Origin of the sequence: Thermomonas haemolytica, assembly GCF_004346265.1 — a bacterium.
Taxonomy (GTDB): domain Bacteria; phylum Pseudomonadota; class Gammaproteobacteria; order Xanthomonadales; family Xanthomonadaceae; genus Thermomonas; species Thermomonas haemolytica.
This window is the reverse complement of sequence record NZ_SMAP01000009.1, coordinates 54213-109880: the sequence shown is the minus strand read 5'-3', so window position 1 is coordinate 109880 and position 55668 is coordinate 54213. Positions and strand designations below refer to the sequence as shown.

At 71.9% G+C, this 55668-nt stretch carries 51 protein-coding genes (2 of these 51 running past the window's edge); 14 read left to right on the top strand and 37 right to left on the bottom strand.

Going from position 1 to position 55668, the window contains the following annotated elements; all coding sequences use genetic code 11:
- The 3 genes from EDC34_RS12485 to mutM all read right to left on the bottom strand — a co-directional run.
- Positions 1-52, bottom strand: the 5' end (the start) of a protein-coding gene (locus EDC34_RS12485) for a serine/threonine-protein kinase (RefSeq protein WP_114960792.1). The gene continues 2750 nt to the left of window position 1, outside the view; only the first 52 of its 2802 coding nucleotides appear in the window; it begins with the start codon at positions 50-52; the stop codon falls past the left edge of the window.
- A 27-nt stretch (positions 53-79) separates the two neighbouring features.
- Positions 80-661 (bottom strand): ECF-type sigma factor, encoded by a 582-nt coding sequence (locus tag EDC34_RS10765; protein WP_114960791.1) that lies wholly within the window; start codon positions 659-661, stop codon positions 80-82.
- 110 nt (positions 662-771) lie between these two features.
- Positions 772-1584, bottom strand: a complete 813-nt coding sequence (gene mutM, locus EDC34_RS10760) for a bifunctional DNA-formamidopyrimidine glycosylase/DNA-(apurinic or apyrimidinic site) lyase (RefSeq protein WP_114960790.1) — start codon at positions 1582-1584, stop codon at positions 772-774.
- A gap of 65 nt (positions 1585-1649) precedes the next feature.
- On the opposite strand from mutM, the gene EDC34_RS10755 reads away from it, so the two are divergent.
- The 4 genes from EDC34_RS10755 (at position 1650) to EDC34_RS10740 (ending at position 4240) form a co-directional block, all read left to right on the top strand.
- Positions 1650-2168: a TlpA family protein disulfide reductase gene (locus tag EDC34_RS10755; protein ID WP_132982887.1), complete on the top strand. Its 519-nt coding sequence runs from the start codon at positions 1650-1652 to the stop codon at positions 2166-2168.
- Positions 2169-2245: 77 nt separating this feature from the next.
- The gene (locus tag EDC34_RS10750) at positions 2246-3448 is read left to right on the top strand and encodes a DesA family fatty acid desaturase (protein WP_114960788.1); all 1203 of its coding nucleotides are present in this window, start codon (positions 2246-2248) and stop codon (positions 3446-3448) included.
- Positions 3448-3780, top strand: coding sequence for an EF-hand domain-containing protein (locus EDC34_RS10745; RefSeq protein WP_114960787.1), 333 nt, complete (start codon positions 3448-3450; stop codon positions 3778-3780). Before EDC34_RS10750 ends, EDC34_RS10745 begins: the two co-directional genes overlap by 1 nt.
- Positions 3781-4027: 247 nt before the next feature.
- Complete coding sequence (locus EDC34_RS10740; protein WP_114960786.1) at positions 4028-4240, top strand: cold-shock protein; 213 nt, start codon at positions 4028-4030, stop codon at positions 4238-4240.
- A 147-nt stretch (positions 4241-4387) separates the two neighbouring features.
- On the opposite strand, the gene EDC34_RS10735 is transcribed toward EDC34_RS10740, so the two are convergent.
- A complete protein-coding gene (locus EDC34_RS10735) occupies positions 4388-6514 on the bottom strand; it encodes a M13 family metallopeptidase (protein WP_114960785.1) in 2127 nt (708 codons plus the stop codon).
- A 200-nt stretch (positions 6515-6714) separates the two neighbouring features.
- Here EDC34_RS10735 and acs point away from each other — a divergent pair, with 200 nt between their 5' ends.
- Complete coding sequence (gene acs, locus EDC34_RS10730) at positions 6715-8655, top strand: acetate--CoA ligase (protein ID WP_114960784.1); 1941 nt, start codon at positions 6715-6717, stop codon at positions 8653-8655.
- Here the strand turns inward: acs and EDC34_RS10725 are convergent.
- Positions 8652-9431, bottom strand: coding sequence for an SDR family oxidoreductase (locus EDC34_RS10725; RefSeq protein ID WP_114960783.1), 780 nt, complete (start codon positions 9429-9431; stop codon positions 8652-8654). The genes acs and EDC34_RS10725 overlap by 4 nt on opposite strands.
- A gap of 60 nt (positions 9432-9491) precedes the next feature.
- Between EDC34_RS10725 and EDC34_RS10720 the strand changes: the two genes are divergently transcribed.
- Positions 9492-9722, top strand: coding sequence for a hypothetical protein (locus tag EDC34_RS10720; RefSeq protein WP_114960782.1), 231 nt, complete (start codon positions 9492-9494; stop codon positions 9720-9722).
- Positions 9723-10032: 310 nt separating this feature from the next.
- Positions 10033-10335, top strand: a complete 303-nt coding sequence (locus EDC34_RS10715; protein ID WP_114960781.1) for a hypothetical protein — start codon at positions 10033-10035, stop codon at positions 10333-10335.
- Positions 10336-10517: 182 nt separating this feature from the next.
- On the opposite strand, the gene sppA is transcribed toward EDC34_RS10715, so the two are convergent.
- Complete coding sequence (sppA, locus tag EDC34_RS10710) at positions 10518-12419, bottom strand: signal peptide peptidase SppA (RefSeq protein ID WP_114960780.1); 1902 nt, start codon at positions 12417-12419, stop codon at positions 10518-10520.
- Positions 12420-12492: 73 nt separating this feature from the next.
- On the bottom strand, positions 12493-13878 hold the full coding sequence (locus tag EDC34_RS10705) for an MATE family efflux transporter (RefSeq protein WP_114960779.1): 1386 nt from the start codon (positions 13876-13878) through the stop codon (positions 12493-12495).
- A 62-nt stretch (positions 13879-13940) separates the two neighbouring features.
- Here EDC34_RS10705 and EDC34_RS10700 point away from each other — a divergent pair, with 62 nt between their 5' ends.
- Entirely contained in the window at positions 13941-15161 is a 1221-nt protein-coding gene (locus EDC34_RS10700; RefSeq protein WP_114960778.1) for a DUF3667 domain-containing protein, read from the top strand.
- Positions 15162-15177: 16 nt separating this feature from the next.
- Here EDC34_RS10700 and EDC34_RS10695 read toward each other — a convergent pair whose 3' ends face one another.
- Positions 15178-16527, bottom strand: coding sequence for a DUF3106 domain-containing protein (locus EDC34_RS10695; RefSeq protein ID WP_162797712.1), 1350 nt, complete (start codon positions 16525-16527; stop codon positions 15178-15180).
- 469 nt (positions 16528-16996) lie between these two features.
- Here EDC34_RS10695 and EDC34_RS10690 point away from each other — a divergent pair, with 469 nt between their 5' ends.
- Together EDC34_RS10690 and tal are read left to right on the top strand one after the other, a co-directional pair.
- A complete protein-coding gene (locus EDC34_RS10690; RefSeq protein WP_114960776.1) occupies positions 16997-19183 on the top strand; it encodes a primosomal protein N' in 2187 nt (728 codons plus the stop codon).
- Between the two features lie 14 nt (positions 19184-19197).
- The gene (gene tal / locus EDC34_RS10685; protein WP_425477491.1) at positions 19198-20187 is read left to right on the top strand and encodes a transaldolase; all 990 of its coding nucleotides are present in this window, start codon (positions 19198-19200) and stop codon (positions 20185-20187) included.
- 72 nt (positions 20188-20259) lie between these two features.
- Here the strand turns inward: tal and rpoH are convergent, their stop codons facing one another.
- The 19 genes from rpoH to rsmG form a co-directional block, all read right to left on the bottom strand.
- The gene (gene rpoH, locus EDC34_RS10680; RefSeq protein WP_114960774.1) at positions 20260-21141 is read right to left on the bottom strand and encodes an RNA polymerase sigma factor RpoH; all 882 of its coding nucleotides are present in this window, start codon (positions 21139-21141) and stop codon (positions 20260-20262) included.
- Positions 21142-21298: 157 nt separating this feature from the next.
- Positions 21299-22018, bottom strand: coding sequence for a uracil-DNA glycosylase (gene ung / locus EDC34_RS10675; RefSeq protein WP_114960773.1), 720 nt, complete (start codon positions 22016-22018; stop codon positions 21299-21301).
- A 5-nt stretch (positions 22019-22023) separates the two neighbouring features.
- Entirely contained in the window at positions 22024-22215 is a 192-nt protein-coding gene (locus tag EDC34_RS10670; protein ID WP_114960772.1) for a hypothetical protein, read from the bottom strand.
- A gap of 3 nt (positions 22216-22218) precedes the next feature.
- The gene (gene ubiE, locus EDC34_RS10665) at positions 22219-22980 is read right to left on the bottom strand and encodes a bifunctional demethylmenaquinone methyltransferase/2-methoxy-6-polyprenyl-1,4-benzoquinol methylase UbiE (RefSeq protein WP_114960771.1); all 762 of its coding nucleotides are present in this window, start codon (positions 22978-22980) and stop codon (positions 22219-22221) included.
- 119 nt (positions 22981-23099) lie between these two features.
- The gene (rpmG, locus tag EDC34_RS10660; RefSeq protein WP_114960770.1) at positions 23100-23264 is read right to left on the bottom strand and encodes a 50S ribosomal protein L33; all 165 of its coding nucleotides are present in this window, start codon (positions 23262-23264) and stop codon (positions 23100-23102) included.
- A gap of 14 nt (positions 23265-23278) precedes the next feature.
- Entirely contained in the window at positions 23279-23515 is a 237-nt protein-coding gene (gene rpmB, locus EDC34_RS10655) for a 50S ribosomal protein L28 (protein ID WP_072755037.1), read from the bottom strand.
- A gap of 148 nt (positions 23516-23663) precedes the next feature.
- The gene (locus tag EDC34_RS10650) at positions 23664-24416 is read right to left on the bottom strand and encodes a CPBP family intramembrane glutamic endopeptidase (RefSeq protein ID WP_114960769.1); all 753 of its coding nucleotides are present in this window, start codon (positions 24414-24416) and stop codon (positions 23664-23666) included.
- Positions 24417-24462: 46 nt separating this feature from the next.
- On the bottom strand, positions 24463-26244 hold the full coding sequence (locus EDC34_RS10645; protein ID WP_114960805.1) for a DUF885 domain-containing protein: 1782 nt from the start codon (positions 26242-26244) through the stop codon (positions 24463-24465).
- 117 nt (positions 26245-26361) lie between these two features.
- Positions 26362-27633, bottom strand: coding sequence for a TolC family protein (locus EDC34_RS10640; protein ID WP_132982886.1), 1272 nt, complete (start codon positions 27631-27633; stop codon positions 26362-26364).
- Complete coding sequence (locus tag EDC34_RS10635; RefSeq protein WP_114960767.1) at positions 27630-27935, bottom strand: DUF3240 family protein; 306 nt, start codon at positions 27933-27935, stop codon at positions 27630-27632. Before EDC34_RS10635 ends, EDC34_RS10640 begins: the two co-directional genes overlap by 4 nt.
- The gene (locus tag EDC34_RS10630; protein ID WP_114960766.1) at positions 27932-31021 is read right to left on the bottom strand and encodes an efflux RND transporter permease subunit; all 3090 of its coding nucleotides are present in this window, start codon (positions 31019-31021) and stop codon (positions 27932-27934) included. The genes EDC34_RS10635 and EDC34_RS10630 overlap by 4 nt, the downstream gene beginning before the upstream one ends.
- Positions 31022-31028: 7 nt before the next feature.
- Positions 31029-32177: an efflux RND transporter periplasmic adaptor subunit gene (locus EDC34_RS10625; RefSeq protein WP_114960765.1), complete on the bottom strand. Its 1149-nt coding sequence runs from the start codon at positions 32175-32177 to the stop codon at positions 31029-31031.
- Positions 32178-32458: 281 nt separating this feature from the next.
- Positions 32459-33865, bottom strand: a complete 1407-nt coding sequence (locus EDC34_RS10620) for a sensor histidine kinase (RefSeq protein ID WP_240311120.1) — start codon at positions 33863-33865, stop codon at positions 32459-32461.
- A 7-nt stretch (positions 33866-33872) separates the two neighbouring features.
- Positions 33873-34538 carry a response regulator transcription factor gene (locus EDC34_RS10615; protein WP_114960764.1) on the bottom strand — a complete coding sequence of 222 codons (666 nt, stop codon included), beginning with the start codon at positions 34536-34538 and terminating at the stop codon, positions 33873-33875.
- A 12-nt stretch (positions 34539-34550) separates the two neighbouring features.
- Complete coding sequence (locus EDC34_RS10610; RefSeq protein WP_162797711.1) at positions 34551-34901, bottom strand: lipid-A-disaccharide synthase N-terminal domain-containing protein; 351 nt, start codon at positions 34899-34901, stop codon at positions 34551-34553.
- On the bottom strand, positions 34898-35644 hold the full coding sequence (locus EDC34_RS10605) for a glycosyltransferase family 2 protein (RefSeq protein ID WP_114960763.1): 747 nt from the start codon (positions 35642-35644) through the stop codon (positions 34898-34900). Before EDC34_RS10605 ends, EDC34_RS10610 begins: the two co-directional genes overlap by 4 nt.
- Before the next feature lie 14 nt (positions 35645-35658).
- On the bottom strand, positions 35659-36600 hold the full coding sequence (locus EDC34_RS10600) for a ParB/RepB/Spo0J family partition protein (protein ID WP_114960762.1): 942 nt from the start codon (positions 36598-36600) through the stop codon (positions 35659-35661).
- On the bottom strand, positions 36597-37391 hold the full coding sequence (locus tag EDC34_RS10595) for a ParA family protein (RefSeq protein WP_114960761.1): 795 nt from the start codon (positions 37389-37391) through the stop codon (positions 36597-36599). The genes EDC34_RS10600 and EDC34_RS10595 overlap by 4 nt, the downstream gene beginning before the upstream one ends.
- A gap of 62 nt (positions 37392-37453) precedes the next feature.
- Positions 37454-38095 (bottom strand): 16S rRNA (guanine(527)-N(7))-methyltransferase RsmG, encoded by a 642-nt coding sequence (gene rsmG / locus EDC34_RS10590; RefSeq protein WP_114960760.1) that lies wholly within the window; start codon positions 38093-38095, stop codon positions 37454-37456.
- A gap of 209 nt (positions 38096-38304) precedes the next feature.
- Here rsmG and EDC34_RS10585 point away from each other — a divergent pair, with 209 nt between their 5' ends.
- A complete protein-coding gene (locus tag EDC34_RS10585; protein ID WP_114960759.1) occupies positions 38305-38559 on the top strand; it encodes a GlsB/YeaQ/YmgE family stress response membrane protein in 255 nt (84 codons plus the stop codon).
- Between the two features lie 102 nt (positions 38560-38661).
- Here EDC34_RS10585 and xth read toward each other — a convergent pair whose 3' ends face one another.
- Together xth and EDC34_RS10575 are read right to left on the bottom strand one after the other, a co-directional pair.
- Positions 38662-39432 (bottom strand): exodeoxyribonuclease III, encoded by a 771-nt coding sequence (xth, locus tag EDC34_RS10580; protein WP_114960758.1) that lies wholly within the window; start codon positions 39430-39432, stop codon positions 38662-38664.
- 21 nt (positions 39433-39453) lie between these two features.
- Positions 39454-40866, bottom strand: coding sequence for a coniferyl aldehyde dehydrogenase (locus tag EDC34_RS10575; RefSeq protein ID WP_114960757.1), 1413 nt, complete (start codon positions 40864-40866; stop codon positions 39454-39456).
- A 49-nt stretch (positions 40867-40915) separates the two neighbouring features.
- On the opposite strand from EDC34_RS10575, the gene EDC34_RS10570 reads away from it, so the two are divergent.
- On the top strand, positions 40916-41455 hold the full coding sequence (locus tag EDC34_RS10570; RefSeq protein ID WP_114960756.1) for a gamma carbonic anhydrase family protein: 540 nt from the start codon (positions 40916-40918) through the stop codon (positions 41453-41455).
- A gap of 18 nt (positions 41456-41473) precedes the next feature.
- Here the strand turns inward: EDC34_RS10570 and aroE are convergent, their stop codons facing one another.
- Genes aroE through EDC34_RS10555 form a run of 3 tightly spaced genes read right to left on the bottom strand, consistent with a single transcriptional unit; the run spans position 41474 to position 44366 of the window.
- Complete coding sequence (gene aroE / locus EDC34_RS10565) at positions 41474-42307, bottom strand: shikimate dehydrogenase (protein WP_114960755.1); 834 nt, start codon at positions 42305-42307, stop codon at positions 41474-41476.
- A 16-nt stretch (positions 42308-42323) separates the two neighbouring features.
- The gene (gene hemB, locus EDC34_RS10560; protein ID WP_114960754.1) at positions 42324-43325 is read right to left on the bottom strand and encodes a porphobilinogen synthase; all 1002 of its coding nucleotides are present in this window, start codon (positions 43323-43325) and stop codon (positions 42324-42326) included.
- A 51-nt stretch (positions 43326-43376) separates the two neighbouring features.
- Positions 43377-44366, bottom strand: coding sequence for a chorismate transformation FkbO/Hyg5 family protein (locus tag EDC34_RS10555; protein ID WP_240311119.1), 990 nt, complete (start codon positions 44364-44366; stop codon positions 43377-43379).
- A 143-nt stretch (positions 44367-44509) separates the two neighbouring features.
- Between EDC34_RS10555 and EDC34_RS10550 the strand changes: the two genes are divergently transcribed.
- Positions 44510-46831, top strand: a complete 2322-nt coding sequence (locus EDC34_RS10550; protein WP_114960753.1) for a S9 family peptidase — start codon at positions 44510-44512, stop codon at positions 46829-46831.
- A gap of 58 nt (positions 46832-46889) precedes the next feature.
- Here EDC34_RS10550 and EDC34_RS10545 read toward each other — a convergent pair whose 3' ends face one another.
- Positions 46890-47609 carry a glutathione binding-like protein gene (locus EDC34_RS10545; RefSeq protein ID WP_114960752.1) on the bottom strand — a complete coding sequence of 240 codons (720 nt, stop codon included), beginning with the start codon at positions 47607-47609 and terminating at the stop codon, positions 46890-46892.
- A gap of 82 nt (positions 47610-47691) precedes the next feature.
- Complete coding sequence (locus tag EDC34_RS10540) at positions 47692-49140, bottom strand: MFS transporter (protein WP_114960751.1); 1449 nt, start codon at positions 49138-49140, stop codon at positions 47692-47694.
- 238 nt (positions 49141-49378) lie between these two features.
- On the opposite strand from EDC34_RS10540, the gene uvrD reads away from it, so the two are divergent.
- On the top strand, positions 49379-51580 hold the full coding sequence (gene uvrD, locus EDC34_RS10535; RefSeq protein WP_114960750.1) for a DNA helicase II: 2202 nt from the start codon (positions 49379-49381) through the stop codon (positions 51578-51580).
- A 21-nt stretch (positions 51581-51601) separates the two neighbouring features.
- Here uvrD and EDC34_RS10530 read toward each other — a convergent pair whose 3' ends face one another.
- The 3 genes from EDC34_RS10530 to acnD form a co-directional block, all read right to left on the bottom strand.
- On the bottom strand, positions 51602-53005 hold the full coding sequence (locus EDC34_RS10530; protein WP_114960749.1) for a phospholipase D-like domain-containing protein: 1404 nt from the start codon (positions 53003-53005) through the stop codon (positions 51602-51604).
- Positions 53006-53024: 19 nt separating this feature from the next.
- Positions 53025-53306, bottom strand: coding sequence for a DUF2782 domain-containing protein (locus EDC34_RS10525; RefSeq protein WP_114960748.1), 282 nt, complete (start codon positions 53304-53306; stop codon positions 53025-53027).
- 108 nt (positions 53307-53414) lie between these two features.
- On the bottom strand, positions 53415-55668 hold the 3' portion of the coding sequence (acnD, locus tag EDC34_RS10520) for a Fe/S-dependent 2-methylisocitrate dehydratase AcnD (RefSeq protein ID WP_114960801.1). 377 nt of this gene lie beyond the right edge of the window; only the last 2254 of its 2631 coding nucleotides appear in the window; its start codon lies beyond the right edge, outside the window; its stop codon occupies positions 53415-53417.

Here is a 55668-nt window from a genome sequence, read left to right as displayed (position 1 = left end):
CCAGCAGGGCATCGAGCAGCGGGGAAATCCGTTGCCAATGCAGTGCGTCCATGGCGGGGCCGCCTGCCCGACCTTGCGGTCAGGCCGGGGGCGTCTCCTGCAGCGCGGCCAGCAGGAACATCCGCGCCTTCTGCCAGTCGCGGCGCACGCTGCGCTCGGAGCGCTGCAGCAGGGCCGCGATCTCCAGCTCCGACAGCCCCGCGAAATAGCGCAGTTCCACCACCTGGGTCAGGCGCGGATCCACCGCCGTCAGGCGTTGCAGTGCGGCGTCCAGGGCCAGCATGTCTTCGTCCACCCGCAGCCCGCCCTCGATTTCCTCCGGCAGATCGGTGACCCGGTGCAGGTCGCCGCCACGCTTCTGGGCCATGCGCTGGCGCGCGTAATCCACGATCACCGAGCGCATCGCCGAGGCGGCGTAGGCGAAGAAGTGGCCGCGGTCGTCGAAGCGGGCGCTGCCGCTGCCGCGCCCGACCAGCTTCAGATAGGCCTCGTGCACCAGCGCGGTGGCGTCCAGGGTGTGGCCGTGGTGCTGGCCGGCCAGCTGGCGCCGGGCCATGCCGTGCAGTTCCTGGTACAGCGTGGCGAGCACGCGGTCCATCGCCGCGCGGTCGCCATCGCGCGCGGCATCCAGCAGGACGGTGATGTCGCCGGCTTGGGTCATCGTCGGTTGTATGAACAGAGGGTGTCGGGGGACGCCGGCACTATAGCGAATGGCAGGCGTGCGCGGCGCGCCGCGCTCCTCGCGCACGCCGCCACCGCGTCCCGGCGTGCTTACCGCTGGCAGTGCGCGCACCAGGCGGTGGTGCGCTGGCCGATGGCGGCCTGGCGCAGCGGGCGGCCGCAGCGCGGGCAGGGCAGTCCGCCGCGGCCGTAGGCCCGCAGCTCCTGCTCGAAATAGCCGGGGGCGCCGTCGGGACTGAGGAAGTCGCGCAGGGTGGTGCCGCCGCGCGTGATCGCGTGGCTCAGGATCGCCTTCACTTCCCGCGCCAGTGCGGCGTAGCGCGCGCGCGACACCTTGCCGGCCGCGCGCAGGGGCGAGATGCCGGCCAGGAACAGCGCCTCGGTGGCGTAGATGTTGCCGACCCCGACCACCACCGCCTGGTCCATCAGGAAGGCCTTGACCGGGGCGCTGCGGCCGCGGCTGCGCGCGAACAGGTAGTCGCCGTCGAAGGCGTCCTCCAGCGGCTCCGGGCCGAGCCCGGCCAGCAGCGGGTGGGTTTCGCCTGGCGCCTGCCACAGCAGGCAGCCGAACCGGCGCGGATCGTTGAAGCGCAGCACCTGGCCGGAGTCCAGCGCGAGGTCCACGTGGTCGTGCGCGCGCACCGGGGTATCGGCGGGTAGCACCCGCAGGCTGCCGGACATGCCCAGGTGCAGCAGCGCGCTGCCGGCGGCGGTGTCCAGCAGCAGGTACTTGGCGCGCCGGCGGATGGCCGCGATCCGCTGCCCCGGCAGCAGGGCCTCGATCTCGGGCGGGATCGGCCAGCGCAGGTCGGCGCGGCGCAGGCGCACGTGCTCGACCGTGCGTCCGGCCACGTGCGGCAGTAGCCCGCGGCGGGTGGTCTCGACTTCGGGGAGTTCGGGCATGGGGGCATTCTCGCAATGATTGGGTATAGTGCCGCCGGAATCGGCTGGATCGGGGAGGATCCACGGTGCGACACGCGTTCATTGCCCTGCTGCTTTTGATGGTTTGCGGCCTGGCGTATGCCGCCGGGCCCGAGGTGGGACAGCCTGCGCCGGCCGCGCTGGGCAAGGCCCGCGATGGAACGCCGGTCAGCCTTGAACAGTTCCGCGGACGAATCGTCGTGGTCACCTTCTGGGCGTCCTGGTGCACCTACTGCCTCAAGGAGCTGCCGGTGCTGGATTCGCTGCAGCGGCACGCCGAAGACCTGCTGCAGGTGGTGGCGGTGAACGTGAAGGACACTCCCGAGGACTACCGGGTGATGATGCGGCAGATGAAGGGCTACCGGCTGCTGCAGGCCCGCGATAGCGATGGCCGCATCGCCGATCGCTATGCCGTCACCGGCTATCCCAGCCTGTGGATCATCGATCGCGAAGGCCGGATCGCCGCCAACCACCGTGGGTATGGCGAGGACTCGCTGGACGAGATCATCGCGGAAATCAACGCGCTCCTGCGCAGCAACGGCACGATCGCGGTGAACCCGGGCTGACGCGCGGCCGGGGAGAGTCGGCGCCGCCGTGGCATCATGCGCTGGCGCATCCGCGCCCATGTCCCCCGAGCCATCCGATGTCCACGTCCCTGATCGATTTCCTCGCCGGCGGCCTGCTCCAGCTGGGCTGGTGGGAAATGCTGCTGTATCTGCTCATCGCCACCCAGGTCACCATCTTCACCGTCACCCTGTACCTGCACCGCAGCCAGGCCCACCGCGCGGTGGACTTCCATCCGGTGGTGACGCATTTCTTCCGGTTCTGGTCGTGGCTGACCACCTCGATGATCACCAGGGAGTGGGCGGCGATCCACCGCAAGCACCACGCCAAGTGCGAGACCGAGGACGACCCGCACAGCCCCATGCACAAGGGCATCGGCACCGTGTTCTGGCGCGGCGCCGACCTCTACCGCGCCGCGCGGCTGAACCGCGAGGACATCGAGCAGTACGGCAAGGGCTGCCCGGACGACTGGATCGAGCATCATCTCTACACGCGCTTCGCCAATGCCGGCGTGGTCCTGCTGCTGGCCGTGAGTTTCGTCCTGTTCGGCTTCAAGGGCGTGGCCGCGTGGGCGATCCAGATGGCGTGGATCCCGTTCTGGGCGGCCGGCGTCATCAACGGCCTCGGCCACTGGTGGGGCTACCGCAACTTCGAGACCACCGACACCGCCACCAACCTCACGCCGTGGGCGGTGTGGGTGGGTGGCGAGGAGCTGCACAACAACCACCACGCATTCCCGTCGAGCGCGAAGTTCGCGCTGCGCCGGTTCGAGTTCGACATCGGCTGGGCCGCGATCCGGCTGCTGTCCGCGCTGCGCCTGGCGCGGGTGTTGCGGGTGGCGCCCACGTTGCGCCTGCGCCCGAACATCCACATGCCCGACGCGGAAACGTTGAAGGCGCTGCTGGCACACCGCTTCCAGGCCATGACCGACTACCAGCGCAACGTGCTGGCGCCCGCGCTGCGCGAGGAAGCCGCGGCGGCGGGCGCGAAGCTGCGCGCGCTGCTGCCGCGCAAGCTGCGCAAGGGGATCGCCGACGACGGCCGCTGGCTGAAGCCGGACGCGCGCGCGCAGCTGCAGGCCTGGGTGGAGGCGCGCCCGCGCATCCGCGGCCTGCTCGAACAGCGCCGGCGCCTGGCCGACGTGCTGGAAAGCCGCGGCCACGATGCCGCCGAACGCCTGCGCCGGCTGCAGGCCTGGTGCGCCGAGGCCGAGGCCAGCGGCGTGCGCGCGCTGCAGGAGTACGCCGCGCGCCTGCGCGGCTACGCCCTGGTCCAGGCGTGATGCGGCGCGCCGCTGCGCTGCTGGCCGCCCTGCTGCCGCTGGCGGCGGATGCGCAGCAGGTCCGCGGCGCTGGCGATTACCTGGCGCGCATGGATGCCGATGGCGACGGCCGGGTGTCGCTGGACGAATACCTGACCTGGATGGGCTACGCCTTCGATCGCATGGACCGCAACCGCGACGGCGTGCTGCAGGCGGACGAGCTGCCGGGCGGCAAGGGCCGGGCGCTCACCCGCGCGGCGCATCGCGCGCAGTTGGCCGAACGCTTCCATCGCCAGGACGCCAACCACGACGGCTATCTCGACGCCCGTGAACTGGCCGCGCCGCCGCGCTGAGCCGTCGTTTGCGGGCGTTTCCGCGCCTCCGGCGCACGCGGTTGCCTGAACGGCGTCCGTGCGCCGGTTTGCTTTCCGGCCCGGATGCCCCTACCGTGGCCGGGCTGAATGACAAGGGTCACCTTGAATCGTGGCCTGATGTTGCAGTCGCTCGTTCCTCTGCATCGTTGCACCCGCTTCTCAATTCTCCTTGGCGCCAGCGTTCCCGCCGCACCCGCGGCTTCATCCGTTACAAGGAGCAATTGCGATGTCCAATACCGAAACCGGTACCGTGAAGTGGTTCAACGATGCCAAGGGCTTTGGCTTCATCACCCAGGATGGCGGTGGCGACGACCTGTTCGTCCACTTCCGCTCGATCGAAACCTCGGGCTTCAAGTCCCTGCAGGAAGGCCAGAAGGTCTCCTACGTGGCCGTGAAGGGCCAGAAGGGCATGCAGGCCGAGCAGGTCCGACCGCTCTGAGCCACGCCCACGCGTGACCCGGAACGCCCGGCCCCGTGCCGGGCGTTTTCGTTTGCGGGTGAATACGTCGCGGTGCGCGCGCCGGCCCCGGACAGCCGGACGCCGGCGCGAGGCCGGCGTCCGGGGAACCGCAGCGGGCGTGGCCGCTTACCAGATCTTCACCCGCGCCTCCGGGGCCAGGTACAGCTTCTGGCCGTCCTTCACGTCGAAGGTCGGGTACCAGCCGTCCAGGTTGCGCACGGTCAGCGCGCGCCACGGGCCGGGCGCGTGCTCGTTGCCGACCACCTGCGCGCGCAGGGCGGGATCGCGCATCTTGGTGCGCCAGGCCTGGGCGAAGGCGATGAAGAAGCGCTGGTCGCCGGTGAGGCCATTGATCACCGGCGCCGGCTTGCCGCCCAGCGACTTGTGGTAGGCCGCCAGCGCCGCCTGCAGGCCGGCCACGTCGGCGATGTTCTCGCCCAGCGTCTGCTGGCCGTTGATGTGCAGGCCCGGCAGCACCTCGTAGGCGTCGTACTGCTTGACCAGCTTCTCGGTGGCGGCCTTGAAGTGGGCCGCGTCCTCCGGCGTCCACCAGTTGTGCAGGCGGCCCTGGGCGTCGAACTCGGCGCCGAGGTTGTCGAAGCCGTGGCTGATCTCGTGGCCGATCACCGCGCCGATCGCGCCGTAGTTCGCGGCGGCGTCCGCGTGCGGGTCGAAGAACGGCGCCTCCAGGATCGCGGCCGGGAAGTTCATCGCGTTCTGCAGCGGCAGGTTCACCGCGTTCACCGTCTGCGGGGTCATCCACCACTCGCCGCGGTCCGGGGTCTGGCCCAGCTTGGCCAGCTGGTGGCGGTATTCGGCAAGCTGGGCGCGCTGGGCGTTGCCGAGGGCGTCGTCCGCCTTCACTTCCAGCGAGGAATAGTCGCGCCAATGGTCGGGGTAGCCGACCATCACCCGCATGCTCTCGGCCTTCTGCTTGGCCTCGGCCTTGGTCTGCGGGCTCATCCAGGCGAGCTGGTCCACGCCGTCGCGGAACGCGGCCAGGATGTTGGCCACCATCGCCTCCACCTGCGCCTTGGAGCTGGCCGGGAAGTACTGCTTCACGTACAGCTGGCCGATGGCGTCGCCGAGCGCGTCGTTGGTGGCGGCCAGCGCGCGCTTCCAGCGGTCGCGCTGCTGGGTGGTACCGGACAGCTGGGTGCCGTAGAAGCCGAAGCGCAGGTCGGCGTAGGCCTTGGGCAGCAGCGAGGCGTTGTGGCTGATCGCATGGAAGCGCAGGTAGTCCTTCCACACCGGCAGCGGCGCGCTGGCGACCAGCGCCGACAGCTTCTTCACCGCCTCCGGCTGCCACGCCACCAGGGTCGGCTGCGCGGACAGCTGCGCGGCCTCGAGGAAGGCCGGCCAGTCGATGCCCGGCGCGCGCTTGCCGAGCTCGGCGGTGGGCCAGGGGTTGTTGGCCTTGTGGATGTCCTGGGTGTCCACCACGCTGGCCTGCGCCTTGGCGATCTGCAGCTCCAGGCCGAAGATCGCCTCCGCCTGCTTCTTCGCCTCGGCTTCCGGCGTGCCCGCCTGCTTCAGCAGGGCCGCGATGTAGGCCTTGTAGGCCTGCCGGTTCCTGGCCATCGCCGGATCGGAGGAGAGGTAGTACTCGCGGTCGGGCATGCCCAGGCCACCCTGCAGCAGGTAGCCGACGTTCTTGCTGGGGTCGTCGAGGCCGGCGGCCACGAACAGGCCGAACAGGTTCTCGGTGTAGTAGTTGGTGGCGTTGATCGGGTCCACGTCGGCGCGCAGGGTGCTTCCGAGGTAGGCCGAGAGCGCCTTGCGGTCGTTGATCTGGGCGATCGCGTCCAGGGTCGGCTGCAGCGGCGCCAGGCCGCGGCCCTCGATGCCGGCCTCGTCCATGTAGGCGGCGTAGTAGTCGGCGATCTTGCGCTCGTTGCTGCCGGCGGCCGGGTCCTGCTTCTGCAGGCCCTGCACGAGGTCGGCCAGGCGCTTCTCGGCCTTCTCGAACACGGTGTAGAACACGCCGGTGCTGCTGCGGTCGGCGGGGATCTCGGCGGTCTTCTGCCAGGTGCCGTTGGCGTAGGCGTAGAAGTCGTCGCCCGGCGCCACCGAGGTGTCCATGCCGGCGAGGTCGATGCCGATCGACGGGCTCGCGGCCGGGGTGGCCGCGGCCTGCGGCGTGGCGGCGGCCTTGGGGGCCTCGGCGGGTTTGCAGGCGGCCAGGGTCAGGCCGGCGACGGCGCACAGGGTGGCGATCGCCAGCGGGGTACGGCGGAGGGAAACGGAGGGCATGGGGCGGCTCGTGGGTGTGGAAACCGGCCTATCCTGCGCCGGCGAATGTTGCGATCCAGTGCAGGAAGTCAGCCCATCGCGGCGAGGCGGCCGCGGTTGCACGCGGTTTAACATTCGCCCAACCCCGCGGGCCGCCGCCTGCGGCACACTCGAAACCCCCGCGCGGGTGGCCGCGCATGCGCCTGCAGGAGAACGGAAGGATGAGCGACGTGTACCCGGTGGATGCCGCATTCGCGGCCCAGGCCAATACCACCCGCGAGGCGCTGGCGCGCGCCGAGGCGCAGGCCGGGCAGGAACCGGACGCGTTCTGGGCCGGGGTGGCGCGGCGGCTGGACTGGTACCGCTTCCCCACCGTCATCAAGGACGTCAGCTTCGACCTCAAGGACTTCCGCATCCGCTGGTATGCCGACGGCGAGCTCAATGCCAGCGTGAACTGCCTGGACCGCCACCTCGACACGCACGGCGACAAGGTCGCGCTGATCTGCGAGCCGGACGACCCGGCCGCGCCCGTGCGCCGCCTCACCTACCGCGAACTGCACGCGCGCGTGTGCCAGCTGGGCAATGCCTTGCGCAACCTCGGCGTGGGCAAGGGCGACCGGGTGACGATCTACCTGCCGATGATCCCGGAAGCGGTGGTGGCCATGCTCGCCTGCGCGCGCATCGGCGCGGTGCATTCGGTGGTGTTCGGTGGCTTCGCCCCGCAGTCGATCGCCGACCGCATCGCCGACTGCGCCAGCAAGCTCATCATCACCGCCGACGAGGGCCTGCGCGGCGGCCGCAAGGTGCCGCTGAAGGCGAACGTGGACGAGGCGTTGAAGCTGCCCGGCACCAATTCCGTGGAGACCGTGCTGGTGGTCCGCCACACCGGGGCCGCGGTGCCGATGCAGATGCCGCGCGACCGCTGGTTCGATGCGGTCGTCGATATCCAGCCGCGTACCTGCGAGCCGGAACGCATGAATGCCGAGGACCCGCTGTTCATCCTCTACACCTCCGGCAGCACCGGCAAGCCGAAGGGCGTGCTGCACACCACCGGCGGCTACCTTGCGTGGGCCAGCCATACCCACGCGCTGGTGTTCGACATCAAGCCGGACGATGTGTACTGGTGCACCGCCGACGTCGGCTGGGTCACCGGCCACAGCTACATCGTGTACGGCCCGCTGGCCAACGCCTGCACCCAGGTGCTGTTCGAGGGCGTGCCGAACCATCCGGATGTCTCGCGCTTCTGGCAGGTGGTGGACCGCCACCGCGTCAGCGTGTTCTACACCGCGCCCACCGCGATCCGCGCCCTGATGCGCGAGGGCGAGGCGCCGGTGAAGCGCACCTCGCGCGCCTCGCTGCGCCTGCTGGGCAGCGTGGGCGAACCGATCAACCCCGAGGCCTGGCGCTGGTATTACGAGGTGGTGGGCGAGGGCCGCTGCCCGATCGTGGACACCTGGTGGCAGACCGAGACCGGCGGCATCCTGATTTCGCCGATTCCCGGCGTCACGGCGCTCAAGCCCGGCTCGGCCACCCGTCCGCTGCCCGGCATCCGCGCCGCGCTGGTGGATGCCAACGGCGTGCAGCTGGACGGCGCCTGCGAGGGCAATCTCGTCCTGCTGGATTCCTGGCCGGGGCAGATGCGCACGGTGTACGGCGACCACCAGCGCTTCATCGACACCTACTTCAAGACCTATCCGGGCACCTATTTCACCGGCGACGGCTGCCGCCGCGACGCCGACGGCGATTACTGGATCACCGGGCGGGTGGACGACGTGATCAACGTCTCCGGCCACCGCATCGGCACCGCCGAGGTGGAAAGCGCGCTGGTGGCGCACCCGAAGGTGGCCGAGGCCGCGGTGGTGGGCTTCCCGCACGACATCAAAGGCCAGGGCATCTATGCCTACGTCACCCTGGTGGCGGGCGAGCAGGAAAGCGAGGCCCTGCGCGCCGAGCTGGTGGCCTGGGTGCGCCACGAAATCGGCCCGATCGCCACCCCCGACGCGATCCAGTTCGCCCCGGCCCTGCCCAAGACCCGCAGCGGCAAGATCATGCGCCGCATCCTGCGCAAGATCGCCGAGAACGCCCCCGAGCAGCTGGGCGACACCAGCACCCTGGCCGACCCGTCGGTGGTGGATGCGCTGGTGCGCGCCCGCCCGGCTTAGAACCCGTAGCGCAAAAAGCCGCCGTCCACCGCGATGCATTCGCCGGTGATGTAGCTGGCCGCCGGCAGGCACAGGAAGGCCACCGCCGCCGCCACTTCCTCGGGTTCGCCAATGCGCCCCAGCGGGGTGCGCAGCAGCACCTCGTCCAGGTAGTCGGGATCGGCCAGCTTGCCGCTGGTGCGGCGGGTGCGGATGTACCACGGCGCCACTGCGTTCACCCGGATGCCGTCCTCCGCCCATTCGACCGCGAGGTTCTTGGTCATCTGGTGCAGCGCCGCCTTGCTCATGCCATAGGGCGCGCCGCTGCGCACGTGGGTGAGGCCGGATACGCTGCCGATATTCACGATGCTTGATGCCGCGTGCTTGGACAGCAGCGGGTGCGCCAGCCGGCACAGCTCGAAGGCGGAGAACAGGTTGGTCTCGAAGATCCCGCGCCACTGGTCCTCGCCGTAGTCCAGCGCGGGGCGGGTGAGGTTGCCGCCGGCGTTGTTGACCAGCAGGTGCAACCCGCCCTGGTCGGCGGCCCAGTCGATGATCTCGGCGCGCTGTTCGTCGTCGGTGACGTCGGCCGGCAGTGCCAGCACCGCGTCCTCGGGGCCGGGGAACTCGTCCTCCAGCTCGGCGCGCGCCTGCTCCAGCAGTTCGGCATCGCGCGCCACCATCAGCACCTGCGCGCCCAGGCCCAGCAGTTCGCGGCAGATGGCCAGGCCAATGCCGGCGCTGGCGCCGGTCACCAGCGCGCGTTGCCCGTGCAGGCTCCAGCGAGGCGAATGCATCGATGCTCTCCGTTGCGACGACCGGCGTAGGATAGGCCAAGCCCGCCGCCGGAGACCGCCATGTCGCGCGCCCTGTCGTTGCCGTTCGTCCTCGCCGTGTTGCTTGCGGCCTGTTCGGAACCGACCCCGCCCGATCCCGAGCGCCCGCCGGTGCCGAAGGCGGCGGCCGCGCCGCCCTCGCCGATCACCGCCACCGCCAATGCCTACAAGGACGCCGCGCGCGACGCGGTGCAGGCGACCCAGGCGCAGGCCGCGGAACAGGCGCGCGCCGCGGAGCAGGCGGCGCAGTGAAAATGCGTTGCGCGCGCATACAACCGCTTGACCGTTCGCATCACGGTGTCAGCAGGGCCGCGGCGGCGGTATGCCGCGGGCTATCCTTCAAATTTCTCGCGCGCTTCTGTTCCTGCCGATAACGATAAGGATTCCCGGCCTGCCGGAACGGCCCGCCGTCCGCCTGCATTGCGCGTTGCGCCGCAACCGACAATCAGGCTGGGATCCTCGTGCCGCTATACTGGCTGCAAGCCGAGCGTGGCTTGTCGCAAACCCGAATTGGCGCACCGGCATCGTGCCGGCGGCGAACACCTATGGAGCGACAAACGCCATGAACACCACTCCGAACATCTCCTACGGCATCTCCTACGACCTTTCCTGCCCCGAGGCCGCCGCCTGGGCACAGGCCGTCCAGGCCCGCAGCGAGGCCGGCATCCTCATCCCGCTGTTCTCGGACGAGGCGATCCTCGACCCGACCAGCGACCCGCTCATCGGCGGCATCGTCGAGGACCTGCATCCCGAGGATCGGGCGGCCTACTACGCCCTGCCCACCATCGACGAGCGTCGCGCCTTCCTCTGCACCCTCCCCGAACGGATCAGCGCACGGATCGCCAACGAAAACGCCCCGGCCTGAGCCGGGGCGATGGGGGCAAGTCAAACCCAAAACTGCGCGAAGACAGGGGGCGCATCGCAGGGCGATCAAGCGGCTTCGTCCCTGGCTTCATCAGCGGCCTCTTCTTCGAGTCCCAGCAGAGGATGGATTTTCTGCTGCCGCACCATGCCGGGGCGCGTCTGTAGAAGGGGGTGCAGGAGGGCTTACCGCGGTTCGCAGAAGCAGTAGGCCAGCGCCGTCACCCGCGCCGGGCCGCGGCGCTCCAGCGCGGTCTGCACGAAACGCAGCGGGGCGGCCTGCTGCAGGGCATGCAGGCGGCTGGCCAGCAGCAGGTCGCCGGCGCCGCTGGTGCGCAGCAGGGCCAGCCCGGCGCGGCTCTGCATGAAATCGCCCAGCCAGTCCGAGAACGAGGTCGTACTCGGTTCCACGTAGCGCACCTGCCAGCGTTCGCGCGCACCCAGCTTGGCGCGCGCGGCGGCATCGGCGATGGCCTCGTCGAGCCCGCCGAAGGCGTCCACCAGCCCGCGCTCCTTGGCCTGCGCGCCGCTCCACACCCGGCCCTGCGCGACCGCGTCGATCTGCTCGATGGGCTTGCCGCGGGCCTTGGCCACCTTGCCGGTGAAGTCGCGGTAGCCCTTGTCGATCACCGCCTGCACGGTGGCGGCCACGCCCGGGTCGAGCGGGCGGGTGATGTCGAACGCGCCGGCATAGCGCGCGGTGCCGACGCCGTCGGTGTGCACGCCGATCTTGCCGAGCGTGCGGTCGATGGTGGGGAACAGGCCGAAGATGCCGATCGAGCCGGTGATGGTGGAGGGGTCGGCGTAGATGCGGTCGGCATCCATGCTGATCCAGTAGCCGCCGGAGGCGGCCACGTCGCCCATCGATACCACCACCGGCTTGCCCGCATCCTTCAGCGCGGCCACTTCGCGGCGGATCTGCTCGGAGGCGAACACCTCGCCGCCGGGCGAGCTGACCCGCAGCACCACCGCCTTCACGTCGTCGTCGTCGCGCGCCTGCCGCAGCAGGGCCGAGGTGGAGTCGCCGCCGATCTTGCCGGGCGGCAGGTTGCCGCCGGCGATCTCGCCCTCGGCCACCACCACCGCCACCTGCGGGCGGGTGTCGGCCTGCGGCAGCGCGCCGTCGAGGTGCTGCAGGTAGGTGTCCAGCCCGACCTGGCGAAAGCCGCCGTCGGCGTCGGCATCGGCCACGCCGCGTTCCGCCAGCAGGTCATCCACTTCGTCGCGGGTCTTCAGCGCGGTCACCAGCTTCTGCTGCAGGGCCAGCTGCGCCAGGTCGCCGCGGGCGGCCACCACCTGTTCCGGCAGGGTGTCGGCGTAGCGCTGCAGCAGCGCCGGGTCGATTCCGCGCGCGCGGCCGATCATGCTCAGCAGGCGCTGCCACACGTCGCCCATCCAGTACAGGTCGGCTTCCTTGGCGGCCGGCGAGGCGGCATCCAGCACATAGGGTTCGGCGGCGGACTTGTAGGTGCCGACCTTGAACAGGTGCATGTCCACGCCGAGCTTGTCTTGCAGCGCCTCGCGGTAGTACTGGCGGTAGGCGGCCAGGCCGTCCAGCATCACTCCGCTGGAGGACATCGGGTCGAGGTAGATTTCATTGGCCTGCGCGGCCAGCAGGTACTGCCCTTGCGAATAGCCGTCGCCATAGGCGATGACCTGCTTGCCGGCGGCGCGGATCGCGGCCAGCTTGGCGGCGATCGCGTTCAGCGAGGCGAACCCGGACGGCTGCAGCTCGTCCAGCGATACCGCCACCCGCTCGATCCGCGCATCCGTGCGCGCGGCGTCCAGCGCGCGCAGCGCGTCGCGCAGGCGCACCTCGCGGCAATCGTTGCTGCGGGTGGCGCGCGCCAGCCCGCGACTGAAGGCATCGCAGCTGTACTGCTCCACCAGCCGTCCCTGCGGCGCGAACACCAGGGTGGTGCGCGATTGCAGCGGGGCCAGCCGGCCGCTGCCCAGCATCGCCAGCAGCAATATCAGCAAGACCAAAAGGAACAATGCGTTCAGGATCAGCCGGCGGGTGAAATCGAGGGCCTGCCAGCTGCCGACGATCAGGCGGGCGATGGGGCCGCGGCGGCGCGATTCGGTCATGGTGTTGCTCCGTGGGGGACATGCCGCGTGCGCGCGGCATGGAAAGGGATGCTAGCGGGGCGGGCGCGGGGAATCATCCGGCATCGGTCACCCTGACCGACGGCGCAGGCGGGGGAATGGGGATGCGCTGGCTGCTGCGCAGGAAGCGCCGCAGCAGCAGCACGGCGGCCACGCTCAGGCCGGCGGTCAGGCCCAGCCACATGCCGGGTGCGCCCCAGCCCAGCGCCAGCCCCAGCCCGGCGCCCACCGGCATGCCGATGCCCCAGTAGGCCAGCGTCGCCAGCCACATCGGAATCCGGGTGTCCTTCAACCCGCGCAGGGCGCCGGCGGAGACCACCTGGATGCCGTCCGGGAACTGGAACAGCGCCGCGTACAGCAGCAGGCTGCCGGCCAGCGCCACCACCGCGGGGTCGGCGCTGTACAGCCCGGCGATGGCGGTGTGCCCCAGCAGCATCAGCAGCGCCGAGCAGGCCTGGGTGGCCAGCGCCAGCGCGAACCCGGCGAACGCGGCGCGGCGCACGCCCTCGCGGTCGCCGCGGCCGAGCGCGTGGCCCACCCGCACGGTGGTGGCCTCGGCCAGCCCGAACGGGACCATGAAGCACAGCGAGGCCACGTTCAGCGCGATCTGGTGCGCGGCGGCAGGCACTTCGCCCAGACGCCCGATCAGCAGCGCGGTGGCCGCGAACAGCCCGCCCTCCATGGTCACCGTCACCCCGATCGGCAGCCCGGTGCGCAGCAGGCCGGCGATCACCGCCCAGCGTGGCGGCTCCCAGTGCGCGAACAGGGCGAGGTCGGCGAACCGGCGCGCGCGGTGCAGGTACAGCGCCAGCGCCAGCGCCTGCAGCCAGAACATCAGCGCCGAGGCGATGCCCACGCCCGCGGCGCCCAGCGCCGGCAGGCCCAGCAGGCCATTGGTCAGCACGTAGCCCACCGGCGCCAGCAGCAGCAACCCGCCGAACCCCACCACCATGGTCGGCAGCGACCAGTGCAGGCCATCGCTGAGGTAGCGCAGGGTCAGGTACAGGGTGAAGCCGGGGATGCCCCAGCGGATCGCGTGCAGGAAGGCGGTCGCGCCGGGCACGATGTCGGGCGCGATGCCCATCGGCCGCAGCGCCAGCGGCAGCAGCGAGAGCAGCGCAAGCAGCAGCACCCCCAGCAGTGCCGCCAGCCACAGCGCCTGGCGGAACAGCGGGCCGATCTCCGTGCGGCGGCCGCCGCCGTCCAGCTGCGACACCGACGGTGGCAGCGCCATCAGCGTGCCCATCGGCGCCAGCATCGGCAGCCAGAACAGGGCCGCGCCCACCGCCACCGCGGCCAGGGTGGCGGTGCCGTGGTGGCCGGCGACCACGGTGTCGATCAGGCCCACCAGCCCGTGCGAAAGATGCCCGGCCGCCAGCGGCGCGGCCAGGCGCGCGGTCAGGGCCGCATCGTGGCGGAGGCGGGAGAACGTGGAAGGCATGGGGGGCGAGGTCTGGCGGTGCGCACTGGCGCGTGCGCCGCGCGGCCTGCCATTCTACCGGCATGACCGCCTCCGACGATCCCGCGCCCGCCGCGGCGCCCGCGCCGCCGTCCTGCCGCAACTGCGGGGTCGCCCTGCTGGGCCCGCACTGTCACGCCTGCGGGCAGCCGGTGAAAGGCCTGATGCGGCCGCTGGGCAGCGTGTTCGGCGACCTGCTCGACAGCGTGTTCGATTTCGATGCGCGCATCCTGCGCACCCTGCGCCCGCTGTTCACCCGCCCCGGCTTCCTCACCCTGGAATACCTGGCCGGACGCCAGGTGCGCTACGTCACCCCGTTCCGGCTGTTCTTCTTCCTCGCGGTGCTGGCGTTCTTCGTGGCGCGCCTGACGGTGCAGGTGAACACCACCACCACCGGACTGGACGCCGCCGACCCGATCCTGCAGGCCACCAGCGTGCAGGAGGTGGAGCGCCTGCGCGATGCGCGCTTGCAGGAACTGGAGGCGGCGCGCAAGCAGATGCAGGGCACGCCGGCCGCGCTCGGCATGGCCGGGATCGCCACCGCCGAGCAGGCGGTGCGCGAGGCCGCCAGCGCGCGCATCCGCAAACTGCAGCGCGCCGCACCCGCCGCGCCTGCGTCGGGCACCGGGGCAGGCACGGATGCCGGCACCGGGGCTGCCCCGCAGGCGACGCCCGCCGCGCCGCCGGCGGCTTCCGGCGACGGTGGGCTGATGATCAACGGCGAGCGCTGGGATGCCGCGCAGCATCCCATCGCGATCGGCTGGCTGCCGGGCTTCGCCAACCACTGGCTCAACGAACAGGCCCATCGCGCCAGCGACAACATCGCGCGCCTCAAGAACGATCCCGGCGCGTTCAAGGACGCGGTGCTCAGCGCCATCCCGTCCACCCTGTTCGTGCTGGTGCCGGTGTTCGCCTTGCTGCTGAAGCTGGCCTATCTGTTCCAGCGCCGGCTGTACATGGAGCACCTGATCGTGGCCCTGCACAGCCACGCCTTCCTGTGCCTGTCGCTGCTGCTGATGCTGCTGGCGCACGTCCCGGCCGAGACCTTCGCGCCCGAGGGCAGCTGGCTCAACGGCGTGTTCGACTGGATCGAAGGCCTGCTGCTGCTGTGGATGCCGGTGTACCTGCTGCTGATGCAGAAGCGGGTGTACGCGCAGGGCTGGCCGATGACGCTGCTGAAGTTCGGCGTGCTGGGCGGCGTGTATTCGGTGCTGCTGGCCTGCGCCGTCTCCGCCGCGGCGATGATCGGGCTGGTGTCGATGTAGGCCGGCGACGAGACGCTCAGCGCTGCAGCTGCGCCTGCAGCCATGCCGAGCGGCGGGTGGGTGGTTCCGCCAGCAGGGTGCGGCGCAGCGTGGCACGGGCCTGCGGCGGGGTGGTCTGGGCCAGCCGCGCCAGGGCCTCGAGGTCGTCGCCGCTCAGTTCGCGCAGCAGCTGCAGCAGGGCCGCGCGTTCGCCGGCGTCCACGAATGCGAACAGCGGGGCGATCCGCGGCCAGTCGCGGCCCAGGCGCGGGCCGAGGTGCCAGCCGCGGTGGGCATCGAACGGCTGCTGCGCGTAGCGCGCCTGCAGCGCCTGCTGCTCGGGTGCGGGCAGGGCGTCGAAGTGGGCGGCGATCGCGCGCAGCTGCGTGCGCTCGGATTCGGGCAGGGCCTGCCAGTCGGCCCACGCAGCGCGTGCCTGCGCGCGCGCGGCCGGGGCCAAACGTTCCCATGCCTGCGTGCGCCGGGCGAGTTCGGCAGCGTCGGGTGGGAGGTCGATGGCCGCAGGGGCGACGGCGGGATCGGCGGCGGGATCGGCGGGCGGCAGCGCCGCGGCATCGGCGGCCAGCCAGGCCAGCAGCGGAAGCCGGCGCGCCAGCGCGAGTTCGCGCGGGGCCAGCAGCAGGGCGCGATCCGGCTGCAGCGCCGGGTCGGCGGGATCGAAGCGGGCTTTCGGTGGGTCCGCCGGCGGCAGCGATTGCACCTGCACGCGCTGGCGCCAGGCGTCGATCGCCGCGCGCGTGCCCGGTTGCAGCAGGTAAGTGGCGGCCAGCGCCAGTGCACACAGCAGCACGCCCAGCCACAGCCAGCGCAGGCGGCGGCGCGCCGTGTGGTCCGCGGTGGCGGGTGCGGGCAGTGCTGCTTCGAGCGGTGTGGGCGCGGTGTCCGGCAGTGCATCCAGCGTGCGCTTGACCGCGGCGCTCCAGGCCCGCCACACGTCGAGATCGGGCTGGCCCAGCGCGTCCCGAGGCAGGGCGTCGCGGATGCGGCCTTGGTAGGCCGCGACGGGGAGATCGAGCGCGGCGGCGGCATCGGCATCTTCCAGCCCGGCCACCAGGTGCAGCAGCACCGCGGCGCGGGCGGGCGGTGGCAGGCGCGCGATCCCCGGCAGCGGGCCGGCCGCCGGGCGCGCGACGCCGCGGCCCATCGCCGGCACCGACAGCAGCAGCCGCCAGAACTGCAGCGGCCATTGCGACATCGGCCAGCCGGCGGCATCGCCGGCGAACACCCGGGTGGCGACCGCCAGCGCACGCCGCGCGGCCTCCTCGTCGCCGGCCTGCACCCGCGCCAGCAGGCGCGCGCGGCGATCCACCCCGCGCAGGAACGCGGTGACCGCCGCAGGGGTCGCGGGCGGGGAAGACGGGGTCATGGCAGGCGCGCGGGCACGCCCCATCTTAGCCCCGGCCGGGCCCGACGAGAGGCTTGACAGGTGCCCACCGCAAGGCTCCGCAAGCAATGGCGCGGGCTGTGGGCAACTCAGTTGTGCACAGCCGTAAAAATGCCTTCACATGCCCGGTTCCACGCCTGAACGTCCGTTCAGACTCTTGGTGTTCCACGTGCAAGTGCCTGTTTCGAAAAGGGTTGCCGCGTGTGGCGATTTTTTGACCAGAGCCCTGCGGGCCTTTGAATCCGCGCCCTGCGCGACCCGCTCCCGGTCGTATGCACAAGCTTATCCACAGGCGATGTGGATAAGGAATGTTTGCCATCGGAAACAAGAGCTTGCGCGCTTTTGGTGATTCCGCGTGAAGCTATGCCCGGCAAGCTCGCCTTGACACCGGCGCGCATCAGGCCGCTGATGGCGCGGGGCGTGCGCCGGGTGGCGGCGCTAGACTGGGCCGATGCCTGTTCCCGTCCCGACCCTGCAGGTGGCGCTGCCGGTGCCGCTGCCGCGCCTGTTCGACTACCTGCCGCCGCCGGGGATCGCCGCGGCGGAGGTCGCGGTCGGGCAGCGGGTGCGGGTGCCGTTCGGCAGCCGCGAGCTGTGTGGGGTGGTGCTGGGCCACGGCGAGGCCGCGCCCGGGGTGGAGCTGCGGGCCGCACTGGCCTTGCCTGATCCAGCGCCGCTGCTGCACGGCGAACTGCTGGCCAGCCTGCGCTGGCTGGCCGGCTATCTGCACGCGCCGGTGGGCGAGGTGCTGGCCACCGCGCTACCGGCGGCGCTACGCCGCGGTGAGCCGCTGCCGGACACCACCCGTCATGGCTGGGTGCTTAGCGAGGCTGGGCGCACCGCGTTGCCGGGCCTGCGCGCGGGCAAGCCGCGGGCGTTGGCCGAGCAGTTGGTCGATCCGCGCGACGAGGACTGGCTGGATGCCACCCTGCCCGGCTGGCGCGCGCCGCTGCGGCGTCTGCGCGAGCGCGGGCTGGTCGCGCGGATCGTGCTGCCGGATGCGCCCGCGCCGGCGCCTCGGACGGCAGCGTTCTCGCCCAATCCCGAGCAGCAGGCGGCGATCGCGGCGATCACCGCGGCCCAGGGCTTCACCCCCTTCCTGCTGGAGGGCGTCACCGGCAGCGGCAAGACCGAGGTCTATCTGCAGGCGATCGCCGCCTGCCTGGCCCGCGGCCGGCAGGCCTTGGTGCTGGTGCCGGAGATCGGCCTGACCCCGCAGATGCTGGCGCGCTTCCGCGACCGCCTCGGAGTGTCGGTGCTGGCGCTGCATTCCGGGCTGGGCGATGGCGAGCGCGCCGCGGCCTGGCTGGCGGCCGCGCGCGGGCAGGCGCGGGTGATCGTCGGCACCCGCTCGGCGGTGTTCGTGCCGCTGCCGGAGCCGGGGCTGGTGGTGGTCGACGAGGAGCACGACGGCAGCTACAAGCAGTTCGACGGCATCCGCTACCAGGCCCGCGATTTCGCACTGGTGCGCGCGCGCGCGCTGGGCGTGCCGGTGGTGCTGGGTAGCGCCACCCCGTCGCTGGAAAGCCTGCACAACGCGCAAGCCGGGCGCTACGTGCACCTGCGCCTGCGCCAGCGCGCGGGTGCCGCGCAGCCGCCGCCGGTGCGGGTGGTGGACGTGCGCAAGCGCCCGCTGCAGGCCGGACTGTCGCCGCAGGCGCTGGAGGCGATCGCATCTGCCCTGGCTGCTGGTGGCCAGGTGCTGGTGTTCCGCAACCGCCGCGGCTACGCGCCGGTGCTGCTGTGCCACGACTGCGGCTGGAGCGCGCACTGCCCGCGCTGCAGCAGCGAGGAGCGGCCGATGCCGATGACCGTGCATGCACAGGGCAAGCGCCTGCAATGCCACCACTGCGGGTATCGCAAGCCTGCGCCGCCGGCCTGCCCGGACTGCGCCAGCCTCGCCCTGCAGCCGCAGGGCAACGGCACCGAACGCATCGAGGAGGCGCTGCAGGCGCGCTTTGCGGACGTGCCGGTGCTGCGCATCGACCGTGGCAGCACCGGCCACCGCGATGCCCTGCAGCGGCATTTCGACGCGCTCGGCACGCGCCCGGGCATCCTGGTCGGCACCCAGATGCTGGCCAAGGGCCACGACCTGCCGAACCTGACCCTGGTGGTGGTGGTCGGGATCGACGAAGGCCTGTTCTCGGCCGATTTCCGCAGCGGCGAGAAGCTGGCGCAGCTGCTGGTGCAGGTGTCCGGCCGCGCCGGACGCGCCGCGCGCGCGGGCGAGGTGCTGGTGCAGACCCACCATCCCGAACACCCGCTGCTGCAAACCCTGCTGCGCGGCGGCTATCCCGCGTTCGCGCAGGCCGAGCTGGCGCTGCGCGAGGCCGCCGGGTTGCCGCCGTTCGCGCACATGGCCTTGCTGCGCGCGGAAGCGCGCCATGCCGAACCGCCGCAGCAGTTCCTGCAGGCGGCGCGGCAGGCGCTGCAGGGCTTCGCGCTGGAAGTCGCCGGCCCGCTGCCGGCGCCGATGCCGCGCCGCGCCGGCCACGTGCGCGCGCAGCTGGTGCTGTGTGCGAACGCGCGCGCCCCGCTGCACGTAGCGCTGCAGGCGGTGATGCCGGTGCTGTACGCGCTGCCGGAGGCGCGCCGGGTGCGTTGGTCGCTGGACGTGGACCCGGCCGACCTGTACTGACCGCGCGCGGCGCGATGCGCGACAATCGCCGGTTCCGACGCACACGCAGACCTCCATCCGTGACTTCCCGACTCGACCAGCTTCGCCAGCATTCCACCGTGGTCGCCGACACCGGCGATATCGAGGCCATCGCCCGCTATGCGCCGATGGATGCCACCACCAATCCGTCCCTGCTGCTGAAGGCGGCCGCGCTGCCGGCGTACGCGCCGCTGGTGCAGGCGGCGCTGGCGCAGGCGGGTGCCGAGGACCGCCTAGGCGATGCCTGCGACCGGCTCGCGGTGGCGATCGGCGCGGAGATCCTCAAGCTGATCCCGGGGCGGGTATCCACCGAGGTCGATGCGCGCCTAAGCTTCGATACCGAGGCCACCATCGCCAAGGCGCGGCGGCTGGTGCAGCTGTATGCCGATGCCGGCATCGGCACCGAGCGCCTGCTGATCAAGATCGCGGCGACCTGGGAGGGCATCCGCGCCGCCGAGCGGCTGGAGCGCGAGGGCATCGCCTGCAACCTCACCCTGCTGTTCTCGTTCGCGCAGGCGCGCGCCTGCGCGGATGCCGGGGTATTCCTGATCTCGCCGTTCGTCGGCCGCATCCTCGACTGGCACCTCGCCCGCGGCCTGCCCGCACCGGCGACGCCCGAGGAGGATCCTGGCGTGCAGTCGGTGCGGCGCATCTGGCAGCACTACAAGCAGCACGGCTACCGCACCGTGGTGATGGGCGCCAGCTTCCGCAACACCGGGCAGGTGCTGGCGCTGGCCGGCTGCGACCGCCTGACCATCGCCCCCGAGCTGCTCGAGCAGCTGGCCGGCGACGAAGGCGAGGTGCCCGTGGCCTTGCGCGCACCGGAGACGACGACGCCCGCGCCGCCGGCGCTGGCTGAAGCTGACTTCCGCTGGCAGCACAACGAGGACGCGATGGCCAGCGACAAGCTGGCCGAGGGCATCCGCAAGTTCGCCGCCGACCAGCGCGCGCTGGAAGCCCTGCTGGCCGCGCGGCTCGCGAGCTGATTTTAAATCCCGAAACGCCGACGGCCCGGAGTGCTCCGGGCCGTCGGCGGCACTGCTTGGATGCGGCGAGGATTACGCCGCGAACAGCGCCTTCATCTTCTTCAGCGCGTTGGCCTCGATCTGGCGGATGCGCTCGGCGGAGACGCCGTACTCGTCGGCCAGTTCCTGCAGGGTGACCTTGCTCTCCGGGTCCAGCCAGCGGCGCTTGATGATGTCGCGCGAACGGGCATCGAGCTTGGCCATGCCTTCGCGCAGGACTTCCAGCTGATCGGCCTCGCTGTCGGCGGACTCGTAGGCGGCGGCGGGATCGGCCTCGTGCGCCACCAGGTAGTTCACCGGCGCCGGCGGGGCGTGCTCGTCGTCGCTGTCGTCGGGCGCGTCGAAGCCGATGTCGCGGCCGGACAGGCGCGCCTCCATCTCCAGCACCTCGTGCTCGGAGACGTTGAGGTCGCGGGCCACCGCGCGCACTTCCTCGGCATTCATCCAGCCCAGGCGGGTCTTGCTCTTGCGCAGGTTGAAGAACAGCTTGCGCTGCGCCTTGGTGGTGGCGACCTTGACGATCCGCCAGTTCTTGATGATGAAGTCGTGCATCTCGGCACGGATCCAATGCACCGCGAAGCTGACCAGGCGCACGCCGACCGCGGGGTCGAAGCGCTTGACCGCCTTCATCAGGCCGATGTTGCCTTCCTGGATCAGGTCGCCCAGCGGCAAGCCGTAGCCGGAATAGCCGCGGGCCACGTGCACCACGAAGCGCAGGTGCGACAGGATCAGCTCCTGCGCCGCGGCGATGTCGTTGTGCTCGCGCAGGCGCAGGGCCAGCCGCTGCTCCTCCTCGGCGGACAGCACAGGGATCTGGTGCACGGCACCGATGTACGCCTCCAGCGAACCCATCGCGCTGGGGATCGGCAGGTTGTGGGCGACGAGTGCGGCGGACGTCATGGCGGATTCCCTCATGCGCTGGATTCTAGCAGTCGCCCCGTATGACTGCTAATCAGGGGTGGAAGTTCCTGAGCGTTGCGTCGGTGGAACAATGGATGTTCAAACACCAGTCAGCCACGCGGCTTGTCAGGTCGATATGCGGGCGCTGCAGCGTGGGATCAAGCCCGGGCGCTCACGTCCCGGCGGCCAGATCCCGCGCCGGCGGCAGGGACCAGTCCACCGGGGTCTGCCCGGTGCGCGCCAGATACTGGTTGGCGGCCGAGAAATGCCCGCAGCCCAGGAAGCCGCGGTGGGCGGACAGCGGCGAGGGGTGCGGCGCCTTCAGCACCCGGTGCCGGCGCGGGTCGATCACCGCGCCCTTCTTCTGCGCGTAGCTGCCCCAGAGCAGGAAGACCAGGTGCTCGCGCTCGCGGTTGAGCACGTCCACCACGTGGTCGGTGAAGCCTTCCCAGCCCTTGCCCTGGTGCGCGCCGGCCTGGCCGGCCTCGACCGTCAGCACGCTGTTGAGCAGCAGCACCCCGCGGCGGGCCCAGGGCAGCAGGCAGCCGTGGTCGGGGCGGACGAAGCCGGTGTCGCGCGCCAGCTCCTTGTAGATGTTGTCCAGCGACGGCGGCACCGGCACCCCCGGGCGTACCGAGAAGCACAGCCCGTGGGCCTGGCCGGGGCCGTGGTACGGGTCCTGGCCGAGGATGACCACCTTCACCGCCTCGAACGGGGTGGCGTCGAACGCGGCGAAGATCTCGCCGCCGGGAGGATAGATGGTGGCGCCGGCCGCCTTGCGCTGGCGCAGGAAGGCGGCGAGCTGGCGCATGTCCTCGCGCGCGAACCAGTCGCCGACGCGGGCCTTCCAGCTCGGCTCCAGGCGGACCGCGGGCGGGGCGGGCGCATCCATCCCGGTCAGATCACGCCGCGCTTCTTCTCGAACAGCAGGTAGCCCACGCCGACCGCCGCGCCGATGCCCAGCGCCGCCGGCCAGCCCAGCGGGCTCAGCCACTTCACCAGCCCGGCCGCGAGCAGGCCCAGCACCACGAACTGCGAGTAGCGCCAGGGGCTGTCGCGGAAGTTCTGCAGCGGCGGCTGTGCGGTCATGGCTCAGGCTTTGTAGCCGGTGTGGATGGCCACGATCCCGGCGCTCAGGTTGCGGTAGCTGCAGCGCACCAGCCCCGCCGCCTCCATCATCGCCTTGAGGGCGCCCTGCGGCGGATGCTTGCGGATCGACTCGGCGAGGTAGCGGTAGCTGTCGGCGTCGTTGGCCAGCAGCCGGCCCAGCCGCGGCAGCACCTGGAACGAGTGGAAGTCGTACAGCGGCCGGAACCACTCGGCCTTCACTTCCGAGAACTCCAGCACCCGCGCCTGCCCGCCGGGCTTGAGCACCCGGGCGATCTCGCGCAGGGCGGCGTCCTTGTCGGTGACGTTGCGCAGGCCGAAGGCCATCGTCACCAGGTCGAAGTTGGCGTCGGGGAACGGCAGGCGCTCGGCGTTGCACTGCACGTACGTAAAGCCGCGCACGTTCCCGCGGTCGGTCATGCGGTCGCGGCCCACGCGCAGCATGTCGCCGTTGATGTCGCCCAGCACCAGCTCGCCGGTCTCGCCCACGCGGTCCTTCAGCAGCGCGGCGATGTCGCCGGTGCCGCCGGCCAGGTCCAGCACGCGATCGCCCTTCCTGACCTGCGAGGTGGCGACGAAGAAGCGCTTCCAGACCCGATGGATGCCCAGGCTCATGGCATCGTTCATCACGTCGTACTTGCGCGCCACCGACGAGAACACCTCGCCGACCAGCTTCTGCTTCTCGGCCACCGGCACCTCGCGGAAGCCGAAGTGGGTGGTGCCGGGGGTGCCCGTGGGTTCGCTCATGCGGCGATTATCGCACCGCCGGCGCGACGCGGCGCAGGGCGCGGGAACACCCGGCCCGGAAACGCAAAGCCCGCCTTGCGGCGGGCCTTGCAGTAGTGCATCCCGGAAGATCGGGCGGCTTACTTGATCTTGCCTTCCTTGTACATCACGTGCTTGCGAACGACGGGGTCGTACTTGCTGACCTCCATCTTGTTCGGCGTGTTCTTCTTGTTCTTGTCGGTGGTGTAGAAGTGGCCGGTGCCGGCCGAGGAGATCAGGCGGATCTTGTCGCGCTTGGAAGCCATGGTTCGATCCTCCCTTAGACCTTCAGGCCCTGCTTGCGCAGGTCGGCGAGCACGGCGTCGATGCCGTTCTTGTCGATGGTGCGCAGCGCGGCGGTGGAAACACGGAGCTTGACCCAACGGTTTTCGGAGGCGACCCAGAAGCGGCGCTCGTGGAGGTTGGGCTGGAAGCGACGACGCGTCTTGCGGTTGGAGTGCGAGACGTTGTTGCCGGTCGTCGTGCGCTTGCCGGTGACTTGGCAGACTTTGGACACTGGGCACCTCGATGGTGGTTGGGTTGTCGCCCGTAGCCCGGGAGACGGCGGCCCCGGCACGCGGCCGGGAAGGCGCTGCAGGACGCAGCGAGCCGCGCATTATGCCCGCCACGCGGGCGCGCCGCAAGCCACCGGGCCGCTGGCGCCGTCAGCCGGCGGCGGGCGCGGCGGGCGGGGAGGGGGCCGGGCGCGGCCAGGCCAGCACGATCGCCAGCAGCACCAGGTGCACGGCGGCCGAGACCAGGCGGTTGCCGGCCACCTCCAGCACCGCGCCGGGCCAGGCCTGCGACAGCAGGCTGTTGCCCAGGTTCCAGCCCCAGTGCAGGCCCACCGCGGCCCACAGCGAGCCGAAGCGGTAGGCGGCCGCGCCGTAGGCCAGGCCGAGGCAGAACAGCCGCAGCTGCTCGCTGAGCCCCCAGTCGAAGCGCCAGACGTGGTTGAGGGTGTACAGCAGCGCCGAACCGAGCACGTAGCCCCAGGGCCCCAGCGGGCGCGGGGTCAGGCGCAGCAGGAAGCCGCGGGTGAGGATGTCCTCGGCCAGCGATGGCACGAAGGTGCTGACCACCGCCAGCGCGACCGCCGGCGCCGCCAGCGCCACCATCGGGGTGAAGCGCTCCATGCCCAGCCCCAGCGCTAGCGCCTCGCCGGCCAGCTTCGCCAGTACCGCGAGCAGGAACATGCCCAGCAGCAGCCCGGCCCAGTGCCGCCCGTGCAGGCCGAACGCGCGGTAGCCGCTGCCGTCGATCCAGCGCCCCACCGGCCATGCCAGCAGCAGCGCGGCCAGCATCAACGCCGGCCCCAGCGGGTTGCCGGGCGCGTACACGGTCTGCAGGCCTTCCGAGGCCTGGTACACGACGAACAGCAGCAGGAAGCCGGCCAGCAGCCGGGCATGCGTGCGCATAGGGAACCCCGTCGAGAACGTCCGGCCAGTGCGGCCGGGCGCGATCCTAGCGCACCGCCGCCGGCGTCGCACCGGAGGGCGTGGCGGCCTGCTGCGCGGCGATCCAGGCCCGTACCTGCGCCTGCAGCACCGGCAGCGGCACCGCGCCTTGGCCGAGCACCACGTCGTGGAAGGCGCGCACGTCGAAGCGTGCGCCCAGCGCGGTTTCCGCCTCGCGCCGCAGCGCGCGGATGGTGAGTTCGCCCAGCGTGTAGCTCAGCGCCTGCGCCGGCCAGCTGATGTAGCGGTCCACCTCGGTGGCGATCTCGTGTTCGGACAGCGCGGTGTTCTCGCGCAGGTAAGCCTGGGCGCGCGCGCGGCTCCAGCCGTAATGGTGGATGCCGGTATCGATCACCAGCCGGCAGGCGCGCCATATCGCGTAGGTGAGGCGGCCGAATTCCTCGTAGGGCGTCTGGTAGATGCCCATTTCCTCGCCCAGCCACTCGCTGTACAGCGCCCAGCCCTCGCCATAGGCGCTGATGTACTCCTTGCGGAAGCCCGGCAGCGTGCCCTGCTCGCGCACCAGCATCTGTTGCAGCGAATGTCCGGGCGCGGACTCGTGCAGGGTCAGCGCCGGCAGGGTGTACAGCGGACGGCTGGGCAGGTCGTAGGTATTGACCCAGTACACGTCCGCGCTGCCGCGGCCGGCGGTCCAGTACGGCGCGATCGCCGCCGGCACCGGCTCGATGGTGAAGCGCCCGCGCGGCAGGGTGCCGATCAGGCGGCCGAGCTGGCCGTCCACCCGCTTGCTGATCCAGGCCGCGCGCTCCAGCAGCAGCTGCGGCGTCTGCGCGTAGAACTGCGGATCGGTGCGCAGGAAGGCGAGGAAATCGGCGAACCGGGTCTTCGGCGAGCGCCCGCGGAAGCCGAGACGGTCGATGATCGCCTCCATCTGCGCGCGCAGGTCGGCGACCTCGCGCAGGCCGATTGCATGGATCTGCTCGGGCGCCAGGTCGAGGGTGGTGTAGCGGCGGATCTGCTCGCGGTAGTAGGCCTTGCCGTCAGGCAGGGCTTCGGCGGCCAGGGTGGTGCGCGCGCGTGGCAGGTATTCCTCGCGGAAGAACGCCAGCAGCCGGCGGTAGGCGGGGATCACCGCATCGCGGATCGCGGCGCGGCCTTCCGCGCGCAGCGCGTCCTGCTCGGCGGCCGGGATCGTCGCCGGCAGCTTCGCATAGGGCGCATACAGCGCGGCGGCTTCCGGGTCCTGCAGGGTGGCCACCGCGGCGATCGCGCCGTCGCGCCCGGCGAGCACCGCGCGCGGCACCGAGAACCCGCGCGCCAGCCCGGCGCGCATGTTGGCGATCTGCTGGTCGAAGTAGCGCGGCACGTCGCGCAGGCGCGCGGCGTAGGCGCGGTAGGCGGCGGCATCGCGCAGCTCGGCGCGCGCCATGAAGTCGAGGTCCGACCAGAACGCGCTGTCGGAATTGAACGGCATCTCGTATTCGCGAAAGCGCAGCGCGGCGATCCGGTGCTCGATCTGCGGCCGGTACACCGCGTAGTTCAGGCGCTCGCCGGGCGAGAGCGCGGCCTCATCGATCGCCTCCAGCCGGCGCAGCACGTCCTGCAGATAGGCCAGGCGTGCGGTTTGCGCAGGGGCGCCGACGTCGGGCAGGCGCTCCTGCGTGGCAGCATCCGCACCGGTATCGCTGTCCTCATTCCAGCCACCGGCCTGCTGCGTCCGCCATGCCCACTCCGACTGGTAGATCGCGCGGAAGGCGGCATCGGCGACGGTGCCCTGCGCCGGTGCCTGCGCGCGCGCCAGCGCGGGGAGCAGGCACAGGGCGAGCATGAGCGTGCGCAGCGGTGCGGTCACGGCGGGGCTTCCAGGGGGCGGGGCTGCGGATCGTAGCACCGGCCTCCGCGCGTCAGTCCGTTGCGGGCGGCCGCTGCCGGCACGCCTGTGCGCTCACTCGCGCGGCGTGCCGTCGGCCTCGTCCTCGTTGTCGTGCCACAGCTCGTGGCTGTCGATCCGCACCAGCAGCGCCGCTTCCAGCGCGTCCACCCGCGCCTGGCGCTCCTGGCTGCGGCTGGCGCGGGCGTTGCGCTGCGCCAGCAACCATTCGGCCAGCGGTGCCTCGCCCAGTTCCCAGGCGCGCCGGGTGCGCGCGGTGGCGGCTTCCTGCGCGGTGGCCGCGGCCTGCAGCGCCTGCCACTGCGCGTGCCGCGCCTCGGCGAGGTCGGCGGTGGCCTGGGCCTCGCGCGTGATCGTCAGCCGCATGCCGTCCACGTCGGCCTGCGCCATGTCGGCGCGCGCTGCCTCGCGCGCGGCGACGTCGCGCCGGTAGCGGCCGCCCAGCGGCACCGACAGCACCACCCCGACCGCGCGCTCGGCGCCGCCGCGGTCGTCCAGCACGCGCAGGCCGATGCTCGGGTCGGGTAGGCGGTCGGCGCGTGCGCGCGCGGCCACCTGCTGCTGGCGCAGCGCGTCCTGTTCGGCGATGGCGATCTCATGGCTGCGCGCGATGATCAGGTCGCGCCAGTAGGCGACGCCGCCCGGCAGCGGTGCCGGGTCCGGCAGCGACGGCGGCGTGGCCGGCAGCGGCAGCTGCGGGTAGGTGACGGCCAGCGCCTTGCGCGCGGCTTCGGCCTCGGCGGCGGTGCGCAGCGCCTCGGCCTGCAGCTGCGCGAGCTCGGCGTCCATGGTGTCCAGCTCGCGGCGCGCGGCATCGCCCAGCTGCACCCGGCGCGCCAGCGCCTGGCGCGCCTGCCGCATCAGCTCCAGCTGCGCCTGCGCGTCGGCGTCCAGCAGGCGCGCGCGCAGCCAGCCCATCCAGTCATGGCCCAGCCGGCGTGCGGCCTGGTGGGTGGCGTCGTCGATCCGCAGGTTCGCGGCGATGTCCGCATGCTGGCCGATCGCACGGTCCAGCGCGGCCTTGCCCGGAAGCCGGATGCGGCGGCTGATCTGGCCCTCGAACTCGCGGTAGCGCAGGCCGGGTGCCACGCTGCGCCGCTGCGGGATCAGCAGCGCTTCCCATTCGTAGCTGCCGGCCGCCAGCGCGCGCGAGTCGGCATGGGTGGCCTGCGCCGCCGCGACCGCGGCGCGCACCTCGGGCTGGGCGGCCAACGCGCGCTGGGCCAGCGGCTCCGGTGGCAGGAACCCGGTGTCGCCGGCGTGCGCCGGGAACGCGCCCAGCGCCAGCGCCAGCAATGGCGGGGCGATCGCGGTGTACATCCTCATGCCAGCCTCCCCGCCGCCAGCACCGGCTCGGTCCACCAGCGCACGTCCTGCGAGGCCACCGTGGCGCGCACCGCATCCAGCGCCACGTCCAGCTGCGCCGGGTCGATCAGCATCCACAGCACCCGCCGCTGCACGCGCCCGCGCACCTGCTCGCCCGCGGAGGCGCGCCGGAAATCGCTGGTGTGGCCCTCGGCGTGGAACAGGGTGTAGCCGGGCAGGCCGGCGTGCGCGGACAGGGCCTCGGTGATGCCGTCCTCCAGCTCCGGCGGGAACACCAGGGTCATGCGGATCGGCGTGCTCATGGCGAGGCTCCGGGGGCGGTCGGCGCGGGATGGGCGAAGCGGCGGTACAGCAGCGGCAGCAGCAGCAGGGTCAGCGCGGTCGAACTCACCAGCCCGCCGATCACCACGATCGCCAGCGGGCGCTGGATCTCCGAGCCGGGCCCGCTGGCCAGCAGCAGCGGCACCAGCCCGAACGCGGTGATGCTGGCGGTCATCAGCACCGGGCGCAGGCGCCGCAGCGCGCCCTCGCGCACCACCCGCTCGATCGGCAGCCCCAGGGCGTGCAGCTGGTTGAAGTGCGCCACCAGCACCAGCCCGTTGAGCACCGCGATGCCGAGCAGGGCGATGAAGCCGACCGAGGCCGGAACCGACAGGTACTGCCCCGACAGCCACAGCGCGAGGATGCCGCCGACCAGCGCGAACGGGATGTTGCCGAGGATCAGCAGCGCCTGGCGCGCCGAGCCGAAGGTCATGAACAGCACCACGAAGATCAGCCCCAGCGCGACCGGCACCACCAGCCCGAGGCGCGCGGCGGCGCGCTGCTGGTTCTCGAACTGGCCGCCCCACACCAGCCGGTAGCCGGGCGGCAGCGGCACCTGGCGCGCCACCGCGGCGCGCGCCTCGGCCACGAAGCCGACCAGGTCGCGCCCGCTGACGTTGGACTGGATCAGGGCGAAGCGCGAGCCGCCTTCGCGGCGCACCGCGACCGGGCCGGCGGCGGGGGCGATGGTGGCCACGGCCGTGAGCGGGATGTCGCCGTTGCCGTCGCCGCGCGCCAGCAGGCTGCGCCCGAAGCGCTCGGCCGATTGCCGCAGGTCGCCGTCGCCGCGCACCAGGATCGGGGTGCGCTTGTCGGGTTCGATCACGCTGCCCGCGCGCATGCCTTCCAGCTGCGCGCGCAGCTCGTCCTGCACCGCGCTGACGCTGAGCCCGGCGCGGCCGGCGGCCTGCGGATCCACCCGCACCTGCAGGTACTGCACGTGGTCGGCGGCCTGGGTGAGCACGTCCTGCGCGCCGCGGATGCCTTCCAGGGTGGCGGCGATGCGCGCGGACAGCTCGCCCAGCGTCGCCAGGTCCGGGCCGAACACCTTGATCGCCACGTCGCCGCGGCTGCCGGTCAGCATCTCCGACACCCGCATCTCGATCGGCTGGGTGAAGCCGTAGTCCAGCCCCGGGAAATCCGCCATCACCTTGCGAATGCGCTCGGCCAGCGCCTCCTTGTCCGCGACCTGCCACGCATCGCGCGGCGCCAGCTGCATGAACAGGTCGGTCTCGTTCAGGCCCATCGGGTCCAACCCGAGCTCGTCCGAGCCGGCGCGCGCGATGACGTGGCGCACCTCCGGCACCCGCGCCCGGATCGCGCGCGCCACCGCATCGTCGGTCGCCAGCGAGGCCTGCAGGCTGATCGAGGCCGGCTTCTGCAGCTGCAGCAGGATGTCGCCTTCGTCCATGGTCGGCATGAAGGTCTTGCCGGTGCCCAGCCAGGCCAGAACGCCCAGCAGCAGGGCGCCGGCAGCCGCGCCCAGCGCCACCCGCGGATGCGCCAGCGCGCGCTCCAGCAGCGGCTGGTACAGCGCATGCAGCCGGCGCATCAGCCACGGCTCGCCGTGCGCGCGCTCCTTCAGCAGCAGCGAGGCCAGCACCGGCACCAGGGTCAGCGACAGCAGCAGCGAGGCGCCCAAGGCGAACACGATGGTCAGCGCCACCGGTGCGAACAGCTTGCCTTCCAGCCCCTGCAGGGTCAGCAGCGGCATGAAGGTGAGGCAGATGATGAGGATGCCGGCGGCGACCGGCACCGCCACCTCGCGGGTAGCGGCGTACACCCGGTGCAGGCGCGGCAGGTGCGCGCCGGGCGCATGCGGGTCGAGCCGGCTGACGGCGTTCTCCACCACCACCACCGCGGCGTCCACCAGCATGCCGATCGCGATCGCCAGCCCGCCCAGGCTCATCAGGTTGGCGCTCATCCCGGTCAGCCGCATCAGCAGGAAAGTGGCCAGCGCCGCGAACGGCAGCATCAGCGCCACCACCAGCGCCGCGCGCAATTCGCCCAGGAACAGCAGCAGCAGCACCACCACCAGCACGGTGGCCTCCAGCAGCGCGTGCTCGACGGTGCCGACCGCGCGCTGGATCAGGCTGCTGCGGTCGTAGAACGGCACGATCCGCACCCCCGGCGGCAGGCCCGGGGCCAGCTCGTCCAGGCGCTGGCGCACCGACGTGACCAGGGTGCTGGCATCCGCGCCGCGCAGCGCGACGACGATGCCCTCGACCGTCTCGCCCTTGCCGTCGCGGGTCACCGCGCCGTAGCGGGTCAGCGCGTCCACCCGCACCTGCGCCACGTCGCCCACCCGCAGCGGCGGCGGGCCTTCGCGCAGCGGTAGCGCGGCGATGTCGGCGGCGCCGCGCAGCGCGCCCTCGACGCGCACGATCAGGGTTTCCTCGCCGGCATCCACCCGCCCGGCGCCGTCGTTGCGGTTGTTGCGTTCGATCGCCTGCGCGAGGTCGGCCAGGCTCAGGCCGGCCTGCGCCAGCTTGGCCGGGTCCGGCACCACCACGAAGCTGCGCGCCTGCCCGCCCAGCGCGTTGACGTCCGCCACCCCGGGCAGGGTGCGCAGCGCCGGGCGCAGGGTCCAGTCGAGCAGGGTGCGGCGCTGGGCCAGGCTCAGGCCGCCGCCCTCGATGCTGAACATGTATACGTCCGACAGCGGGGTGGAGATCGGCGCCAGCCCGCCCTCGATGCCGGCCGGCAGGCCCGGCGCCACCGCGGCATAGCGCTCCGCGACCTGCTGCCGCGCCCAGTAGAGGTCGGTGCCTTCCTCGAAGTCGAGGGTGAGGTCGGCGATCGCGTACTTGGCGGTGGAGCGCAGCATGCTGGCGCGCGGGGTGCCCAGCAGTTCCATTTCCAGCGGCGCGATCACGCGCTGCTCCACTTCCTCCGGGGTCATGCCCGGGGCCTTCAGGATCAGCTTGACCTGGGTCGGGGAGATGTCGGGATAGGCGTCGATCGGCAGGTGCGCGAATGCCCAGGCGCCGGCCGCGGCGAGCCCGAGCGCGGCCAGCAGGACCAGCAGGCGCTGGCGCAGCGAGAAGTCGGTGAGGCGGGTCAGCACGGCGGCCTCACTGCGCGGGGGCGCTGGCGGACACGGCGGCCGGCGTCGGCAGCAGCGCCTTCAGGGCGGCGGTGCCGCGGGTCACCACGTCCATCCCGGGGCGCAGCGTGGGTGCCTGCACCACCGCGTGCACGCCATCGTTCCCGAGCACGCGGGTGATGCGCACGGCGCGGAAGCGGTCGCCGTCGCGGGCATAGGCCACGTGGCGCTCGCCGTCCGGCAGCAGCGCCTGGGCCGGGATCGCCAGCGCGTCGGCCGGTGCCGGCAGCAGCAGGGTGACCGCGAAGCGTTCGCCGGGGACATGCCCGGCGGGGTCCTCGAAGCGGGCGCGCACCGGCACTTGCTGGCTGGCCGGGTCGAGGTCGGCGCCGATCGCCGCCACCCGCGCCGCGCTGCCGTCGGCCAGCGCCACCCGCAGCCCCGGCGCGAGCTGCGCGCGCAGGCCGGCGGCGACCGCGAAGCCGATGTCCAGGCGCGCGGGATCGGCGATCAGCAGCGCCGGTTCCTGCGCCTGCAGCGCGTCCCCGGGGCGCACCATGCGCCGCAGCACCTTGCCGGGGATCGGTGCCAGCAGTTCGACCTCGCCGCCCTCCGCCAGGCGCACCCGCGCCCCGCCGAGGGCATCGCGCGCGCGCGCGAGTTCCGCCTGCGCGGCACGCGCCTGGGCCTGGCTCTGTTCGCTGCGCGCCGCCGGGATGATGCCTTCCGCCAGCAGCTGCGCGTCGCGCCGCGCCTGGCGGCTGGCCACGTCCGCCTCGCTGCCGGCGCGCGCCAGCTCGGCGCCTGCGCGCAGCGCCTCCGGGCTGCGCAGGCGCAGCACCGGCTGCCCGGCACGCACCTGCTCGCCTTCGTGCACCAGCAGCGCCGAGACCGTGCCCGCCCACGGCGAGGCCACCTGCTGGCTGGCCTCCAGTGGGGCCTCGGTCTGCGCCGGCAGGCCGGTGACCGGCACGCTGTCGGCGCGCCGCACCGGTGCCAGCGCGATGCCCAGCCCCTGCACCTGCGAAGGCGCCAGCTGCACACTGCCGTCGGGGGCGGCGGCCGGAGGCGCGGCGGCGGTGGTGGTTTCGCTGCGCGGCCACAGCCGCCAACCCAGCAGGACGAGGATGACGGCGGCAGCGGCGATGCCGGCGGCGCGGCGCAGGCGCGGGTTCATCGCCGCACCCCGTGCGGGCGCTCGGAACGGAGGGGCGTACGCGGGATCCTGGGCAACATGGCGGCGTCCGGCGGGCGGAAGGGGCCGCCAGCTTCGCGCGCCAGGCTTTGGGCTTGCTTAAGACGCCACCGGCAGGTGCAGGGCCGGGACGCGGGTCGCCGGCTTTCCTATCCGCGCGTGGTGAGCGTGTCGGGGGAGGAACCGGCCCGTCCGTGGTTCGACAGGCTCACCACGAACGGGGGCTAACCATAAGTGGGAAAGGCTTGCTACGAACGAGGTGCTCACAGCGCTGGCAGCGGGCCGATGCGGGCCTGCAGCTGGCCGTCTTCCAGCGCGAATTCCAGCGGGACCGCGAGCGCGTCCGCGAGCGCCCGGCACAGGGCCAGGCCGAGGCCGGCATGCAGCGCGGTGCCGCCTTCGCCTTCGCGGCGCCAGAAGCGTTCGCCGAAGTGGGCCAGGTCGGCCTCCGCCAGTGCGGGCGCGGGATTCCCCACCACCAGGCGCCAACCGTCCGGGGTCCGCCACAGGTGGACCCGCACGCGGCTGGCGGGCGGCGCGTACTCGATGGCGTTGTCCAGCAGGTTGCTGGCCAACCGTTCCAGCATCCCGGCATCGCCCATGCACCAGGCGCTGGCGGGCAGGGTGTCGGCCAGCTCCAGCGCGCGCGCCTGCAGCCGCGGCGCGGCGGCGTCCAGCAGCGTGCGCAGCTGGGCGGCGAGGTCGAACGGATCGGCGGAGGGCCGTTCCAGCCCGGACTCGATGCGCGCCAGGGTCAGCAGCGATTCGATGCTGCGCTGCATGCGCTGGCTGGCCTCGAGGCTGGCCTGCAATGCCCGCCGCGCCGGCGCGTCCTGTACCTGCGGCAGGGCGGCCTCGGCGCTGGCGCGGATCTCGGCCACCGGGGTGCGCAGCTCGTGCGCCACGTCGCGGGCGAAGCGGCGCTCGCGCTGCAGCGCCAGGCGCAAGCGCTCCACGCCGGTCTGCAGGGCCTGCGCGAACGGATGCAACTCGGTGGGCAGGTCGTCGGGCAGCCGCGCGGGGGTGTCGGCATCCACGCTTGCGACCTGCGTGCGCAGCCGTTCCAGCAATCCGAAGCTGCGCCCGACCAGCCACAGGCTGAGCAGCACCACCACCACCAGCGCCAGCGCGATCCCGGAGGTCAGCAGCATGTGCACGCGGCGTTCCACCGAATCCCAATGCGCGCGCTCGGTGCCTACTGCGAGCACGCCCGGGCGGCCGTCGGCATCCACCAGCGCCCGTGCCAGCAGGCGCCCGGCATGGCCGTCCGGCAGGCGGGCGTCGTAGTAGCGCGGCAGCGCCCCGGCGCCCGGCGCGGGCCACGGCAGCGCCAGCCCGTGGCTGTTCGGCGAGGTGGCCAGCACCCGGCCGTCGCGGTCGAACAGGGTGTAGAACTCGGTATGCCCGTCCTCCTGGTAGTCCGCCAGCGGCAGGTCGGCGCCGTGGCGCTGCAGGGAATGCGCGATCACCTCGGCGCGCAGGGTCAGGCCCTGGTCGAGATGGGCGTAGATCTCGCGGTCGATCAGGGTATCCAGCAGCACGAACAGCAGCGCCAGCACGGCGCCGGCGGCCAGCGCCAGCTGCCAGGCTAGGCGGTGGCGCAGCGACCAGTCGCGCCCGCGGGCGGCGTGCGGCGGCGGTTCGGGCGGCGTGGGCAGGGGCGTGCTCATGGGTGCTTCACGGGATGGTGTAGCCGAAGCCGCGGCGGGTCTGGATCGGGTTGCCGGCACCGGCGCGCGCCAGCTTGGCACGCAGGGTGCTCAGGATCACCTCCACCACCTTGTCGGAGGCATCGCTGCCGTGGTCGTACAGGCGCTCGAACAGCTGCGCGCGCGAGAGTACGTGGCCGCGTTCGCGCAACAGCACCTCCAGCAGCGCGTATTCCTTGGGCGAGAGGCCGAGGTCGCGGCCGGCGTGGCGGGCCAGGCGCAGGCGCGGGTCCAGTTCGATCGCCCCGATACGCAGCAGCGGCTGCTGCGCGCGCGGCGGGCGCCGCACCAGCGCACGCAGGCGCGCCAGCAGCTCGTCCAGCGCGAACGGCTTCACCAGGTAGTCGTCGGCGCCGGCATCCAGCGCGCGCACGCGGTCGGCCACCTGATCGCGCGCCGACAGCACCAGCACCGGCACCGCGTCGCCGCCCGCGCGCAGGCGCTCGAGCACGGCAAAGCCATCCAGCCGGGGCAGCATCAAGTCGAGCACCACCGCAGCGTAGGCGTGCGCGTGCAGGTGGGCCAGCGCCTGCTGGCCGTCGGTGGCGAGGTCGCAGGCGTGGCCGGCGCGCTCCAGGTGGTCGTGCAGGGCCTGCCCGAGCACCGCGGAATCCTCGACCAGCAGCACCCGCATCGCATGCCTCCCTCAGTGGCTGTTGCGGTCGCGCTTCCAGCCGCGGTGGCGGATGTCCAGGTACAGGCTGTAGCAGGCGGTGAAGCTGGGGAACAGGTTCTGCAGGATGCCGACCGCGTCGTTCTTGCCGAAGATGAAATAGCTCAGTGTCATCACGCTGCCGAGGATGCTCATGTACCAGAACAGGCGCGGGATCACCGGCTTGCCGTGGCGGCGGCTGGCGATGAACTGCACCAGCCAGCGCCCGCCGAACATCAGCGCGCCGACCAGCCCGATCAGCTTCCACGGGCTCATGTGGATGCCGGTCCAGGCCAGCGCGGCCAGCGGCGTGTCCATGAACCCCGGCGCCGGCGCGGCGATCATCGCGGCCCGCCCTGGCCGGGCAGTTCCTCCACCGCGGTGCGGCGGCTGCGCTGGATCAGCCAAGCCACGCCCAGCAGGTCCTTGATGCCGACCAGCGCGCGCCCGAGGTTGGTGTACTTGGACACGCCCGCGGTGCGGTGGCGGTGGTTGACCGGCACGCTCACGGTCTGCCAGCCGGCGCGCTGCATCAGCGCCGGCAGGTAGCGGTGCATGTGGTCAAAGTAGGGCAGGTCGAGGAAGGCCTCGCGCTCGAACAGCTTGATCCCGCAGCCGGTGTCCGGGGTGGCGTCGCGCAGCAGGCGCGAGCGGATCGCGTTGGCGAACTTGCTGGCCCAGCGCTTGCTGCCGCTGTCCTGCCGGTTCACCCGCCAGCCGGCGAACAGCTTCACCTCCGGCGCGGAGGCATCGCGTTTGGCCAGCAGCGCCGGGATGTCGGCCGGGTCGTTCTGGCCGTCGCCGTCCAGGGTGGCGATCCACGGCGCGCGCGCGGCCTTCACCCCGTTGCGCACTGCGGTGCTCTGGCCGGCGTTGGTGAGGTGGCGGACCACGCGCAGCTCCGGCGTGGTGGCCTGCAGTTCGCGCAGGCGCGCCAGGGTGGCGTCGCGCGAGGTGTCGTCCACGTACACGATTTCGAAATCGATGCGGCCGCGCAGCGCCGCGAGGATTTCGGCCACCAGCGGGGCGACGTTGTCCTCCTCGTTGTGGACGGGGACGACGACCGAGAGTTGCAGGGAATCAGGCATGCGGGGTACGGGCTTCAATGACGGTTGCGCAGGCGCTCGAGCACGCCGTCAAGCGCATCCAGATTGGCGTAGTGGATCACCAGCTTGCCCCTGTTGCCGCGGCCGTTGAGCACGCTGACCTTGCTGCCCAGGGCCTCCGACAGCTCGCGCTCGAGCGCGGCGATGTCGGCCTGCGGCGCCTTCGCCTTGGGCGCGGGCTTCTTCGGCTCGGTGGGCACCTTGCCGGCGGCGAGCTGCTGCACGCGATGTTCCACCTGGCGCACCGACCAGCCTTCCTCGGCGGCCTGCCTGGCCAATGCCACCGCCATCGGCTCGGCCAGCGGCAGCAGCGCGCGCGCGTGGCCCATCTCGATCGCGCCGGTCTGCACCAGCACCCGCACCGCCTCCGGCAGTTCCAGCAGGCGCAGCAGGTTGGAGACCGCGGCGCGCGAGCGGCCCACGGCTTCCGCGGCGGCGGCGTGGGTGAGGTCGAACTCGTCGATCAGCCGCTGCAGCGCCTGCGCTTCCTCCAGCGGGTTGAGGTCCTCGCGCTGGATGTTCTCGATCAGCGCCATCGCCACCACGGTGCGGTCGTCCACCTCGCGGATGACCACCGGCACCTCGCTCAGGCCGGCGCGCTGGCTGGCGCGCCAGCGGCGTTCGCCGGCGATGATCTCGTAGGTGCGGCCGCCGCGGCCGTTGGCATCGCGGTGCTCGCGCACGACGATCGGCTGGATCACGCCCTGGGTGCGGATCGAGGCCGCCAGTTCCTCCAGCTTGGCGTCGTCCATGGTGCGGCGCGGCTGGTACTTGCCCGGCACCATCGCGTCCACCGGCAGGGTGCGCAGCACGTCGCCGGGCATCGCCTGCAGCGCCGGCGCTTCCGCCGCGGCCTTCGGCCCCAGCAGCGCCTCCAGCCCGCGCCCCAGCCCACGCTTCTTGGCCGCCACCTTCGCCGCCTCCTTGCCCGCCGTCATGCCGCTTTCTCCTTCTGCCGCTGTTCGCGTTCGCGCTGGCGGCGCAGCACCTCGCCGGCCAGCCCGAGGTAGGCCACGCTGCCGCGGCTGGCGCGGTCGTAGCCGAGGATGCTCTGGCCGTGGCTGGGCGCTTCCGCCAGGCGCACGTTGCGCGGCACGATGGTGCGGAACACGAGGTCGCCGAAGTGGTTGGTGAGCTCGGCAGACACCGCGTTGGCGAGGTTGTTGCGCACGTCGAACATGGTGCGCAGCACGCCCTCGATCTCCAGCGCCGGGTTGAAGCGGCCCTTCAGGCCCTCGATGGTGTCGATCAGCGCCGACAGCCCTTCCAGCGCGTAGTACTCGCACTGCATCGGCACCAGCACCGAATCGGCCGCGGTCAGTGCGTTCAGGGTCAGCACCGACAGCGACGGCGGGCAGTCGACCAGAATGAAATCGTAGTCGCCGCGCACCTGCGCGAGCGCGGCCTTGAGCCGGCCCTCGCGGCCCTGCGCATCCAGCAGGCGGATTTCGGCGGCGGTCAGGTCGATGTTGCCGGGCAGCAGGGCGTAGCCGTCGGCGCAGGCCACGATGGCCTCGGCCGGGGTGGCCTCGCCCAGCAGCACGTCGGTCACCGAGGCACCGAGCTCGCGCTTGTCGATCCCGCTGCCCATGGTGGCGTTGCCCTGCGGGTCGAGGTCCACCAGCAGCACGCGCTTGGGCGTGCGCGCCAACGCCGCGGCGAGGTTGACGGCGGTGGTGGTCTTGCCGACCCCGCCCTTCTGGTTGGCAATGGCGATGATGCGGGCCATGCGGCGTGTGTTTCCTGCGGAAGGGGCCGGCGCGGGGCGGCCCGGGGACGGTCGATTATGCCCTATGCCTGGCGGCGGGCGATTTCCAGCAGGTGGCGTTCGGCCACCAGCCCGGGAACCTGCAGCGGATGGATGGCCGCCACCTGCCAGCCGGGCGGCAGCGCCGCGATCTCGTCCGCCGGGACCACGCCCTTCATCGCCAGCAGGCGGCCGGCGGGCGCCAGCAGGTGCCCGCCCAGCTCCAGGATCAGCGGCAGCGTGGCCAGCGCGCGCGCGGTGATGGCCGCGAACGGCGCGGCCGGGCGGAACGCCTCGATCCGCGATTCGGCCACCTGCACGTTGCCCAGCTTGAGCTGGCGCACCGCCTCGCGCAGGAAGCGCGCCTTCTTGCCGTTGCTTTCCACCAGCGTCACCTGTAGCCCGGGCGTGACGATCGCCAGCGGGATGCCGGGCAGCCCGGGGCCGCTGCCGAGGTCCGCCAGCGCGGCGAGCCCGCGCACGAACGGCTGCATCGCCAGAGAATCCAGCAGGTGCTTGGCCAGCATCTCGCGCGGATCGCGGATGGCGGTGAGGTTGTAGGTGGCGTTCCAGCGCGCCAGCAGCGCGAGGTAGTCGAGCAGCGGCCCGGCCAGGGCGGGCTCCTGCGCAAGCTGCGCCAGCCCGGCTTCGAGCTCGGGGCGCAGGGCGGCGATGTCGGCGGTCATGCGCACAGTATGCCGCGCACCGGCCCGCCGTCACGCCGCGCCGGCATGGCTGAACGCCCGGTCAGGTGTGCGAAGGCGGTCATCACGCGCTGGCAGGCAAGCTGGTTCACGCCGGCGAGAGGCATGCGCCGGCATCCGCAGGCCCGGCGCTGGCCGGACCGCCCACGTCGATCTCCGGATCGACCCATCATCGAGGGAGTGCATAGTCCATGAGCCTCATCGTCATGTTGATCGTCGGCGGCATCGCCGGCTGGCTGGCCAGCATCATCATGCGCACCGACGCGCAGCAGGGGATCATCCTCAACATCGTGGTCGGCATCATCGGCGGCGTGATCGGCGGCTACGTGCTGCCGATGGTCGGCCTGAGCTTCGCCGGCTGGGTCGGCTACCTGATCACCGCGCTGATCGGCGCGATCATCCTGCTGGCGATCGTCAACCTGTTCCGCCGCGGCAGCGTGCGCTGACGCCGCTGCCGGCGCCGGCCTCCCCCGCGGCGCGGCGCGACAGGGATGTCCCGCGAAGGCCCGGTGTGCCGGGCCTTCGTGTTTCCTACCTCCGCCGCCGGCTCAGCCGAGGACGACGAACGCCGGGGCGTGGTCGCTGGGGCGTTCCCAGGTGCGCGGGGTGCGGTCGATGCCGGCCTCCAAGGTGGCCTCGCGCAGCGCGTCGGACACCAGAGTCAGGTCGATGCGCAGGCCCAGGTTGCGGCGGAACGCGGCCTGCCGGTAGTCCCACCAGCTGAAGATGCCACCTTCCTCGCTGTGCAGGCGCAGGCCGTCGTGCAGGCCCAGCGCCAGCAGCTGGCGGAGCGCCTCGCGTTCCGGCGCGGAGGTGAGGATATGGTCATCGTTCCAGGTGGCCGGGTCGTGCACGTCGCGTTCGTCCGGGGCGATGTTGAAGTCGCCCAGCACCACCAGCTGCGGATGCCGCCGCAGCTCGTCAGCCAGCCACTCTCGCACCGCTTCCAGCCAGCGCAGCTTGTAGGCGTATTTCTCGCTGCCCACCTCCTGCCCGTTGACCACGTACAGGTTGACGATGCGCACGCCGTCCACCGTCGCCGCGATCGCCCGCGCCTGGTCGTCTGCAAAGCCCGGGATGCCCACCTGCACGTCCGTCAGGGCGCGATCGCGCGCCAGGATCGCCACCCCGTTGTAGGTCTTCTGGCCATGGAACACGCTGCGGTAGCCAGCCTCCAGCAGCGCCGCATCCGGGAAGCGGTGGTCCTCCAGCTTGGTTTCCTGCAGGCCCACCACGTCCGGCGCGGCCTGCTGCAGCCACTGTTGCAGCTGTGGCAGGCGCACGTTGAGCGAGTTGACGTTCCAGCTGGCGATTTTCATCCGTCGGGTCCTTGCGCGGTGTCAGCGGATGATACGGTCCAGCAGCCAGCGCACCTTCGCATACGGCGGCTTGAGCAGGTCGCCGGCGGTCAGGCGCGCCTGGCGGAACACCGGCAGCTGCTTGCTCATGGCGTCGAAGCCGGCGCGCGCGTGGTAGGCGCCCATGCCGCTGGGGCCTACCCCGCCGAACGGCAGGTTGCCGATCGCAAAGTGGAACAGGGTGTCGTTGATGCTCACCCCGCCGGCGAGGGTGGCATCGAGGATGCGCCGCACCGTGGCGCGGTCGTGGCTGAAGGGGTACAGCGCCAGCGGGCGGTCGTGCGCGTTGACGTAGGCGATCGCCTCCTCCAGCGTGTGGTAGCCCTTCACCGGCAGGATCGGCCCGAAGATCTCCTCCTGCATCACCCGCGCATCGTCGCCCGGGTCCAGCAGCACGGTCGGCGGCAACAGGCGCTGCGCCGGGTCGGCGCTGCCGGCGAGGGGGGTGGCCTCGATGCCGCGCGCGCGCGCATCGTCGAGATAGCCCTGCAGGCGTGCGTACTGGCCGGCGTTGATGATGCGGGTGTAGTCCTCGCGGTTGTCGAGGTTGGCGCCGTAGCGCGCCACCACTTCCGCCCGCAGGGCCGCGACGAACGCATCGCGCTGTGCCGCCGGCACCAGCACGTAGTCGGGCGCGATGCAGGTCTGGCCGCCGTTGAACCACTTGCCGGTGGCGATCCGCGCGGCCGCTTTCTCCAGTGGAAAGTCGGGGCACACGATCGCCGGCGACTTGCCGCCCAGCTCCAGGGTCAGCGGGGTCAGGTTGGCGGCGGCGGCGGCCATCACCTTGCGCCCGACCGCGGTGGAGCCGGTGAACACCAGGTGGTCGAACGGCAGGCCGGCGAAGGCCGCGCCCACGTCCGCGCCGCCGGTGGCCACCGCCACGCGGTCGGGCGGGAACACCTCCGCCAGCAGGTCGCGCAGGAAGGCGCTGGTGCGCGGGGTGTGTTCGGACGGCTTGAGATAGACATGGTTGCCGGCGGCGATCGCCGTGGCCAGCGGGATCAGCGCCAGGTTGACCGGGTAGTTCCACGGCGCGATCACCCCGACCACGCCCAGCGGATGCGGTTCGATCCACGCCCGCCCCGGCCAGAAGCGCCAGCCCACGCCGACCCGCCGCGGGCGCATCCAGCTGTGCAGGTGCGTGAGCAGGTGGTCGATGTCGTTGAGCACGGTCATGCCGTCGGCGATCCGGCTCTCGTCCAGCGCGCGGTGGCCGAAGTCGGCGGCGATGGTGCGCGCCATCTCGTCCAGCCGGTCCTTCAGCGCCGCACGCAGCCGGCGCAGGTCGTCGCGGCGTTGGGTGAAATCGGGTTTGCGCGCCTGCCAGGCCGCGCGCAGGCGGTCGAGGGTGGGGCGCAGGTCGGCGATCGGGGTGTCGGCGGCGGTGTCCATACGGGCCAGTGTAGTGCGGATGGCGGGCGAATCCAGCGATAATCCGCGCATGGATCTTCGCCCCTATCGCGGTATTTCCCCCACCCTCGGCGCGCGCTGCTACGTAGATCCGCGTGCGAGCGTGATCGGCGACGTGGTGCTGGGCGAGGATGTCTCGGTGTGGCCGTACACGGTGATCCGCGGCGACGTGAACTTCGTGCGCATCGGCGACCGCACCAATATCCAGGACGGCAGCGTCATCCACGTCAGCCACGACGGCCCGCATGCCAGGTTGGGCGGGTTTGCCACCCGCATCGGCAGCGACGTCACCATCGGCCACAAGGCGATCATCCATGCCTGCACGATCGAGGATGCGGTGCTGATCGGGATGGGCGCGACCGTGCTGGATGGTGCGGTGGTGAAGAAGCACGCCTTCGTCGGCGCCGGCGCACTGGTGCCGCCGGGCAAGGTGGTGGGCGAGGGCGAGCTGTGGCTGGGCAACCCGGCCAGGAAGGCGCGCCTGCTCAGCGATGCCGAGATCGAGGCGCTCTACTACAGCGCCGCGCACTACGTGCGCCTGAAGGACGAGTACCTGCGCGCTGGCGGGTGAGGCCGCGCCGCGGCCGGGTCAGTCGCCGGCGGCCGGCGATGTTTCCACGCGTGCGCGCAGCGCGGCGTACACCGCATCGGTCTCCGGGCGCACGCCGTGCCAGAGCGAAAAGCTTTCCGCGGCCTGCTCCACCAGCATGCCCAGCCCGTCCAACGCCTGCGCGCAGCCGGCGGCGCGCGCCCAGGCCAGGAACGCCACCGCACTGGCGCCGTAATTGAGATCGACCGCGACGCTGCGCGGCGCCACCAGCGCCATCGGCAGCACCGGCAGCGCGCCGGTGCGGGTGGCGGCGGTGGCGTTCACCAGCAGGTCGAATTCGCCGAGGTCGGATAGCGCGTCCCAGCCGCGGGGATGCACCCGCGCCGGATCGCCCAGCGCGTCCGCCAGCGCATCGGCGCGCTCTGCGGTGCGGTTGGCGATGTAGAGCGAATGGATGCCGGCATCCAGCAGCGCGGGCGCCACGCCGCGCGCGGCCCCGCCGGCGCCCAGCAGCAGCACGCGGCGATCGCGCAGGTCCAGGCCGTGGCGTTCGGTGAGGTCGCGCACCAGGCCGAGGCCGTCGGTGTTGTCGCCGCGCCAGCCATCGCCCTCGTGCAGGAGCGTGTTCACCGCGCCGGCGCGCTGCGCGCGCGCGCTGGTCGAGCGGCACAGGGCGAAGGCATCCTCCTTCAGCGGCAGGGTGACATTGGCCCCGTCCACCCCGCTGGCGGCAAGCTTTTCTGCGAAATCGCCATGCCCGGCCTCGATCGCGACGTATTCCAGCGCGATACCGGTCTGGCGCGCGAACGCGGCGTGGATGAACGGCGAGAGCGAGTGCGCGATGGGTGATCCGAACACGGCGTAGCGGCGCATCGCGGGCCTCCGGGGCTCAGCCGCGCAGCCAGCGCGCGGCGTCCAGCGCGAAGTAGGTGAGGATGCCATCGGCGCCGGCACGCTTGAACGCGGTCAGCGTTTCCATCGCCACCATCTTCTCGTCGATCCAGCCGTTGGCGGCGGCGGCCTTGATCATCGCGTACTCGCCGCTGACCTGGTAGGCGTAGGTCGGGCGCCTGAAGTGCTGCTTCACCCGGTACAGCACGTCCAGATACGGAAGGCCCGGCTTCACCATCACCATGTCGGCGCCTTCGGCCAGGTCGAGGCCGACTTCGTGCAGCGCCTCGTCCGAGTTGGCCGGGTCCATCTGGTAGGTGTACTTGTTGCCCTTGCCGAGGTTGCCGGCGCTGCCCACCGCGCTGCGGAACGGGCCGTAGAAGGCGCTGGCGTACTTGGCGCTGTAGGCCATGATGCGGGTGTGGATGAAGCCGCCCGCTTCCAGTGCGCCGCGGATCGCGCCGATGCGGCCGTCCATCATGTCGGACGGCGAGAGCACGTCCACCCCGGCGGCGGCGTGCACCAGCGACTGCTTCACCAGCGCTTCGATGGTCTCGTCGTTGAGGATGTAGCCGCTCTCGTCGATCAACCCGTCCTGGCCGTGGGTGGTGTACGGGTCCAGCGCCTGGTCGCTCATCACGCCAAGTTCGGGGAAGCGCGCCTTCAGTGCGCGGATGGCGCGCGGGACGATCCCGTTCTCATCCCAGGCGATGCGGCCGTCGGCGGTCTTGGCGGCGGGGTCGGGCACGCCGAACAGGTCCAGCATCGGCACGCCCAGTTCCAGCGCCTGCTCGCCCACGCGCAGCAGTTCGTCGATCGACAGCCGCTCCACGCCCGGCATCGAACCGACCGGGGCGCGGCCCTGTTCCTCATGGACGAAAACCGGGTAGATCAGGTCGTTGGTGGTGAGTACGGTCTCGCGCATCAGCCGGCGCGAGAACGCGTCGCGGCGCATGCGCCGCGGACGGACGGGGAGCTGCAGAGCGGAGGGAGCGTTCATGGTGCGCAAGTGTACGCCCGCGTCCGTCGCGGCCGCAGTGTTGGCGCGCGCTCAGCGCAGGATGCCGTCGATCTCGACCTGCAGCTCGCGCCGGCACACGTGGCCGTGCAGGACGATACGCGGCACCTGCGGCAACTGCGCCTGCAGCCAGGCGTCCACCGCCGGCAGCGCGGCGGCGTCGCGCACGTAGGCCTTCAGCCGTGCCTGCGGGCCCGGTTGCGATGGCAGCGCCGGGCGCAGCGCGCGCGCGGTGGCGATCAGGCTGTGCAGGTTGGCCAGGATTTCCTGCAGCTGCCCGTGCAGCGAACCGTCGTGCTGCGAGGCATGGCCGACCACCGCGGCGGTGCCGGACAGCAGCAGCGGCATCGCCTCGGACGCCGGCAGCAGCGCGCGCGCGAAGCCGGGCGGCTGCGGGCCGTACTGGCGCGGGTAGCGCCAGGCTTCCACCTGGCGCGGGTTTTCCAGCGGCGTGCCGGCCTCGCGCGCCGCCAGCCAGTACAGCTGGAAGCGGCCGGTGCGCATGGGATGCCCGATCGCGGTCGCCGCGGGCAGTTCGCCGGGCGCCAGTTCGCGCCCGATGCCGCGCGCGCGGCCCACGCAGAAGCGGCGGTAGCGCTCCGCGTCGCCCTCGCCGTCGGTGATCGCGTCCAGGTAGTTCCAGATCCGCAGCGGATGCGGGTAGTCGCCCTGCGCCAGCCAGCGGCGCAGGCGTGCATAGGCCTCTGCCGCCGCCGCGTCGGCATCGCCGTCGTCCGGGATTTCAAGGGCCCCGAACTGCAGGCCGCCGCCTGCGCTCCAGGCGATGTCGTCGTCGCGCCCGTGGACTACTTCGGCTTCGACCTGCCAGCATTCCAGCGGGGCTTGACCGACCGCGGGCAGGGCCACGTGCAGATAGCGCGGGTCGGGGTGCGAAGCCGGTGCCGTGTCCCCGAAGCCAAACACGGCGAGGGTGCGCGGGTCGGCCAGCACCGCCGCCGGCGGCGCGGCCACGTGGTCGATCCGCAGCGCGGCGGGCGGGGAGGCGGTGGAGGGCAGGGACATCAGGCCGCGCATGATAGCGCGCGCCCCGTCCGGCCCCGGCGCCGCGCCGCGGGACGCCCCCACCATCGGCACGGGTGGCTGGGGCGGCGACGCGCTAGGATCGCGGGCGTTGCGCCTGGGCGCGAGGATCGGATGAGGATGCGATGGGACGGATCGACATGGCGGCCTGCCTGCTGGCAGGGGGGATGCTGATGGCGGGCGGCGCCACGGCGCAGGCGGTGACCGCGGCCGACTACGCGCGCGCGGCCGGCATGCTGGGCGACCGCACCGCGCCGCTGGTGGACCACCTGGTCAGCGGCGGGCAGTGGCTGGACGACGGCAGCCTGGTCTACCGCGAGCAGACCGACGGCAAGACCCGCGTGCTGCGGTTCGACCCCGCCACCGGCACGTCCGCGCCCGCGTTCGATCCGCAGGCCCTGGCCGATGCCATCAACCTGGCCGCCGGCGGCAAGGGCCGGCCGGTGACCGCGGAGCGGCTGCCGCCGATGCAGATCAAGCGCGCTGCCGACGGCGCGCTGGTGCTGACCAGCGCGTTCGGCCCGGGGGCGTTCCGCTGCGACGCCGCCGGCTGCAAGGCGGTGGCGCGCGCCGCGTCCGGCAGCGAGCCGGGTGCGCCGTCGCCGGACGGCACCCGCGAGGCCTTCGTGCGCGACTGGAACCTGTGGCTGCGCGACGTCGCCACCGGCAAGGAGACCCAGCTCACCTTCGACGGCCAGCCCGACTACGGCTACGCCACCGACAACGCCGGCTGGAAGCACACCGACAACGCGATCGTGGTGTGGTCGCCGGACGGCAAGAAGATCGCCACCTTCCGCCAGGACCAGCGCAAGACCAGCACCATGACCCTGGTCGCCACCAACGTCGGCGCGCCCAAGGTCGAGCAGTGGAAGTACCCGTTCGCCGGCGACAAGGACGTGACCCTGATCGAGCGCGTCATCATCGACCTGTCCGCTGACGCGCCGCGCACCATCCGCCTGCAGATGCCGCCGGACCAGCACCGCTCCACCTGCGCCGATGACATCGTCTGCGGCGACGGCTGGGAGGACGTGCAGTGGGCGCGCGACGGCAAGACCCTGGCCTTCGTCAGCACCGACCGCGGGCACAAGTCGGCCACCCTGCGCGTGGCCGACGCCGCCACCGGCAAGGTGCGCGACGTGTACACCGAGACCGTGGCCACCCAGTACCAGAGCGCACCGGCGCTGGATTCGGTGAACTGGCGCTACCTGCCGGAGAGCAACGAGTTCCTGTGGTTCAGCCAGAAATCCAACTGGGGCCACCTGTACCTGCACGACCTCGCCACCGGCAAGCTCAAGCGCCAGCTCACCAGCGGCGACTGGAACGTCACCCGCATCCTGCACCTGGATGCCGCCGGGCGCCGCCTGCTGGTCGCCGGCGTCGGCCGCGAGGCCGGGCGCGACCCGTACTACGTGCACGTGTACGCGGTGGGCATGGATGGCGGCGGCGTGCGCCTGCTGACCCCGGAGAACGCCAACCACGCCGCGACCGTCGCGGCCGACGGCAAGTATTTCCTGGATGTGTATTCCACCATCGACAGCGCGCCGGTGGCGGTGGTGCGCGATGCCGCCGGCACGCAGGTGGTGGAACTCGCGCGCGCCGACCTCACCCGCCTGAAGGCCGCCGGCTGGGTGCCGCCGCAGGCGTTCACGGTGAAGGCGCGCGATGGCAAGACCGACCTCTACGGCCAGATGTTCAAGCCGTCGCACTTCGACCCGAACAAGAAGTACCCGATCATCACCTACATCTACCCGGGCCCGCAGGTCGGCTCGGTGCGCAGCCGCAGCTTCCAGCCCGCGCACGGCGACCACCAGGCGCTGGCCGAGCTGGGCTTCGTGGTGATCGCGCTGGACGGCATGTGCACGCCGCTGCGCAGCAAGGCGTTCCAGGACAGCTGCTACGGCAACATGGCCGACAACACCCTGCCCGACCAGGTGGCCGCGCTGAAGCAGCTGGGCGAGCGCTATCCGTGGATCGACACCGCGCGCGCCGGCATCTGGGGCCATTCCGGCGGCGGCAATGCCACCGCGGCGGCGATGTTCCGCTACCCGGACGTGTACAAGGTGGGCATCGCCGAATCCGGCAACCACGACAACCTCAGCTACGAGGACGACTGGGGCGAGCGCTACCAGGGCCTGCTGGAGACCAAGCCCGACGGCACCACCAACTACACCGGGCAGGACAACGCGCCGCTGGCGAAGAACCTCAAGGGCAAGCTGTTCCTGCTGCACGGCATGATGGACGACAACGTGCCGCCGCAGTCCACCCTGCTGGTGGTGGATGCGCTGATCAAGGCCAACAAGGACTTCGACCTGCTGCTGCTGCCGCACGCGCGCCACGGCTACGGTGCGGACAGCTACTACGTGATGCGCCGGCGCTGGGACTACTTCGTGAAGAACCTGCTCGGTGCGGAGCCGCCGAAGGAGTTCGAGCTGAAGCCGCAGTCCTGACGGCCTTGCCCGGAGCGCACGGCACGCCGGCGCCATGGGCGCCGGCATCGCTGCGGGCTCAGCGCGCGCCCTGCCCGAACAGGATCTTCTTCTCCTCGTCCGACAGCGGCTGGCCGGCGTTCGGGTTGACCTGCCGCGCCAGCGCATAGGCGCGCGCGGTGGCGGGGCGTGCGGCGATCGCCGCCTGCCAGCGGCGCAGGTGCGGGAACGGCGCCAGGTCCAGCGGTGCCTTGTCGTACACGTTGATCCACGGATACGCCGCCATGTCGGCGATGCTGTAGGTGGCGCCGGCGATCCACTCGCGCCCGGCCAGGCGCGCATCCAGCACGCCCAGTAGGCGCAGCGCCTCGTTGCGGTAGCGCGCCTTCGCGTAGGGCACGTCCTCCGGCGTGTACACGTGGAAGTGGCCGTACTGCCCGGTCATCGGGCCGAGCCCGGCCACCTGCCAGCACAGCCATTCGTCCACCTCGATCCGCTGCCGGCGCGCGCGGGCGGCATCGGCATCCGCGGCCACGCCGTCGAAGCGGCCGGCCTTGTCCGCCAGGTAGCGCAGGATCGCGCCGGATTCGAAGATGGAAATCGGCGCGCCGCCGTCGCCGGGCGCGTGGTCCACGATCGCCGGCATCTTGTTGTTCGGCGCGATGGCGAGGAACTCCGGCGCGAACTGCGCGCCGCGGCCGATGTCCACCGGCACGATCCGGTAGTCGAGGCCGGCCTCTTCCAGGAACAGGGTGATCTTGTGGCCGTTCGGGGTGGGCCAGTAATAGAGGTCGATCATGGCAAGGCGCTCGCGGTGGGGAGCGCCACTCTAGCGCCGCCACCGTTGCGATGGCGGCAACGCGGCGTTGCGCGGCGCGCCGTCAGTGCCCGCCCTGCGCGGCCAGGCGGTCGAGGTCGATGCCCTGCGCGCGCAGCGCCCGCGCAGTGCGCAGCGCGTAGAACGCAAGGTAGGCGAAGCAGGCCACCCCGACCCAGAAGCTGGCGTGCACGCCCACCGCATCGGCCAGCGCCCCCTGCGCCCAGCTCACCAGCCCGCCGCCCATGATCATCATGATCAGCAGGCTGCTGCCCTGGTTGGTGTGGCGGCCCAGGCCGGTGATCGCCAGCGCGAAGATGCACGGCCACATCGTGCTGCAGAACAGGCCCACGCTGATGAAGGCGAAGATGCTGATCTTGCCCGTCGTGGCCATGCCGACCAGCAGGACGGCGATCCCGCACAGCGCGAAGTACAGCAGCATCCGCGCCGGGTTGCCGCGGCTGAGCAGGGTGGCCGCGATCATCACCACGATCACCCCGGCATAGCCGAAGAACTGCGAGACGTCGTGGCGGGCGATCGCGTTCACCGCCAGGTACACCCCAAACGCGAGGAACGGCAGCACCAGCGTGAGCAGCCGGCGCGCGGTCGCGCCGACCTCGAACGCGCCGGCCGCGCCGGTCCAGCGGCCGATCATCAGGCTGGCCCAGTACAGCGACACATACGGGGCCAGGCGGTGGGTCTGGATGCCCAGCCCTTCGTGCAGATAGGCCGGCAGGTTGCTGATGGTGGAGACTTCCACGCCGACGTACACGAAGATCGCCAGCATCCCCAGCGCCAGCTGCGGATACGCGAAGGCCGAGCCGCGATCCACGGGGGGCGCGGCGGCAACGGCTTCCTCGCGCGCCAGCGCGTCCAGGTCGATGTGGTCGGGCACGGCCGATAGCCACAGTAGCAGCGCCACCAGCACGAACGCCGCGCCCAGCACCAGATACGGGACCTTGACGCTCTCGATGCTGGCTACGTCGTTGTTGGCGGTCACGCTGCCGAAGATCGCCAGGCTCACCAGCAGCGGCCCGACCGTGGTGCCGAGGTTGTTGATGCCGCCGGCCAGGGTCAGCCGCTGCGCGCCGGTGGCCGGGTTGCCCATCACGATCGCCAGCGGGTTGGCTGCGATCTGCTGCAGTGCAAAGCCCAGCCCGACGATGAACAGCCCCGACAGCATCAGCGCGAACGAGCCGCTGTTGGCGGCCGGGTAGAACAGCAACGTGCCCAGCGCCGACAGCAGCAGCCCGAGGCAGATGCCATTGCGGTAGCCGATGCGGTGCAAGAGGTCGCCTCCAAGCGCCTTGGACGCAGCCACGTACAGCAGCGCCCCGACCGTGTAGGCCACGTAGAACGCCACCGACACCAGCTGGCTCTGCGCCTGGCTGAGGTGGAAGGCCTTCTTGAACACCGGGATCAGGATGTCGTTGCTGGCGGCGACGAAGCCCCAGAAGAAGAACACGGTGATGAGGACGCCGAACTGCGCCCATCGCGTTTGCTGGTGTGCCATCGCGCCTCGCCGTTGCTGGTGATTGATCCGGAAAGACGCCGCCTGCGGCGTCATTTCCCCAACCGCAGTACAGCAGCCATGTGCCCGCCTTGTACAGCGGTTGCGTGGCATTGCAAACGATTTCCACGGCGGTGGCGGCGGCCGCAGGGGCTACTGCATTGCAGCATCTGACGGCATGCCCCCGGCCCTGGCAAGCACATGCCTCGGCCCCAGCGCAGGGGCGGGTAAAATCCGGGCGATGGATGTCTCCCACCTTCTCGATGGGCTGAACCCGGCCCAGCGCGAGGCCGTCTCCGCCGCGCCCGGGCACTACCTCGTGTTGGCCGGTGCCGGCTCCGGCAAGACCCGCGTGCTCACCCACCGCATCGCCTGGCTGCACCAGGTGTTCGGGGTGCCGCTGCACGGCATCCTCGCGGTCACCTTCACCAACAAGGCGGCCGGCGAGATGCGCGGGCGCATCGCCGCGCAGCTGGGCGGCGAGGTGCGCGGCGCGTGGATCGGCACCTTCCACGGCCTGGCCCACCGCCTGCTGCGCCTGCACTGGCAGGAGGCGCGCTTGCCGGAAGGGTTCCAGGTGCTGGATGCCGACGACCAGCTGCGCCTGGTCAAGCGCGTGGCGCAGCAGCTGGAGCTGGACGACGGCCAGTTCCCGCCGCGTCAGATCGCCTGGTGGATCAACGCGCAGAAGGACGAAGGCCGCCGCCCGCAGCACATCCAGCCGGCCCCGGGCGACCCCTGGGGCGAGGCCCTGCTGCGCGCCTACGCCGCCTACCAGGAGCGCTGCGAGCGCGCCGGGCTGGTGGATTTCGCCGAGCTGCTACTGCGCGCGCACGAGCTGCTGCGCGAGCAGCCGGGGTTGCTGGCGCACTATCGCCAGCGCTTCGGGCAGATCCTGGTGGACGAGTTCCAGGACACCAATGCCATCCAGTACGGCTTCGTGCGCCTGCTGGCCGGCAGCGGTACCGATGAAAGATGCGGGCAAGTATTCGTGGTCGGCGACGACGACCAGGCCATCTACGGCTGGCGCGGCGCCAAGGTGGAGAACGTGCAGCGCTTCCTGCGCGACTTCCCCGGCGCGCAGACCCTCCGCCTGGAGCAGAACTACCGCTCCACCAGCAACATCCTCAACGCCGCCAACGCGGTGATCGCGCACAACGAGGACCGCCTCGGCAAGCGCCTGTGGACCGAGGCCGGCGAGGGCGAGCCGATCGACCTGTACGCGGCCTGGAGCGAGATCGACGAGGCCACCTACGTGGTCGGCCGCATCGCGCAGTGGGTGCAGGGCGGCGGCAGCTGGGGCGACGCCGCCATCCTCTACCGCAGCAACGCGCAGTCGCGCGCCTTCGAAGAGGAGCTGCTGAAGCGCCAGATCCCATACCGCGTCTATGGCGGCATGCGCTTCTTCGAGCGCGCCGAGATCAAGGACGCGCTGGCCTACCTGCGCCTGCTGGCCAACCGCGACGACGATGCGGCGTTCGAACGCGCAGTCAACACGCCATCGCGCGGGATCGGCGAGCGCACCCTGGACGAGATCCGCCGCGCCGCGCGCGAACACCGCGAGTCGCTGTGGCGGGCCACGCGCCGGTTGTGCGATGGCGCTACGCTGGCGGCGCGCGCGCGCAATGCGGTGGCCGGCTTCCTGCAGCTGGTCGAGGTGCTGGCCGATGAAACCGCGACGATGCCGCTGGCGGAGAAGATCGACCACGTGCTGGCGCGCTCCGGCCTGCGCACGCATTACGAGAACGAATCGCGCGGGCAGCAGGACTCGCGCACCGACAACCTCGACGAGCTGGTCTCGGTGGCCTCGCGCTTCGTGCGCGGTGACGAGGAGGATGCCGCGGCGATGCCTGAGCTGGTCGCCTTCCTCGCCTATGCCGCGCTGGAGGCCGGCGAAGGCCAGGCGCAGGCGGGCGAGGACGGGGTGCAGCTGATGACGCTGCACAGCGCCAAGGGCCTGGAGTTCCCGCTGGTGTTCCTGGTCGGGCTGGAAGAGGGGCTGTTCCCCAACCTGCGCTCGGCCGAGGAACCGGGGCGGATGGCCGAGGAGCGGCGGCTGGCCTACGTCGGCATCACCCGCGCGCGCCAGCAGCTGGTGCTGTGCCATGCCGAGCGCCGGCGCATCCATGGCAGCGACATGTACGGGCTGCCGTCGCGCTTCCTGCGCGAGATCCCGAAGGCCCTGCTGCGCGAGATCCGCCCGAAGCCGCAGCCGGCGTTCGGCGCGCGCCCCTTCGCCGCCGCGCCGCGCCGCGATGCCGGCCATGCCGCGCTGGAGGAGGCGCCGATCCGGTTGGGGGCCAGCGTGCGCCACCCGACGTTCGGCACCGGCTTCGTGACCGACGTGGAGGGCAGCGGTGCCCACGCCCGCGTGCAGGTGAACTTCGACGACGTGGGCAGCAAATGGCTGGTGCTGGCCTATGCCAACCTCAGCCCGGCATGAGGGGGCTGGCGATGGGCGCGGTCACAGCTGGAACCCCAGCGCGCGCACCATGCCTTCGCCCACGTCGCGCAGCCAGCCGGGGGCGCGCGCGACGTAGGGCGAGGCCTGCGCGCGCCGCGCCGCGAACCAGTCGGCCAGCGCCTCGATCTCAGCCGGATCGTGCAGCAGCACGTTGAGTTCGTAGTTCAGGAACAGGCTGCGTCCGTCCAGATTGATCGAGCCGGCGCTGGCGAGTGCGGCGTCGATCACGAAGGCCTTGGCATGCAGCATCCGCGGCAGCAGGTGGATGTGCGCCCCGGCGGCGGCCAGCTCGCGCAGGCTGCGCGCGCGCGCGATGTCGGCCAAATGGTGGTTGGAACGCGCCGGCAGCAGCAGCTCCACCTGCACCCCGCGGCGCGCGGCCAGCACCAGCGCCAGCTGCAGCGCATCGTCGGGCACGAAGTAGGGCGTGGCCAGCAGCACGCGCGCATCGGCGCGGTGGATCGCGCCCAGCAGCAGGGCGTAGGCGGTGTCGTCGCGACGGTCCGGGCCGCTGGGCAGCAGCTGCGCCAGCGTGCCGTCCTCCGCGGCGTCGATGGGTTCCGCCGCCGGCATCGCCGCATCGCCGCCGGCCAGCGCCCAGTCGCGCGCGAACAGGCGCGCGGCGTCGCGCGCGATGCCGCCGTCCGCGAGCAGGCTGAGGTCGTCCCAGGCGGGGGCCGGCGCATGCCCGAGGAAATACTCGCAGGCGAGGTTGCGGCCGCCGGTCCACAGGCGTTGGCCATCCACCACCACCAGCTTGCGGTGGTTGCGCAGGTTGCCGCGCCCGAACTGCGGGCGCAGGCGCAGCCGCAGCGGCGAGAACCAGCGCAGCTGCGCGCCGCTGCCGCGCAGCAGGCGCAGGGTGCGGCGATGCCCGGCGAAGGCGCCCAGCCCGTCCAGCAGCACCCGCACCGCGACCCCGCGCGCATGCGCGCGCGCCAGCGCCTCGGCTACCGCTGTGCCCACCGCATCGGCGCGCAGCAGGAAGACCTCGATGTCGATCCGCGTGCGGGCCGCGTCCAGCAGCTCCAGCAGCGCCTGCAGCGCGCGCGCGCCGTCGGCTTCGATCCGCAGCGCGGCGCAGCGCCGCGGCGGCGGCAGGTCCAGCCCGCGGGTGAGCGCGCTGGCCCAGTTGGCGGTCGCCGCCACGGGCGTGGCCGCTGGCGGGTCCTGCGGCGCGTGCGCGTGCGCCAGCTTGCGCGTGCCCAGCAGCAGGTAGACCGGCAGCGCCAGATAGGGGAAGGCGATCAGTGCGAGCACCCAGGCCAGGGCCGCCGAGGGCGGCCGGCGCTGGCGGCCGGAGTGGGTGAGCGCGACGTACAGCAGCAGGCCGAGGGCGACCGCGGCCACGTGCAGCAGGCTGAGTGCGTGCGCAAGCGTCGGATGCAGCGAAGCGAGCAGCATGCGCCTGCCCGATGCGGGCTTACCAGCTGAACAGCTTGTAGTAGGTCATCGGGCCGCCGCGGTTGTCGCGCTCGTCCACCACGCCATCGCCGTTGCGGTCGTAGATGTAGTAGGTCGGCCCGCGCAGCGGCACCACCTTGACCATGACCAGGCGGCCGCCGTTGCGGTATTCGGTGATGACGTCGCCATTCGATTCGGTGCGGGTCGCGGGCGTGGCGTTGCGCGCCAGCATGTCCTCCGGCGGCACCGTGGTGCAGGCGGACAGGGCGAGCAGGAGACCGGCGATCAGGGCGCTGCGCATGGCGGAGTCCTCAGGGGCATTGCCGGCAGTATGCGCGATGGCACGCGCGCTTGTCGCGGCCGTGCAGGCCGCGCCCGTCACTGCGGGACGGGCGCGCGCGGCGGCGATTCAGTGTGCGCCGGCGCCCTCCAGGAAATCCTGCGCGAAGCGTTGCAGCACGCCGCCGGCCTGGTAGATCGCCACTTCCTCGGCGGTGTCCAGGCGGCAGGTGACCGCGACGTCGATGCGCTTGCCGTCGCGGCGATGGATCACCAGGGTCAGGGTCGCGCCCGGGGCGGGGCTGCCTTCGACATCGAAGGTCTCGCTGCCGTCGATGCCCAGGGTGAGGCGGGTGGTGCCCGGCTGGAACTGCAGCGGCAGCACGCCCATGCCGATCAGGTTGGTGCGGTGGATGCGCTCGAAGCCTTCGGCCACGATGGCCTCCACGCCGGCCAGGCGCACGCCCTTGGCTGCCCAGTCGCGCGAGCTGCCCTGGCCGTAGTCGGCGCCGGCGACCACGATCAGCGGCTGGCGGCGCGCGATGTAGGTCTCGATCGCCTCCCACATGCGCATCACGGTGCCCTCCGGTTCCAGACGCGCCAGCGAACCCTGGCGCACCTTGCCGTCGGCGTCGCGCACCATCTCGTTGAGCAGCTTGGGATTGGCGAAGGTGGCGCGCATCGCGGTGAGATGGTCGCCGCGGTGGGTGGCGTAGGAGTTGAAGTCCTCTTCCGGCAGGCCCATGCGCGCCAGGTACTCGCCGGCGGCGCTGTCGGGCAGGATCGCGTTGCTGGGCGAGAGGTGGTCGGTGGTGATGTTGTCGCCCAGCACCGCCAGCGCGCGCATCCCGCGCAGCGTGCGCGGATACGCCGCCAGCGCGCCCACGCCCTCGCGGTCCCAGTACGGCGGGCGGCGGATGTAGGTGCTCTGCGGGCGCCAGGCGTACAGCGGCTGCGCGCGCTCGCCCTGGGTGCGCGGCGCGAACATCGGCGCGTACACCGCGTGGAACTGCTCCGGCTTCACGCTGGCCTGCACCACCGCGTCGATCTCTTCATCGCTCGGCCAGATGTCCTTCAGCCGCACCGGCTGCCCGTCGGCATCGGTGCCGAGCACGTCGCGCTCGATGTCGAAGCGCACGCTGCCGGCGATCGCATAGGCGATCACCAGCGGCGGGCTGGCCAGGAACGCCTGCTTGGCGTAGGGGTGGATGCGGCCGTCGAAGTTGCGGTTGCCCGACAGCACGGCGGTGGCGTACAGGTCGCGGTCGATGATCTCCTGCTGGATCGCAGGGTCCAGCGCGCCGCTCATGCCGTTGCAGGTGGTGCAGGCAAAACCGACGATGCCGAACCCCAGCCGCTCCAGCTCCGGCAGCAGGCCGGCGTCCTTCAGGTAGCGTTCCACCACCCGCGAGCCGGGGGCCAGCGAGGTCTTCACCCACGGCTTGCGCGCCAGCCCGCGCGCGTTGGCGTTGCGTGCCAGCAGCCCGGCCGCGATCACGTTGCGTGGGTTGCTGGTGTTGGTGCAGCTGGTGATGGCGGCGATGATCACCGCGCCGTCCGGCAGCCGCCCTTCGGCTTCGTCGGCGCGCGCCGCGGCCAACTTGGCTTCGTCGGCGATCCCGCGCTCGGCCAGCGCCGCCACCGGCAGCCGGCGGTGCGGGTTGGACGGGCCGGCCAGGGTGCGTTCCACCGTGGACAGATCGAAGTGCAGGGTGCGCTCGTACTGGGCGTGGGCGAGGTCGTCGGCCCACAGGCCCAGGGTCTTGGCATAGGTCTCCACCAGCGCCACCTGGGCGTCGCTGCGGCCGGTCAGGCGCAGGTAGTCCAGGGTGTTGGCGTCGATGAAGAACAGCGCCGCGGTCGCGCCGTATTCCGGGGCCATGTTGCTGATGGTGGCGCGGTCGCCGATGGTCAGCGCGGCGGCGCCCTCGCCGCGGAACTCCAGGTACGCGCCGACCACCTTCTCCTTGCGCAGGAACTCGGTCAGCGACAGCACGACGTCGGTGGCGGTGATGCCGGGGCCGGGGCGGCCGCTGAGCTCCACCGCCACGATCTCGGGCAGGCGCATCATCGAGGCGCGGCCCAGCATCACGCTCTCCGCCTCCAGCCCGCCGACGCCGACGGCGATCACGCCCAGCGCGTCCACGTGCGGCGTGTGCGAGTCGGTGCCGACGCAGGTGTCGGGGAAGGCCACGCCGGCGCGGGTATAGACCACCGGCGACATCTTCTCCAGGTTGATCTGGTGCATGATCCCGTTGCCGGCGGGGATCACGTCCACGTTGTCGAACGCACGCCGGCACCACTCGATGAAGTCGAAGCGGTCGGCGTTGCGGCGGTCCTCGATCGCGCGGTTCCTGGCGAACGCCTGCGGGTCGAAGCCCGGC

Coding starts and splice junctions, on each gene's coding strand:
- hemB (WP_114960754.1), bottom strand. CDS start 43,325: ATGAACGCTCCCTCCGCTCTGCAGCTCCCCGTCCGTCCGCGGCGCATG.
- EDC34_RS10740 (WP_114960786.1), top strand. CDS start 4,028: ATGTCCAATACCGAAACCGGTACCGTGAAGTGGTTCAACGATGCCAAG.
- EDC34_RS10550 (WP_114960753.1), top strand. CDS start 44,510: ATGGGACGGATCGACATGGCGGCCTGCCTGCTGGCAGGGGGGATGCTG.
- EDC34_RS10750 (WP_114960788.1), top strand. CDS start 2,246: ATGTCCACGTCCCTGATCGATTTCCTCGCCGGCGGCCTGCTCCAGCTG.
- EDC34_RS10745 (WP_114960787.1), top strand. CDS start 3,448: ATGCGGCGCGCCGCTGCGCTGCTGGCCGCCCTGCTGCCGCTGGCGGCG.
- EDC34_RS10585 (WP_114960759.1), top strand. CDS start 38,305: ATGAGCCTCATCGTCATGTTGATCGTCGGCGGCATCGCCGGCTGGCTG.
- EDC34_RS10620 (WP_240311120.1), bottom strand. CDS start 33,865: ATGAGCACGCCCCTGCCCACGCCGCCCGAACCGCCGCCGCACGCCGCC.
- EDC34_RS10600 (WP_114960762.1), bottom strand. CDS start 36,600: ATGACGGCGGGCAAGGAGGCGGCGAAGGTGGCGGCCAAGAAGCGTGGG.
- EDC34_RS10625 (WP_114960765.1), bottom strand. CDS start 32,177: ATGAACCCGCGCCTGCGCCGCGCCGCCGGCATCGCCGCTGCCGCCGTC.
- tal (WP_425477491.1), top strand. CDS start 19,198: ATGCGCGACAATCGCCGGTTCCGACGCACACGCAGACCTCCATCCGTG.
- EDC34_RS10525 (WP_114960748.1), bottom strand. CDS start 53,306: ATGCGCAGCGCCCTGATCGCCGGTCTCCTGCTCGCCCTGTCCGCCTGC.
- rsmG (WP_114960760.1), bottom strand. CDS start 38,095: ATGACCGCCGACATCGCCGCCCTGCGCCCCGAGCTCGAAGCCGGGCTG.
- EDC34_RS10670 (WP_114960772.1), bottom strand. CDS start 22,215: ATGACCGCACAGCCGCCGCTGCAGAACTTCCGCGACAGCCCCTGGCGC.
- EDC34_RS10640 (WP_132982886.1), bottom strand. CDS start 27,633: ATGAGGATGTACACCGCGATCGCCCCGCCATTGCTGGCGCTGGCGCTG.
- EDC34_RS10725 (WP_114960783.1), bottom strand. CDS start 9,431: ATGCATTCGCCTCGCTGGAGCCTGCACGGGCAACGCGCGCTGGTGACC.
- EDC34_RS10695 (WP_162797712.1), bottom strand. CDS start 16,527: ATGACCCCGTCTTCCCCGCCCGCGACCCCTGCGGCGGTCACCGCGTTC.
- rpmG (WP_114960770.1), bottom strand. CDS start 23,264: ATGGCTTCCAAGCGCGACAAGATCCGCCTGATCTCCTCGGCCGGCACC.
- EDC34_RS10545 (WP_114960752.1), bottom strand. CDS start 47,609: ATGATCGACCTCTATTACTGGCCCACCCCGAACGGCCACAAGATCACC.
- EDC34_RS10700 (WP_114960778.1), top strand. CDS start 13,941: ATGACCGCCTCCGACGATCCCGCGCCCGCCGCGGCGCCCGCGCCGCCG.
- aroE (WP_114960755.1), bottom strand. CDS start 42,307: ATGCGCCGCTACGCCGTGTTCGGATCACCCATCGCGCACTCGCTCTCG.
- rpoH (WP_114960774.1), bottom strand. CDS start 21,141: ATGAGGGAATCCGCCATGACGTCCGCCGCACTCGTCGCCCACAACCTG.
- EDC34_RS10635 (WP_114960767.1), bottom strand. CDS start 27,935: ATGAGCACGCCGATCCGCATGACCCTGGTGTTCCCGCCGGAGCTGGAG.
- acs (WP_114960784.1), top strand. CDS start 6,715: ATGAGCGACGTGTACCCGGTGGATGCCGCATTCGCGGCCCAGGCCAAT.
- EDC34_RS10650 (WP_114960769.1), bottom strand. CDS start 24,416: ATGCGCACGCATGCCCGGCTGCTGGCCGGCTTCCTGCTGCTGTTCGTC.
- EDC34_RS10615 (WP_114960764.1), bottom strand. CDS start 34,538: ATGCGGGTGCTGCTGGTCGAGGATTCCGCGGTGCTCGGGCAGGCCCTG.
- mutM (WP_114960790.1), bottom strand. CDS start 1,584: ATGCCCGAACTCCCCGAAGTCGAGACCACCCGCCGCGGGCTACTGCCG.
- ung (WP_114960773.1), bottom strand. CDS start 22,018: ATGGATGCGCCCGCCCCGCCCGCGGTCCGCCTGGAGCCGAGCTGGAAG.
- EDC34_RS10570 (WP_114960756.1), top strand. CDS start 40,916: ATGGATCTTCGCCCCTATCGCGGTATTTCCCCCACCCTCGGCGCGCGC.
- uvrD (WP_114960750.1), top strand. CDS start 49,379: ATGGATGTCTCCCACCTTCTCGATGGGCTGAACCCGGCCCAGCGCGAG.
- EDC34_RS10540 (WP_114960751.1), bottom strand. CDS start 49,140: ATGGCACACCAGCAAACGCGATGGGCGCAGTTCGGCGTCCTCATCACC.
- EDC34_RS10715 (WP_114960781.1), top strand. CDS start 10,033: ATGAACACCACTCCGAACATCTCCTACGGCATCTCCTACGACCTTTCC.
- EDC34_RS10605 (WP_114960763.1), bottom strand. CDS start 35,644: ATGCCTGATTCCCTGCAACTCTCGGTCGTCGTCCCCGTCCACAACGAG.
- sppA (WP_114960780.1), bottom strand. CDS start 12,419: ATGACCGAATCGCGCCGCCGCGGCCCCATCGCCCGCCTGATCGTCGGC.
- EDC34_RS10735 (WP_114960785.1), bottom strand. CDS start 6,514: ATGCCCTCCGTTTCCCTCCGCCGTACCCCGCTGGCGATCGCCACCCTG.
- EDC34_RS10595 (WP_114960761.1), bottom strand. CDS start 37,391: ATGGCCCGCATCATCGCCATTGCCAACCAGAAGGGCGGGGTCGGCAAG.
- EDC34_RS10610 (WP_162797711.1), bottom strand. CDS start 34,901: ATGATCGCCGCGCCGGCGCCGGGGTTCATGGACACGCCGCTGGCCGCG.
- xth (WP_114960758.1), bottom strand. CDS start 39,432: ATGAAAATCGCCAGCTGGAACGTCAACTCGCTCAACGTGCGCCTGCCA.
- EDC34_RS10530 (WP_114960749.1), bottom strand. CDS start 53,005: ATGCTGCTCGCTTCGCTGCATCCGACGCTTGCGCACGCACTCAGCCTG.
- EDC34_RS10765 (WP_114960791.1), bottom strand. CDS start 661: ATGACCCAAGCCGGCGACATCACCGTCCTGCTGGATGCCGCGCGCGAT.
- EDC34_RS10645 (WP_114960805.1), bottom strand. CDS start 26,244: ATGCTCGCCCTGTGCCTGCTCCCCGCGCTGGCGCGCGCGCAGGCACCG.
- EDC34_RS10690 (WP_114960776.1), top strand. CDS start 16,997: ATGCCTGTTCCCGTCCCGACCCTGCAGGTGGCGCTGCCGGTGCCGCTG.
- ubiE (WP_114960771.1), bottom strand. CDS start 22,980: ATGAGCGAACCCACGGGCACCCCCGGCACCACCCACTTCGGCTTCCGC.
- EDC34_RS10705 (WP_114960779.1), bottom strand. CDS start 13,878: ATGCCTTCCACGTTCTCCCGCCTCCGCCACGATGCGGCCCTGACCGCG.
- EDC34_RS10720 (WP_114960782.1), top strand. CDS start 9,492: ATGTCGCGCGCCCTGTCGTTGCCGTTCGTCCTCGCCGTGTTGCTTGCG.
- EDC34_RS10555 (WP_240311119.1), bottom strand. CDS start 44,366: ATGTCCCTGCCCTCCACCGCCTCCCCGCCCGCCGCGCTGCGGATCGAC.
- EDC34_RS10575 (WP_114960757.1), bottom strand. CDS start 40,866: ATGGACACCGCCGCCGACACCCCGATCGCCGACCTGCGCCCCACCCTC.